Below are 57,671 nucleotides of genomic sequence, written 5' to 3'. Positions count from 1 at the left end.
TGACGAAGCTGCCGCTGCCGCAAATCCCAAGAACGCCAATCCGTTCTCTGCCAACGAATGGTCGGGTGCCCAGAAAATCCACCGCAGCACTGAAATCCTCGGCATAAATATCCGGCGCAACAACGTTGCGGGTCTGCCCCTCACTCTCGCCCCAGAAGGACAAATCGAGGGACAAGGTGACGAATCCCTGTTCAGCCAGTTTTTGGGCGTACAGATTCGAGCTTTGTTCTTTGACTGCGCCCATTGGATGCCCGACAATAATTGCCGGATTCTTAGCATTCTGATTCAAGGTTTTGGGAATGAAGAGATTTCCGGCAACCTTCATGTTGTATTGGTTTTTGAACGTAACCTTCTGCATAGTCACCTTGTCACTCTTATAGAAGTTGTCCGCCCCCTCGACTACAACAGACTGCTGCACGGGTGCTTGGGATATCTTAGAGGCGCGCGTTTTGTCGATCGCAACTGCCGCTGTCGTCGCACCGATCGCACTTATCAAGAGGGTTAGTATCAGGTGTTTCATTAGAGTTCTCCAAATGTGTGGATTGGTTAGCTGTTGTAGAGGATGGATACTCCTATCGATTTACATTGAGTGTCCGGTATTGCTCGTCACTGACCTGTTCCAGCCAGTCCACGACCTTGCCGTTGAGTTGTTCGTGAAGGGCGATATGCGTCATGGCTGTAGTGGCTGTAGCGCCGTGCCAGTGCTTCACTCCCGGCGGAATCGAAACCACATCACCGGGTCTGATTTCCTGAATTTGTCCACCCCATTGCTGAACCCAGCCAACCCCAGCCCTCACGATGAGCGTTTGTCCTAATGGGTGGGTATGCCACGCAGTTCGTGCCCCAGGCTCAAAGGTGACACTGGCACTACCCGTGCGGGCTGGACTTTGTGGTGAGAATAGGGGGTCAATGCGGACGGAACCTGTAAAGTTTTCGGCGGGTCCTCTGGTGGAAGGCTGCGAACCGTTTCGTCTAACCTCTACAAGTTGTGTGTTATTGCTCGATGGGGCTTGTGTTTGTACCACAGGAGAGAAGCCCAAAGCAAGCAGAGAAGATGACACGATCGCGATCGCAAGCAGTTTCATTTTTATCTCCTTTGACGTTTCTACTAAATTCGCTCGATTGTCACTTCTACAGAACCAGGGACATTAAATGCTTCTACGCCAGCATCGATCTTGCCGATCGTGATGATGCCTGGGTCAGGGATTTCCTGTCCGTCGCGGCGATAATAAATAGCCACATCAGAACTGGGAGACCAGTAAATGATGTCTCCAACTTCATAGGTTTTGGTTCGCTCTCCCTCCTGGGAAATCGCTCTCGGCAGGTGGGCAAACTTTTCTCTGCCAAACAAATCGTTCATCGTCAGCGTTAACGGCAGCAGGGAAATAAAATCTTGTGTGGTTGGGTTGTCGATTAACGTGGCTGTAACGATTTTGTCTCCGACTTTGATGTTTATCTGCATACTGTTTGCCTGCTGGGTTGATATTTCAGTCGGCATCTTTGATGAGGCACTGCTAGGCATACTGTTATCGGTATGGCAGGCTGAGTAACTTAGGGACATCACCAAAGCGATCGCTAGAATCAGCATTCTCCTGCCGCAGTTTCTTCGCTGAATGACAAACCATTTCAGATGTATCAAGATCCTCTTCATGAGTTTTCTCTTGAATAAAAATCCAGATGCTTGCGGGAAGCCTGAATGCCATTTCATTGCTTTAACCTCATTCTAGGAATCCTGAAAGGCAAGCAATAGAACGATCGTCTAGGATGGTTGTACAATCCTGCAAACTTGTACTGATTTCTATTCAAGCCACGCTAGATTCTTATACAGGCTTAGCTGCCAAACCCTTGTCTTTACCTTGATGTGTCTATAAATCTATCTAAACGGGCATAAGAAATGAACGCTGCAAAAACGAGTGAAAAGTCCGGTAGAGCCTTGATGAATGACTTTCAGACAAAGCGCGAGGCAGACCGATCGCAAGCCAACCGAGAGGAACTAACGGAGCGAATTGCCCAAGCGATTCGTCAAGATGGAGCGATCGAACCGCTGAAAGGATTGCACTTCTACCGCTCCTCTTCCCCTGGGGAATGCTTTCATAGTGTCTCTATTCCTGCCTTTTGTGCGATCGCTCAGGGCTGCAAAGAAGTGCTTTTGGGCTGCGATCGCTATCAGTACGATCCGATGCACTATCTGTTGGGGACGGTCGAACTGCCGATTGCCAGTCGCATTTTAGAAGCAACCCAGGAAAAACCGTACCTGGGTCTTCGTTTCGATCTTGACCCTACCCTAGTTGGCTCAGCCATGGTTGAGGCAGGCTATCCCTCTGCACAACGGGGTGCCAGTGTCAAAGCGATCGACGTGAGTCCGTTGGATGCAGAACTGTTAGATGCTGTTGTGCGGCTCGTCAGGCTGATAGATTCCCCTGCTGAAGTCCATGTGCTCGCACCGCTAATTAAACGGGAAATCATGTATCGCCTCCTCATGGGAGAACAAGGTGGCCGGCTCTGTCATATTGCAGTTCTGGGTGGATCTACCCACCAAATTGCTCGAGCAGTCGATCGACTTCGTAAAGACTTTAACCAGCCGCTTCGGATTGAAAGCATCGCACGAGAGCTGGGAATGAGTGTATCGAGCTTCCACCATCACTTCAAGTCTGTCACTGCCATGAGTCCTTTGCAGTTCCAGAAGCAACTGCGACTCCAGGAAGCTCGCCGTCTGATGCTGGGGCAAAACCTTGACGCTACCAGTGCTGCCTACCGTGTGGGTTATGACGATTCTTCGCACTTCAACCGAGAGTACAAGCGACTCTTTGGTATACCGCCGATGCGCGATGTGGAGCGGCTGCGAGAAGCTGCTAGGGAGATTGCGAGTTCAACTTGACATCCTCAAGATGCCCTAATCTTGCCAGAAATCGCTAAAAGCAGTTATAGTTCCCGCAATCGTATAGATAGAAAATCATCTTGCGATCGCTCTGTTAATAATTTCCATAAACTGATGCAGTAAAGCAGTCAACTCTCAGCAAACTCTCCGGCGTGGAATCGATCGCGCTTTAAATAAAAATATTTAACCAAGGTGGGCAAATAATGCCCACCCTCCCTAATTCCTACTTCCCTACCGTGAAATACTCATTTTTAGCATACACGCTAATAATGCAGTCTCCCACTTCAAAAAACATCCCCTCTTGCTCATCTTTAGAAAATTGCAAGTTGCCGTATTTAGAATTAATTTCCTCAGCAGTCGCCGCTTTTGCCTCCATTTCATCCGGGATAAGTCCGGTAGAACCGATATAGAAAACCAGCGGTGAAACTTTTTCCCTGTACACTTTTTCGGCATAAGCTTCCAGTCGCTCATTCGCATTAGCTAAAGCAGCGACAAACTCCTCTCGCTTGACATCTTCTCCCTGCCATTTCGCTTGCAAAAGGCGCAGCAAACTATCTGCACCCACTTTCGCTAAAGTAGCGCTAACAATTCCGTTATCCTCCAGCCCCAAAAACTCATCGAAAATCAGTTTCATCAAGTCGTCAACTTTGGTAATTTTTGTTCGGGATGACAGCGTTTTGTGGGCGAAGACAACAGGCTCATCTAACGTGATGTCAAATGTCGGTTTTGCTAGCTTTTCGCCCGTGTTTTGGTGGTAAACTTCATAAAGGCGATCGAGAAATTTGTTGGCAGAGTGCAATTTGCCGAAGTTGAGGATGTTTTTGCTGCCGATGTCGATTTTGTAGCTGACTCGCGAATCTACTGAACCGTTGGCGATCGCACTTTTTAAATCTGTGTATTCCGTCGTCGTCGGAAAGTTGATGTAAAGGTTTTTTGACAGATAATGCTGTTTCAATTCTTCCAATTGTTCCGCAGTGTAAGCCTCGGATTCCTCCTTCAAATGAGCCGAGAGAATGCTAGAGAGAATTTTGATTTTTGCGAGTTCCTCAAACACTCCGTCAAGGCTGCTGTAACGCCCGTAAAAAGGCACTAGAGGCAAAGTCTCTAACTTAATATCGTACTCTGAACGGAAGTCAAATTCTTGCACAGGGGAACCGTCTTTTTCAAGGACACCGCATTTTTTGAGCAAATCAAACACGGGTTTGCTGCTGATTTTGGTTCGCAGCGACTTAATATTAACTTCGCCGTCGCTGACAAGGGTATAATTGTTGAAAGTATTGAGGTCTGTAACTAGAATTCCCGCCACTTCGGCGATTAAAGTTCCATCCTCAACTTTTACCAGCTTAGCTTTTCGGGTAATCAGTATATTGATGGTAGCGGTATTTTGATTGATGGCAAATGAACCCATTTGCACGTATTCGCCACCATCCAAAAATTCTGTTTTCAGCCAAGGCTTGACAAGGTTGCCGTTTTCATCTCGCTTTCCTTCAATTCGCTTCAAACCTTTTCGCTGATAATTTTCTTGCAAGTGTTTCAAGTTGATGATGATGCTGTTGCTATTTTCCTCCAATATCTTGATTAACTCCAGCAGGGAAATTTTATCGCTGACTTTTACCCGATCGCCAATTTCATGATTTGTCAACACATCAGGCGCAAAAACAGCCTGTTCCAAATCTTCCGTAAACTCGGCTATTTGGGCATTTGTCAAAGCTTTAGCGTGTTTTTCGGTCAAAGTAGCGTCGAAGGTGCTCGCCAGCGCATACTTAGCCGTATTTAAATTGCCGTCAGCGAGGTTAGCTTTCGCAAAAGCAAACACCGACTCATCAGTTTGAGCAACGGGAACATCTAGTTTGTCATACTCATCTTTGGCGACTTTCTGATATTTGTAAAAAAGTCCCCGATCGTCTGCTTTCAGCCCGCAGATTTTCAGCGTGCTCGATGAACCGTTGATTTTTTTGCCACTTTTGGAAACAAAAACTTGATAATCATATTCCTTAATTAACGGTTCTTCCAGCGGAGGTGCCACCGAACTGCCTAACAGTTTTGTGCTATCGTAAAGAGCATCATAAACCATTTTGACTTCGCCAGCGCGGATGCAGTTTCCCGATAATGTGTTGGCGATTTTGGAGAGAAGTTTGAAGTCAGCCGAGGCATAGGATATCGTGTTGGCAAACACATCCATGTCTTTGAGTTCTTCGCAAATTTCCCCTAGTTTTGCAGATTCCGAATTGGCACTGGGGTCATTTGCATAGCCGTCTGTGTGCAAATTGATCGCTGTCATTTCTCCCGCTTTAACCAGAGATTTAGCGAGTTGCATCGACTGCGATATGCAGGTACTGCCAGCCGTGTGGATTTTTTGAATTTCTTTGATGTATTGAGAGTCAAGCTTCAGCACTTCTTGAATGGGAATTCGCTGGAAATGACAAATTACGTCCCCATTGCCAGCATAGGAAATCAAGCTGACAATTAGCTGGTAATTGTTGTATTCGTCTAAGGTCAAAAGCTTGATTAGGGTTTCTTTCAGTGGTTTTAAGTCATAATACATTGAGCCGGAACGGTCAATGATGATGATGCTGTGAGCGACGGATTTTTCTGGGATATCGCCTGGTGTTCTTTCTAAATTAATGCGATCGACTAAATAGAATGCCTTTGCGTTTCCGGCAAAATTGTAGAGGGTAAACTTGGTGCGAGTATTGGAGGCTGCTTGGCTGCTGGAACTTTTGACTTGAGATGATTGTTTTGCTTGCCGTGCCATAGTTTTCACCTATGTTGATTTTTTCCTCAACTTTATCATGACACGCGCTTCTGTGGATGTCAAGGCCTGTGTGGAAAATTATCTGCGAAGCTGAATAAGCATTAATATTAAGCCCTGCGGTGCCAGGGAAAACTGCGGCGCTAGGGTAAATGTGGGCTTTTTTGGCAAAAGTAGTGGATCTGCGTAAATATTTAGTAAAGATTTAGTAAATCATGCTTTATTTAGAAAATCCGCTGCTCAAACTTTATCTAAATCTAATCGGATGGGTGACGTTGGGATTTTTTCTCGGCCGCCTGCTACCGAGAAGCTATTCTACATATTTAGCCAAGTTTCTTTTCTTCTTTGGCACGCCATTGAGCATTGTTGGTTTCATCCGTAGCGCCAATTTGTCTGGCGCTATTTGGATGGCGCCGCTGACAGCTTGGGCGGCAATTCTAGCAGGTGGAGGACTCGCTGGGATTTTGATAATTTTCGGTGTCGGCGACGAACGTTTCAAGACTCTTCATCCGATCGCCCAAAATACCTCTGAACACACCAGCGCTTGGAGTTTGCCCACTCAAGGCAGCTTCTTATTGGCAACGATGGTGGGTAATACGGGTTTTTTAGGCATTCCCGTCACCTTGTCCTTATTAGGCTCGGAACACTTTGCCTGGGCGTTATTTTATGACTTGCTAGGCACTACCATGGGACTCAATATACTGGGAGTTGCTATTGCTTCTCACTGCGGTAAAAGCGATCGCCCTCAGAGTTGGTTAACACCCCTGCAGGCAATTTTTATGAATCCGGCACTGTGGGCTGTTGGTTTAGGATTTGTCTCGCGAAGCTTACCGCTGTCGGCACCAATCGAAGAATTGTTAACAACAGGTGCTTGGACTATAATTACTTTAGCTTTAATTACGATCGGGATGCAGTTGAGCAAGTTGAATTCCTTGCACAACCTCAAACAAGTTTTGGCTTGTCTGGCGATTAAAATGCTGTTAATTCCCTTGGTAATTGGCACGGGATTAACGTTTTTGGGGATCGCGGGCGCGCCGCGACTTGTGCTAGTGCTGCAAATGGCAATGCCTCCTGCTTTTGGTACTACATTGCTGGCAGAAGCTTTCAATCTCGATCGCGAATTAGCCGTAACTGCGATCGGCATCGGCTGCGTTAGTTTATTATTCACGATTCCCCTATGGATGAGGCTATTTAATTTTTAATAAAAATAGGTCTGCTTCACTTTGAAAAATACTTAATTTAAGTGATCCCCATCACAAATATTGATGGTTAATGTCATATTAATTTAATAATTACTGGACTGGGAAACTGTATTGGCTTCTGTTAATGTGGAAATAGCCTGCGGAGGAAGGGAAGAATAAAAGTATGGCAAGTATAAATTTTACATTGACAGGTTATCAAATTTTCGATCGCATTTACTCAGGAACTCGCACCCTAGTTTATCGAGCTTTCCGCACGGGCGATAAACAGCCCGTCGCCATCAAAGTCTTGCAGAACGAGTATCCCAGCTTCAGCGAACTGGTGCAATTTCGCAATCAGTACACGATCGCCAAAAACCTCAACTTGCCCGGAATCATCGAAACCTACAGCTTGGAAACCTACCAAAACAGCTATGCGTTGGTAATGGAAGACTTTGGGGGAATTTCTCTGGACGAATGGACGGAAAAACGGGAAACTGCGCCGACTCTGAGCGAGTTTTTGTCAGTGGCGATCGACCTGAGCAATATATTAGATATACTTTACCGCCACCGGATAATTCACAAAGACATTAAACCAGCCAATATTTTAATTCATCCCCAAACAAAACAAGTCAAACTCATTGACTTTAGTATTGCATCTTTGCTACCAAGGGAAACTCAAACCCTGATGAATCCTAACGTGCTGGAAGGGACACTCGGCTATTTGTCTCCCGAACAAACGGGAAGGATGAATCGGGGGATTGACTACCGGACAGACTTTTACTCTTTGGGCGTGACTTTTTACGAATTGCTGGCGGGACAATTGCCGTTTCAATCCAATGATGCGATGGAATTGGTACACTGTCATATTGCCAAGCAACCGCCATCACTGCATGAAATCAATCCCGAAATCCCGCCGATACTGTCGGAGATTGTCAGCAAATTAATGGCAAAGAATGCCGAAGGCCGCTATCAGAGTGCGTTGGGGCTGAAATTAGATTTAGAATTTTGTTTGAAGCAACTTGAAGAAAACGGTAGGATAGAGAGTTTTGCGATCGCGCAGAGGGATGTGGGCGATCGATTCATGATACCCGAAAAACTTTATGGTCGCGAAATTGAAGTCGAAACCCTACTCCAAGCCTTTGATCGCGCCAGTAGTGGCACAACTGAAATGATGCTAGTAGCTGGTTTTTCTGGGATTGGGAAAACTGCAATTGTAAATGAAGTTCAAAAACCAATTGCTCGCCAGCGCGGCTATTTCATCAAAGGCAAATTCGACCAATTTAACAGCAACATTCCTTTCTCAGCTTTTGTCCAAGCATTTCGAGATTTAATGGGACAATTGTTGAGCGCAAGTGACCAGGAGTTGAAAAATTGGCAAACTCAAATATTGCAAGCAGTGGGCGATAACGGACAAGTCATTATTGAAGTAATTCCCGAACTCGAAAAAATTATTGGGGCACAACCGCCCGCACTCGAATTATCAGGAACTGCGGCCCAAAATCGGTTTGATTTGCTCTTTCAAAATTTTATTCGCGTGTTCACCAAACCAGAACATCCCCTGGTGATGTTTTTGGATGACTTGCAGTGGGCTGATTCCGCCTCGCTGCGGTTAATGCAACTGCTGGTTTCCGAGTCAGCAACCGACTATTTATTAGTAATTGGTGCCTACCGAGATAATGAAGTATTGGCAGCACATCCGTTGATGCTGACACTGGATGCAATGGTCAAAGGTGGGGCAATGGTGAATACTCTGACGCTGGAACCGTTGAGTTCAACAAGTCTAAATCATTTGGTTGCTGATACGCTCAATTGCGATCCATCTTGGGCAAGACCTTTGGCTGATTTGGTGGCACAAAAAACCAAAAAAAATCCCTTTTTTGCAACGCAGTTTCTCAAAGCACTGCATCAGGATGGGCTGATTGAGTTTGACCAGGTTGCTGGTTATTGGCAGTGCGATATTGTGCGAGTTCGGGAGGCAGCGCTGACGGATGATGTGGTCGAGTTTATGGCGTTGCAGTTGCAAAAACTGCCGCCAGGAACTCAGAATGTGTTGAAGTTGGCTGCTTGTGTGGGGAATCAGTTTGATTTGGGGACTTTGGCAGTTGTCTCCCAGCAATTGGAAACGGAAACGGCGGCGGATTTGTGGAAGGCTTTGCAAGAGGGGTTAATCCTGCCTGAAAGTGAAATATACAAGTTTTATATCGGGCGAGAAAGACGGGAGGAGACCGAAAATTCGGAGGTGGTAAATTACAAGTTTTTGCACGATCGCGTTCAGCAAGCCGCCTATTCTTTAATTCCCGAACAAGAGCGATCGCGTGTTCACTATCAGATCGGACAATTACTGATCCAGCAAATTTCACCGGCAGCTATAGAAGAGCAAATTTTTTCAGTAGTCAATCAGTTGAATTATGGTATTGCGCTGATTGAAGACCAAACAGAACGCGACCATCTGGCACAACTCAACCTCACGGCTTGCCGCAAAGCCAGAGGCGCTACTGCTTATCAAGCTGCTCGCGAGTATGCTGCGATCGGGCTAAATTTGCTTGGAGAGAGCGCTTGGCAACGGCAGTACGAGATGACCTTGAACTTGCACGACATAGCAGCAGAAGTGGCTTCACTCTGTGGTGATTTTGACCAGATGAATCAGTGGATTGACACTGTGATTTATCATACCAGAACTCCCCTAGAGCGAGTGAGCGTTTACATCGTCAAAATTCAGGCATTATCGTCCCAGAACAAGTTTTTAGACGCAATTGCTATCGGTTTGTTGATTCTCAAAGAATTAGGAGTTGAATTGCCCGATAGCGCTACATCAGAAGATATTCAGCAAGCAGTGCAGGAAATTAATAGCTCGATCGGCGATCGACCCATTGAAGAGTTATTTGATCTGCCAGCGATGGTGGATACCCAAAAGCTGGCCGCGATGCAAGTGGCGGCAACTATGGCGACAGCTTGTTATCTGGGTGGTTCGTCTTTGTTTGCGCTGGTGACTGCCTTACAGGTAAATTTATCTATCCAATATGGCAACAGTCGTACTTCAGCTTATAGCTATAGTTGTTATGGGATGATTCTCAACAACTTTCTACAAGATGTGACGGTAGCCGATCAATTTGGCCGATTAGCTTATCGTCTTGCCAGTGGCGCGGATGCCAAAAATATTCGCTCTGCAACTTTTGCTGCACTCGGACTCTGTTTGCACCATCGTAAATCGCATTTGCGGGAAACCCTCCCCATTCTTGAGGCAGGCTATCAAGCCGGATTAGAAACAGGCAATCTAGAGTTTGTCGGGTATGATTTGTATACTTTTTGTCTAAATGCCTACTGCTGCGGTCAACCTTTGGCAGAACTTGAGCCCCAAATTCGGGCATACCGCCAGCAATTACTCGACCTCAACCAACTAACGACGGCAAATTATTGTTCGGTTTTTTGGGAAACAACGCTGTTTTTATTGGGTAATCCAAACAACTTGGAGATTTCCTTTGAACAGAAAGGCTATGACGAGAAGCTGATTTCTCAGTCGCTTGCCTCTAACGATTTTTACCGACTCTGCATCTTCTATCTGTACAAGGCGACGTTGAGATTCCTGCTGGGAGACATTGCTTGGGCCTGCGTAGATGTCGATCAAGCAAGACAGTATATAGCGGGAAGCGTAGGAAGTATTTCCGAAGCTGGTTTATATTTCTATGACTCACTCATAGCCCTTGCCACTCCTGAGTCCGAGACGGAGTTAGAAACGCAGTTGCAACGAGTTCAGGAAAATCAAACTTCGTTGCAGCATTGGGCACAACACGCCCCCATGAATTATTTGCATAAGTGGCAGTTGGTAGAAGCAGAGAAATACCGAGTTGCCAAACAGAGGGCAGAAGCTATTGAAATGTACGATCGTGCCATTTCTGGAGCGAAAGAAAACGAATACATCCAAGAAGAAGCCCTCGCTAACGAACTAGCAGCTAAATTCTACCTCGACTGGGGCAAAGAAAAAGTGGCGCAAGCTTATATGCAAGAAGCCTACTACTGTTATGCTCGCTGGGGTGCGAAAGCCAAAATCGATGACTTAGAAAAACACTATCCCCAACTTCTTGCTCCCATATTGCAGGCAAGAGAAAATCGTTTTGGAATCAGCGAAACCCGCAGCCACACAATCAATAAATCGTCAGTTTTACATCAAACCTGGCACACAACTCTATCGAGCAGTAGCACTATTTACCACGCCCTCGATTTCGCGACTATTCTTAAAGCCTCCCAAACTCTATCGAGTGAAATTCAATTAGAAAAATTACTGGCTGCACTGATGTGCGTGGTGATGGAAAATGCCGGGGCAAAAAAAGCAGTTCTCCTGTTGCTTAAGGATGGGAATCTCACAATCGAAGCTGTGGCCTCCTTCCATCAAGATGTCATCTCCATATCTGTACCGCTGTCAGCCAGCGACGAGGTTCCCGCTGCTGTGGTCAACTATGTTAAGCGGACTTGCAAAACTGTGGTTTTGGATAATGCAGCAGTACAAAACGATTTTATTGCCGAGCCGTATTTGATGCAGGAAAAGCCCAAAAGTTTGCTGTGCGCGCCGATGTTAAATCAGGGTAAATTAATCGGGTTGCTCTATCTAGAAAATAACTTGACAAGTGGTGCATTTACACACGATCGCACTGAAGTCATCCAACTTTTGTGCGCCCAAGCCGCTATCTCTCTAGAAAATGCCCGCTTGTACCAACAATCTCAAGCTTATGCACAAGAATTAGAGCGATCGCTCCTCGATTTGCAGCAAGCACAGTTACAGATCGTGCAAAGCGAAAAAATGTCCGCCTTGGGCAATCTAGTCACAGGAATAGCCCACGAAATCAATAATCCTGTCGGCTTTATTAGCGGCAATATTGAGGAAGCAACCACCACGATCAAAGATCTGATTTCCCACTTAAAATTATACCAAGAAAAACTGCCAAATCCCGGGGAGGAAATCGAAGAAGATGCTGAGGATATGGATTTAGAGTATGCCTTAGAAGATTTGCCAAAGATGCTGTTGTCGATGAAAGTGGGATGCGATCGCATTCGCGGCATTAGCACCAGCCTCCGCACCTTCTCCAGAGCCGATAAAGACTACAAAGTTCCGTTTAATATCCATGAGGGGATTGACAGCACCATCTTAATTTTGAAACATCGGCTCAAGGCCAACGAACACCATCCCGCGATCGAAGTCGTCACAGACTACGGCAATCTCCCCCCAATCGAATGCTTTCCCGGTCAACTGAACCAAGTCTTTATGAACCTGCTTGCTAACGCGATCGATGCTCTAGAAGAATCAAACCAAGGACGCAGTTTGGAGGCGATTAAAGCAAATCCCTACTGTATCAAAGTTCGTACCAGTCTGTCGGGCGATCGACACATCAAAATTCAGATTGCCGATAACGGTGCGGGTATGACGGAAGCAGTGAAACAGCGGATTTTTGACCATCTATTCACCACGAAGGCAGTAGGAAAAGGCACTGGTTTAGGATTGGCGATCGCCCGCCAGATTGTAGTCGAAATCCACGGTGGAACAATTAATGTCAATTCTATTTTGGGGGGAGGGAGTGAATTTGAGATAGTGTTACCTGTTACTGAATAAAAGTTGACTGTTGACTGTTGACTGTTAACTGTTAACTGTTGACTGTTGACTGTTGACTGTTGACTGATGACTAATGACTAATGACTAATGACTAATGACTAATGACTAATGACTAATGACTAATGACTAATCGGGCATTATACCAGCCCCGATCGGAATTGCGGACACGGGCAAAACTTCCAGCGCCCCTTCGCCAGATTGCCAAAATCTCAATTATGCTAACCTAGGCAAGCAGCAATCCCTTGTCATGAAGGCGATTAACATAATTTCAAACAATTTATTTGATTTAGGAGCGGTGTATCCCGTATGGCAAATCTGATCGGCACAGACAGCAACGACTTTATTCTAGGAACTCCGCTGAGCGATCGAATTCGCGCCTTAGATGGCGATGACACGCCCCTGGGTGCGGGAGGAGATGACACCCTAGAGGGCGACGGCGGCAACGACCAGCTTCTTGGAGGTGACGGAGCAGATTCGCTGATTGGCGGTGAAGGAAATGACGAACTTATTGGCAACCAAGGCCGCGATTTTGCTTCCGGCGGAAACGGCGACGACTCGATTCGTGGCGGTTTAGGCAACGACATCCTCGAAGGCAACGACGGGATAGACAGCGTGTTGGGAGATGCAGGGGACGACTTAGTTTTTGGCAACGGAGGCTTTGATGTAATTGCCGGCGGTACTGGCAACGACACCCTCACAGGGAATGACGGCGACGATTCCGTGTTCGGCAATGCTGATGACGACTTTCTCTACGGGAATGCGGGGAACGATTCTCTCAACGGCGGCAGTGGTAGAGATCAAATGTTGGGCGCTGAGGGCAACGATTATTTGACCGGCGGCGACGGCGACGACACTTTGTACGGCAATGCCGACAACGATTCGCTCTTCGGAGATGCTGGTAATGACCAGATATTCGGCGGCAAGGCTGACGATACAGTTTTTGGCGGCACCGGTTCCGATACCCTTCGCGGCGATGAAGCCGACGACTCGGTACTGGGAGAAGAAGGTAATGACTTTCTGTTTGGTGGCAAAGGTAATGATGGTATCGACGGTGGTTTTGGCGATGACTCCTTGGCTGGAGGTATCGGCGACGATACAATTTTGGGCGGTTTCGGCAATGATAATTTATTTGGAGCAGAGGGTAATGATTCTTTAATCGGAGGCGAGGGTTCGGATACTCTGACTGGCGGCAGCGGCAGCGATGTTTTTGGATTGGGAGCCGGGCCTGGCAGTCTGGCTTTAATTACTGATTACAATGACACAGAGGATTTCTTTGGACTGCCGAGCAATTTATCTTTCGCTCAACTGCTAGTTACCCAAGGCAACGGTGCAAATGTCAGGGATACAGTAATTACGACGCTCGACGGCAAGCTTTTAGCAATTTTGATCGACACTCCAGCGGCGCTGATCGAAGCGAATGATTTTATCGCTGTGACTGGGACGGCTACTCCCAGGCCAACCACCATTACCACTACAACTACAACTACAGTTACAAGCACAATTACAGATCCAGCTCAACCTCAAACTTCAACTACAGAATCACTTCCAACTCCGCCTCCAACTCCCACGGAAGCACCGACTCCAACTCCCACGGAAGCACCGACTCCAACTCTCACGGAAGCACCAACTCCGACTCCCACAGCAGCACCAACTCCGACTCCCACCGCAGCACCAACTCCGACTCCCACAGCAGCACCGACTCCGACTCCCACAGCAGCACCGACTCCGACTCCCACAGCAGCACCGACTCCGACTCCCACGCCGACTACTACGAGGATTCCGATTCCGCCGACTGTTAGCGTGCCTGATTCGCCTCTGCTATCAATTAGTTCGATCCCTCCGACTCCCAGACTATTGCAAATGCAGGGCCAGACGCCGATATTCCCGACGGTGCCCAACCCGCTACCCTTACCTCCTACACCTTTCTAGTTCTAAGCGCGATCGCGCAGCTCACTGAGGAGTGATGAGTTAATGTAAAACTCACTAAACTCATCACTCAAAACTATTTAACGTCTTGGGGAGTTTCGGCCGACTCTTCTGACGACTCGGCTGGAGAATCTTCTAGGGGAGATAATTGTTGGCTGTACCCCAAGAGCGATCGAAGTTTCATGCGGTGGATGTAAGGCCAGCCGCCATTGGCCTCAATATTCCTAAGCAGTTTGTAAAGTGCTTGGCGGTTGTCGGGAAAAGACGCTTGAAACAAACCGTCCCGAATTTCCCGGTGCGAAGCTTCCAGCCTCCGCAGCAGGGCCAAAAGCAGCAGACTGTCTCCCTGACAACTTTCGCCTAAAGTCCGAATCGCCTCTGTCAGCGATTGCATTTGAGACTGCAACTTTTCTGACTCTAAATCTTTGCCGTTGTCCATACTGCTGCTTCCTTTGAAATCTACAAGGCCTTTGTCCCCAGCCTTTTGGTCAACCGACTAATCGAGCTAGTCGCGATCGCCATTCGGGGTCATAAGCAAAGTAACTTAAGTAGGTTGACTTAAGCAATATTAATTTGCAGTCCAAGTCAGGAAAAGAGCACAACCCGTCGTACCATGTGTATTGGGCTGCGATCCGAACACGATTGAGAAATCATAAGTTCATGCTTATTTTCACGGCACACTAGCTTGATTTTTGGAGTCAATGCCGGTGTCGGTGAAGCGAGCGATCTGGATCTAAATGCTGCCCTAAGCGCTGGCCTAGCCTGCCGGCGGGCAATTATATTTTGCTCGAAGTAGGGCTTTTTCTTAATATAATCCGATGTTGGATATTGAGGTTTGCAATGAAATATCGTGCTTTAATTGTTGCACTTTTAGCATTTTGCATGAGTGCGCTGGTTGCTTGTTCTTCTGCTCCTGACACGACGGTAGCGACTACTGAGTTGCTCACCTACGACGAGATTAGAGGTACTGGCTTGGCTAATAACTGCCCTAGCTTGGCAGAAACTTCTCGGGGATCGATCCCCATCGAAGCGGGCGCCACCTATAAACTGACTGGTTTGTGTTTGCAGCCCACAACTTATTTTGTGAAGGAAGAACCAGCAAACAAACGCCAAGAAGCGGAATTTGTGCCTGGTAAATTGCTGACCCGGTTCACGTCGAGCATTGACCAAGTTCAAGGTACGCTCAAGGTCGGTACAGACGGAACTCTGACTTTCACAGAAGAAGACGGCTTGGATTTTCAAGCTATTACGATTCAGTTACCGGGCGGAGAGCAAGTACCTTTCTTGTTTACCATTAAACAGCTAGTTGCAAGTTCCGAACCGGGAGTGGTTGCTATCAATACTTCCACCGATTTGAGAGGGGAGTTTAACGTTCCTTCTTACCGCAGCGCAGGCTTTTTAGATCCTAAAGCTCGCGGGGTATCGACTGGCTACGACAATGCTGTAGCGCTTCCGGCTACTGACAATTCCAAACGTGTGCGGGCTAATGTTAAGGTAGCTGACACGCGCACCAAGGCGGGCAAAATTTCTCTCCAAGTTGCTAAAGTCAACAGCGCCACTGGCGAAGTTGGCGGGATTTTTGAGAGCACGCAGCCTTCTGATACTGATTTGGGAGCTAGACCGGCTCTGGACGTTAAAATTCGGGGTTTGTTTTACGCTCGCATTGAGCCTTCTGTGTCATAAAATTGGCTTTCTGGATCGATCGAACTTGAGCAGTTTCTGGCCATAAAGCTCCTGCTCGCCCTTCATTAGCCAACAGTCTTGAGCAACATAACTTAGGACTGTTGACTAATGACTAAATTTCTGATTAAATAGTGGTCATTCGCAAGTTATGAAGTTAGGATTTTTTATTAATTAAAGTATTGTATTCAAACCGCTTTCAGTTTATAATATTTTTTTCAAAAAACCTGGTTAAATTGGGGATGCGGTCGAAGGCGTTCTACCTGGTAAAAGTCTGCCTTATGCCGAAAAACTTCGGAGAATCCCACTAAATCCGTTCACGTACCGAAAACTCAACTGGTGTGTCCGCTATCACACCTATTAAGTGCTAGGATTACACTACCTAAAAGTGAATTTTTTTAGACTAGATTAGAAGCTAGATCTAAAGCAACCTCAGTCCTCTGCTCTACCCACCCTTATGCCACCATGTCTACCACACTGCCGAACGAGCTAAAAAGCGAAAATTTGCAATTGTTGCGCGAGTACCAACTTTCTGGATCGAATGAAATCCGCAATCAGTTAGTAAAACTGAATATTGGACTGGTCAGAAAAGAAGTTTACCACTGGATCAACCAGTGCGGTGAAAGCTACGACGATTTGCTGCAAGTCGGATGTATTGGGTTGATCAGGGCGATCGAGCGGTTTGATATCGCGAAGGGGCACGCTTTTAGTTCCTTTGCCATTCCCTACATTCGGGGCGAAATTCAACACTACTTGCGGGACAAAAGCCCTTCTGTGCGGTTTCCCCGCCACTGGCAGTCCCTGGAACGCAAATCAGTAGCAGCGATCAAGGAGTTGCAGGTGCAGTTAAACCGCAAACCTACGGATGCTGAAGTAGCAGCAGTCCTTGAGGTTTCTTTACAAGAATGGCAAGAAATTAAGTTGGCCCATCTCAACAGATCGCCTCTAAGTTTGGACGCGCCGATGCAAGATGAAGATGAGGGGGCGACTTGTCTGGGAGAATTGGTGCCCGATAGCAAGTATCGGAGTTTTCAGTTGGCGCAAGAGGATCAAATTCGCGTACAGCAAGCTTTGGCTATGTTGGAACAACGGACTCGCGAGATATTGGAGTTTGTTTTTCTCTACGATTTGACGCAGAAGGAAACGGCTGAACGCTTGGGTATCAGTGCGGTGACTGTTTCTCGGCGAGTTAAGAAGGGACTGGATTTGCTCAAAGAGATTATGACTAAACAGCTTTAGGTATTAGTCATTAGTCATTAGTCATTGGTCATTAGTCATTGGTCATTTGTCAGCAGTAGTTATACCAATTCACAAAAGTAGTGCGACATATAAATTATCAGCTATCGTCTGTAGGGAAACGGCACTGCCGTGTCCGGCCGATGGTGAGAGTGAATGAACGATAATTTATATAAGACAATTACTATAGCAAGAGTTTTTTAAATTCGTATTAGTCAACAGTCAGCAGTAGTCAGTCAATAGTCAACAGAGATCGGTAATTAGTCAGTTGCTACCAAGAACAAATGACTAATGACTAATGACTAATGACTAATGACTAATGACTAATTTTTAGAGGCTGCGGACAAATTTATCGAGCCTTTCTACGGCTTTTTTAATTGTGCCTAAATCGGTAGCGTAAGACAAGCGAATATGGTCGTCTGCACCAAATGCAATCCCCGGAATAACTGCTACTTGCTGCTGTTCTAAGAAAGCGTCGCAAAATTCCAAAGAATTCATTCCCGTCTTGCTGATGTTGACAAACATATAGAAAGCACCGTCTGGTTTAATACAGCTAATTCCAGGGACAGCATCGAGTAATTCAAATATTACCTGACGCCTTTCGGCAAAAGCTAGACGCATTGTTTCGACAGACTCTTGACTGCTTTCCAAAGCTGCGATCGCACCGTACTGTGCAAAGGTACACACGTTTGAGGTACTGTGACCTTGAATGGTGCTGGTGGCTTTGATTAATTCGATCGGCCCGGCCAAATAACCGATTCGCCAGCCTGTCATCGAGTAAGCTTTAGCAAAACCGCTGCTGATCAGGGTGCGATCGAAGATTTCTTTGCCCAAGGAACCGATGCTGACGTGTTGGGCGTCGTCATATATAATTTTTTCGTAAATTTCGTCAGCAACGACTAAAATATCTCGATCGACTATCACCTCGGCCAAGGCTTTGATTTCCGCCGGAGTATACACCATTCCCGTCGGGTTAGAAGGCGAATTCAGTACAAATAACTTGGTTTTGGGAGTAATCGCTCGACTCAGTTGTTCCGGTGTAATTTTATATCCTGTAGAAGCATCAGTCCGTACAATTACTGGCTTGCCACTAGCGAGTTTCACCATTTCAGGGTAGCTTAGCCAGTAGGGAGCAGGAATAATTACTTCCTCTCCAGGCTCGATCAGAGCCATCATCAGATTGTAGAGGGAATGCTTGCCGCCGTTGGTGACAATAATATTTTCCGGTTGATAGTTGAGATTGTTGTCATCGCGGAGTTTGCGGGCGATCGCAGCTTTTAACTGCGGTTCCCCAGACACAGGGCCATACTTAGTCTTCCCCGCGTCTAAAGCTTGTTTTGCCGCTGCTTTAATGTGTTCGGGCGTATCAAAGTCGGGTTCTCCCGTACTCAAACTACAGACATCAATCCCTTCGGCCTTCATGGCTTTAGCCTTAGCGGCGATCGCCAAGGTTATAGAAGGAGAAACCTCACCCACTCGTGCTGCCAATTTAATCATTGGATTTTAGATATTAGATTTTTGACTTTAGATCATAGGGTGACAAATGTTGATATTCAACCCTGTTGTTAGGGAATTATGACATTTGTTTACATAGTACGTAAAGGATTAAGCAATTAAAGAATAAAAATTAAAGAAGCTGTTAGTTTTAATTTTTATTTTTAAATTTTTAAATTTTGACGTTATTATTGTACCATTTTTGATGCCTCGTTACCCTCAACCCCGATCTGCAAGCTTATGGATCTCAAATCTCTGATTCGCGACATTCCTGATTTCCCAAAGCCGGGAATTATGTTTCGAGACATTACAACTTTGCTGCGCGACCCGCAAGGGCTGAGCTACACCATTGACAGCTTAGCCGAAAAATGCTCGGCAATGTCTGTTGACTATGTGGTGGGGATGGAATCGCGAGGCTTTATCTTTGGCGCGCCGTTGGCTTATAAAATGGGAATAGGCTTTATTCCTGTCCGCAAACCAGGGAAACTGCCAGGTGCGGTTCATTTTGCTGAGTACGAATTGGAATACGGTGTCGATCGACTGGAGATGCACCAAGATGCGATGACTTCCGGTAGCCGGGTGCTGATTGTGGACGATTTAATCGCCACTGGCGGAACAGCGGCGGCGACGGCTAAGTTGCTGGAGCAAGGTGGCTGCGAGCTTGTCGGTTTTGCTTTTATCATTGAATTGCAGGCTTTGGGCGGCAGGCAGAAATTGCCCGATGTGCCGATCGTCACGCTAGTTGAATATTAGTTAGTTAACTGTTGGCAGTCAACTGTCAACAGTTGACTGTTGACAAATAATATTCTTGAGCTTTGCATCGGAATTATTCATCTCTCTCTTCTCTTTCTCTGCGATCTCTGCGTTCTCTGTGGTTACATAATTCCGATGCAATCGGCATTAATATCATTCACAATTCTTCCAATCTAAAATCTAAAATCTAAAATCTAAAATCGTATGACTTCTATTAAATCTAATCGAAATTGGCAATTATTGAGTTCTCTGTTTGCTGGGGAAACATTTACTTATGTTTTCAAGCGACTGTTGCAGGCACTTTTAACGCTATTTTTGGCATCGATGCTTTGTTTTGCAATTATTGAACTAGCACCGGGAAATTACTTGGATACTTTGAGCCAAAATCCGAAGATTTCGCCGGAGACACTCAAGCAGCTCGAACAGCAGTTCGGCTTAGATAAACCAGCGATTGTGCAGTATTGGCTGTGGCTGCAACAAATTGTGACGCGGGGAAATTTTGGCACGAGTTTTGTGTATCAGCGATCCGTAGCTTCGCTGCTGTGGGAACGGGTACCGGCGACGTTATTAATGGCGATCGCATCTTTGATTGTAACTTGGGCGATCGCGATTCCCTTGGGAATTGTCGCCGCCGTCAATCAAAACCGCACAGTCGATCGAGTTCTGCAAGTAGTTAGCTACACCGGACAAGGATTTCCGAGCTTTATCACAGCGTTACTGCTGCTATTTTTCGCACAGAATACTTCGCCTCTGTTTCCCGTCGGAGGAATGACAAGCATTGACCATGCAGACTTACCTTGGTGGGGTCAAATTCTCGATTACGGCTGGCACTTAATTTTGCCAACAGTCGCCCTCAGCGTTACTGGTTTTGCTGGTTTGCAAAGATTGATGCGCGGACAATTGTTAGACGTGCTGCGTCAAGATTACATCCGAACGGCAAGGGCGAAAGGTTTGCCGGACGATCGAGTAATTTACATTCATGCTTTGCGGAATGCTGTTAATCCGTTGATTACGCTATTGGGTTTTGAGTTTGCTAGTTTGTTGAGCGGTGCGTTTATTGCGGAATTTTTCTTTAATTGGCCAGGTTTGGGAAAGCTGACTTTGGAGGCGGTGAACAATCAAGATTTGTATTTAGTAATGGCAAGTTTGATGATGGGTGCGACCATGTTGATTGTTGGGAATTTGTTGGCAGATTTGCTGCTGAAAGCTGTCGATCCTCGGATTAAGCTGGAAGATTTGAAATAGAAGACTTAATTCAGTAATATGAGGTACGCAAGGGCGATTTGTAATAGTCAATATAGCAAAACCATTTGATTTGTAAACAATCGATTCAATCATCACAAGCGTTTCAGGTTGTTCTACATTCACGACTCAAATAGACTTGCTATAGTCAATAGTCAACAGTCAACAGTCAACAGTATTCCCATTACCCATCCCCTATGCCCCATGCCCCCTGACCAATCTCGGAGTGTTTTATGTCAGAAAAACAACCAAACGATGTAATGAGTTTTAGCCGCTTTGCCGACTGGTGCAGGCATATTGACAGTCTTTCAGAAGAGGCAAGGCACACAGTTAAAGTGTTGTTAAAAAAAGCTGGCACTGATGACCCTGAAGCAGCGGAGCAGATACTTTCAAGCATGACAGAACTCGATCTCAACAGAAATCGAATTACCGACATCAGCTTCGTCGGCTGGCTCACCAATCTGACCACACTGGATCTCAGCTACAATCAAATTAGCGACATCAGCTCTCTCGGTTCGCTCACCAATCTGACAACACTGTCTCTCCGCGGCAATCAAATTACCGACATCAGCTCCCTCGGCTCGCTCACCAATCTGACCACACTGGATTTCGGCGACAATAAAATTACCGACATCAGCTTCGTCGGCTGGCTCACCAATCTGACCACACTGAATCTCTACAACAATCAAATTACCGACATCAGCTTCCTCGGCTCGCTCACCAATCTGACCACACTCGATCTCTGGCGCAACCAAATTACCGACATCAGCTTCCTCGGCTCGCTCACCAATCTGACAACACTTTCTCTCGAAAACAATAAAATTACCGACATCAGCTTCCTCGGCTCGCTCACCAATCTGACAACACTGGATCTGTGCAGAAATAAAATTGCCGACATCAGCTTCCTCGGCTTGCTCACCAATCTAACCACACTCAATCTCGACAGCAATGGAATTACCGACATCAGCTTTCTCGGCTCGCTCACCAATCTGACCACACTGAATCTCTACCACAATCAAATTACCGACATCAGCGCCTTGCGTAAGCTCACCAATCTGACAACACTGCATCTCGGCGGCAATCAAATTACCGACATCAGCGCCTTGCGTAAGCTCACCAATCTGACAACACTGGATCTGTGCAGAAATAAAATTACTGATATCAGCGTGTTAGGCCTCCTCGCACAAAAACGTCTTACTCTCTCGACTACGCCAATTGATGCTCAAAAAGCCACAGAAGCAGTCAAAGTTGCCTATGCCACTATTGGCTTAGAAGAACCCTCCGTTATTGTTTGCAGCAGTCCCCGCGATGCTTTTCTCCAACTCTTCAACTTGCCCAAAGGCGACCATTCACCAAACTGGTCAAAGGAAGAGCATTGGGATAGATTGGGGAAAAAGCTAGAGTGGAAATGGATGTCCCCATCGATTGTGAGAGAATTTACAAATCCGGCGGTGTGGGAGTATGAGCTTGATCGCATGACGATCGAGTCCGAAGCAGACAGCACACTGAGTTCGCTAATGTACGAAGTTGTTGAGGAATATGCTCGATCGGAACGAACGATGGGGATTTTTTTTCCCGCTCATTTGTTATACCTGAAATCCGCTGAAACCCCCACGACTTTGTTTAAAGAAATCTATTTGACTCAATGGTATATTTCTTCATTAGGCGTCAATATTTCCCAAAAAGCTCAAGAAATACATCACTGCCAAAAGCAGCTTTTCGAGCATTGCGGTTGGATATTTCCCTTTGAAAAAATTTGCGCGGTGTGCGATCGCCCGCGCCACCTGCGCTTTGACAGTCAAAACCGCTTGCACGCGGAAGGAGAACCTGCCATTGAGTTTGCGGATGGATGGAATTTTTATTATTATCACGGTGTCAGATTGCCTGAAGAATATGGCAAAGTCCACCCAAATCAATGGCAATCCCAATGGATTTTAGCAGAAGATAATGCCGAAGTTCGGCGAGTGTTAATTGAAGAAATTGGTTACGCTCGCATTTGTCAAGAATTGTCAGCAAAACAAATAGATAGTTGGCAGGAGTATGCACTATTACAAATAGATGACGCCGATGATATAGATGACGCCTATGATGTCGAGCCGATTATTTTGTTAAAAATGACTTGTCCAAGTACGGGATTCATTCACGCTTTGAGAGTGCCGCCTGACCTGACATCAGCGAGGGAGGCAATTCGCTGGGTAAATTGGGATATTGATCCAGAGGAATTTTCCGTGCAGACTTGATATAATTGTGGCGAGGGATTTCTACAAGTAGTCAGCTACACTGGACAAGGATTTCCCAGCTCGCTCGCAGCAAAGCTGCTGCTATTTTTTGCTCAGAATACGAAGCCTCTGTTTCCCGTCGGAGGAATGACGAGTATTGACCACGCTGACTTACCGAATGTGGGGTCAAATCCTCGATTACGGCTGGCACTTAATTTTGCCAACAGTCGCTTTGAGCCTTACTGGTTTTGCTGGCCGGCAAAGATTGAGGCGCGGACAATTGTTGGACGTACTGCGTCAAGATTACATCCGAAAAGCACGGGATCGCCTGTTTGGCGGACGATCGAGTAATTTACATTCACGCTTTGCGGAATGCTGTTAATCCGTTGATTACGCTATTGGGTTTTGAGGCAAGCTAGTTTGTTGAGCGGTGCGTTTATTGCCGAATATTTCTTTAATTAGCCGGGTTTGGGAAAGCTGAATTTGGAGGCGGTGAACAATCAAGATTTGTATTTAGTAATGGCAAGTTTGATGATGGGTGCGGCGATGTTGATTGTTGGGAATTTGTTGGCGGATTGGCTGCTGAAAGCTGTCGATCCTCGGATCAAGCTGGAAGATTTGAAATAGAAGACTTAACTCAGTGAGAAGATGTCAGTTGTAACTTAAATCTTGCACCATTCTAAATAATCTGTAGGGGCGGTCTCACCAACAGTTTTAAATAATACAGACAGGTTAAACAAACCCGCTCCCACCCACAAAAAAAGCCCCTTATTGATATTGGTGCAAGATGTCAGTTGTAAATAAAATTTTGTCCCTTTCCGAGTGTTTTATGTCAGAAAAACAACCAAACCAGCCAATGATTTTTAGCCGCTTTGCCGACTGGTGCAGACATATTGACAGTCTTTCAGAATCGGCAAGGTACACAGTTAAAGTGTTGTTAAACAAGGCTGTCACTGATGACCCTGAAGCAGCGGAGCAGATACTTTCAAGCATGACAATACTGTATCTTGACAACAATCAAATTACCGACATCAGCGTCCTCGGCTCGCTCACCAATCTGACAACACTGTTTCTTAACGACAATCAAATTACCGACATCAGCTCCCTCGGCTCGCTCACCAACCTGACAACACTGTTTCTTAACGACAATCAAATTACCGACATCAGCTCCCTCGGCTCGCTCACCAATCTGACAATACTGTCTCTTGACAACAATCAAATTACCGACATCAGCGTCCTCGGCTCGCTCACCAATCTGACAGCACTGTTTCTCAGCACCATTGAAATTACCGACATCAGCTCTCTCGGCTCGCTCATCAATCTGACCAGACTCGAGCTGTGCGACAATCAAATTACCGACATCAGCGCCTTGCGTAAGCTCACCAATCTGACAGGAGTGAATCTCTACAACATTCAAATTACCGGTCTGTGCGTGTTAGGCGAACTCGCGCAGAAACGTCTTACTCTCTCTACTAGGCAAATTGATGCTCAAAAAGCAACAGAAGCAGTCAAAGTTGCCTATGCCGCTATTGGCCTAGAAGAACCATCCGTTATTGTTTACAGCAGTCCCCGCGACGCTTTTCTCCAAATCTTCAACTTGTCAAAAGGCGACCATTCACCAAACTGGTCAAACGAAGGAGATGGAAATAGATTGGGGAAAAAGCTAGACTGGAAATGGATCTCCGTGTTCCCATCGATTGTGAGAGAATTTGCAAGTCCGGCGGTGTGGGAGTATGAGTTCCGGCGCATAAGGATCGAGCCCGAAGCAGACAGCATACTGAGTTCGCTCATGAGGGAATTGGTTGACGAATTTGAGCAATCGGAACGAAGGATGGGGAATGTTTTTCCCGCTGATTTGTTAGGCTTGAAATACCCTGAAACCCCCACGACTTTGTGTAGAGAAATCTATTTGAGTGAACTTTATATCTCTTCACTAGGCGTCAATATTTCCCAAAAGGCACAAGAAATACTTCGCTGTCAAAAGCTGCTTTTCGAGCATTGCGGTTGGATATTTCCCTTTGAAAAGTTTTGCGCGGTGTGCGATCGCCCGCGCCACCTGCGCTTTGACAGTCAAAACCGCTTGTACGCGGAAGCAGAACCTGCGATCGAGTTTGCCGACGGATGGAATTTTTACTATTATCATGGTGTCAAATTGCCGGAAGAATACGGCAAAGTCCACCCAAATAAATGGCAATCCCAATGGCTTTTAGTAGAAGAGAATGCCGAGCTGAGGCGAGTGTTAATTCAAGGGATTAGTTACGCTCGCATGATTCAAGAATTGTCAGCAAAAAAAATAGATAGTTGGCAGGAATATGCACTATTACAAATAGATAATGCCGATGTCGAGCCGATTTGTTTGTTAAAAATGACTTGTCCAAGTACGGGATTCATTCACGCTTTGAGAGTGCCGCCTAACCTGACATCTGCTAGGGAGGCAATTCGCTGGGTAAATTGGGATATCGATCCACAGGAATTTTCCGTGCAGACTTGATGATGGTTGTCGCCGCTACACACAAAGCCCACCGTCGCAGGCTTTAAGATTAAAGTTAAAAAATAATTTCTGACCGTACAGATCCAAAATTATAGAGTCAGCGTATATTACTAATGAACGCAGTACAAAATTTCATAGGTTCGCACCGCTAAAAATTTCAGCTTGCCTGTTTGCAGTTGAGCTGCGATCGCCCTTGGCTACACAGCCAACTATAAAATACGGCTAAGTGATCTTTATTTAGGATTGGGTTTATTTGAACCCGGTGGCTGGTTTATATATCATTTGATCTGCCTGTAATACTTTTATGGCAACCCACCCCTACAGCCGAAAATAACAAAAACTATCCTAAAAGTGCGAACTTGTGATATTTTAACTGAGAATACCACCGCCGTTAGGCAACAGAAGTATCAAATTTAGAGGCTGATTAGAAAATGGCAGAAATTAGAGGCACCGGCCAAGCAGACTTGCTAGCAGGAACTCCGGAAGATGACCTGATTTTTGGTTTGATGGGCACTGACACCATTGCCGGAAACTCTGGTAATGACAGCATTTATGGAGGTAAGCAAAGCGATTTAATTGATGGCAATTCTGGTCAAGATTCGCTTTTTGGAGATTTAGATAACGACATTATTAACGGCGGAGAAGGTAACGATTTTTTAGTGGGCGGAAAAGGCAGCGATTCCATATCGGGCAACTCTGGCAATGATGTTTTGTCGGGCGATCGAGATACTGATATCCTGATAGGCGGAGACGGGGCAGACCTATTTGTTTTGAGGCGCTACGCTGAGGCTGACCCTTCCCGTACCAGTGGCGGTGTTAGTTTGGCAAATGCCGACCTGATCGCCGATTTTGTACCAGGTACAGATTTAATCGGTTTGGGGGAAGGTCTCAGTTTTAGCGACTTGAATATTCTGGAAGCTGGAAACGATACTGTTATTCAAGACCGGGTAACAGGAGAATTTCTCGCTACTCTCAGAGGGGTGAGGCAAAGTGCGATTAACCAGGCAAGTTTCACTAATAATATTGGCAGCGTTGTTCCCAGCCCCCCGCCTCCAGCCCGGACAACGGCTTATGCTTTAACTCCTGCTAATCGGATTGTCGGTTTTAGTCTTTCCAATCCGGGAAGTGTCATCACAGATTTGCCCGTGACTGGATTGCAAGCGGGAGAAAGTTTGCTGGGAATTGATTATCGGCCGGCTAACGGTTTGCTTTACGGTGTGGGTTCTAGCAATCGCTTGTATACTGTCAATCCGATGACTGGGGAAGCAAGTCCAGTCGGTAACGGGGAGTTTGCTGTTCCCCTAACTCCGGGGGCTGCGGGTTTTGATTTCAATCCCACAGTCGATCGAATTCGGTTTGTCAATCAAGCCGATCAAAACGCCCGCCTCAACCCGGATAACGGGACACTTGTGGATTTTGACACGCTGGCGGGGGGAATTCAACTCGACGGGAATTTAGCTTATGTTGCGGGCGATCGCAATTTTGGGTCAAATCCGGCGGCAGCAGGGGCTGCGTATGTGAATAACTTTGCAGGGGCAACTTCGACAACGCTGTTTGTAATTGACAGCGATTTGGATGTTTTGGTGCGACAAGATCCGCCGAATAATGGAGGGTTGAATACGATCGGATCTTTGGGAGTTGATGCGAATAGCGTTCTCGGCTTTGATGTCAGGAGTATTGGCGGCCGCGAGGTGGCAGTGGCGGCGCTGGAAGTTGGTGGCATTTCCGGCTTGTACAATATCAATTTAAGTAGCGGTCAAGCTTCCTTTGTCGGTCAAATTGCCGACGGGAGACAGATTAACGGTTTGGCTTTGCCTTTGCCTACAGCTTACGCTTTAACTGTTAGAAATGGCGCTGAAACAATTGTCGGTTTAAATGAGGCGGCACCGCGGGCGATTCTCAGTGATGCAGCAGTTACAGGGTTGCAGCCTGGAGAAAGTTTGCTGGGAATTGATTTTCGCCCCGCTAACGGTGTGCTATACGGTGTGGGTTCTAGCAATCGCTTGTACGCGATTAATCCAGTTACTGGGCAAGCAAGTGCAGTCGGTAGTGGCCAGTTTGCTGTTCCCCTAACTCCGGGGGCTGCGGGTTTTGATTTCAATCCGACAGTCGATCGAATTCGCTTTGTCAATCAAGCCGGTCAAAACGCCCGCCTCAACCCGGATACGGGGGCACTTGTGGATTTTGACACGCTGACGGGGGGAGTTCAACTCGACGGGAATTTGGCTTATGCTGCGGGCGATCGCAATTTTGGCAATCCCGGCGCGGCTGCTGCTGCTGCGTATGTGAATAACTTTGCAGGGGCAAATTCGACGACACTATTTGCAATTGACACCAATTTAGACATTTTGGTGCGACAAGATCCGCCGAATAATGGGGTGTTGAATACGATCGGATCTTTGGGAATTGATGCTGGTACCGTTCTCGGCTTTGATGTCAGGAGTGTTGGCGGTAACGAGACGGCTTTGGCTGCGATCGAGGTTGGCGGAGTTTCCAGCCTGTACAATATCAATTTGACGACTGGTCAAGCTTCGATTGTCGGTCAAATTGGTGACGGGCGAGGGATTAAAGGCTTAGCACTGACTTTGATTTAAATAGGGGAAGGAAGAAGAAGGAAGAAGGAAGAAGGAAGAAGGAAGAAGGAAGAAGGAAGAAGGAAGAAAAATAATTAAACTTTTTTAATTTACCAATGCCCAATTCCCGATTCCCGATTCCCAATGCCCAATTTGAGTTAATCTATTATTTTGCAAACCAAGATAATATGTTATCTCAAGTTTTTTACTTGCTACGTTCCCGCAGTGACGGCAAATATTTGTCCGCGAATCCCAATCCAGATGCGGCAGTGAGTTACCTGCTGATGTTTCGCGAAGACTATGACGCTTTGAGCTATCTCAATGCCCACGCTGCTGATGTTGCCGATCGATTTGGAGTAGAATCGATTTCCGGTTCTCAGGTAAAAAAGCTACTTGAACGTTGGGGCTTTAACGGTGTGGGGGTTGTTCAAGACCCGCTGTTACCCAATATTGAGTTTTTATTGACAAAGGATTGACAATTGACAAGATTTGGTATTCACCCGGTTTCAGGAAGAAATCGGGTTTTTTTGTCAAGTTTTGAGGAGCTCGCCCGATCGAGCTTGTACACTTCTGTGCCCCATATTTAGTGCAAATTGTCAAATATATTAACCTTTAACCCTAAATCTGAATCCTGTTGTATATTCGTAGTCTGTTGATTTATTCCGACACGTCAGTACACAACCTATGGTTAGAGAATTAGAGCGATCGAGTGCCAGCGATCAACGCAACCTGTCCGATTTTCCCGAAACAGCACCCGCAGCCAATCCAGTATTTTTTAGGACTTACAGCCGCCGTACCGAGACAGGGCGGGAGACTTGGGAGGAAGTGTGCGATCGAACAGTCAAGGGGCTGCAAAAGCTTGGAAACCTCACCCCCGAAGAAACACAACTGCTGCACCGGATGCAAAACCAGCTCAAAACCCTCGCTTCAGGCCGCTGGCTGTGGGTAGGTGGCAGCAAATGGATCGAGCAACCAGAGAATTTTTCCGGCGCATATAATTGCTCCTCAACAAATATTCTCGACTGGCGTTCCTTTGGTTTGTTGATGGATTTGGCAATGATGGGCTGCGGCACTGGGGCAGTCTTGGAACCACAATATATCAACCAACTGCCACCGATTCGCAACCGTTTAACCCTAACCATGCAAGGCGAAATCGGCTCTACACCCGCCCAGTCGCGCCGTCAAGAAACAGAAGTAAAAATAGACGAAAAAACCGCAACTATTTATGTCGGAGATTCTCGCCAGGGTTGGGTAAAATCCTATCAAACTTTGCTGGAATTATCCACAGATGAAAGATTTGCAGGAGAAGTTCAAGTATTCATCGATTTGAGCGACGTTCGCCCGGTGGGAGAACCTTTAAAAGGTTTTGGCGGAGTAGCAAATCCGGTGAAATTGCCCGACCTTTATCAGCGCTGTGCGGCCATTTTGAATAAAGCTTTAGGGCGGCAGTTAAATTCAGTTGAATGCTGCGTGTTGATTGATGAAGCGGCGGTCACGATCGTCGCCGGCAATATTAGAAGATCTGCCGGGATGCGTCAGTTTTCTTTTGATGACGAACTGGGGGCAAATGCTAAAAATAATTTGTGGCAACAAGATGAAAGTGGCAACTGGAGAATAGATCCAGAACGCGATGCCCTTCGGATGGCCAACCATACGCGAGTTTTCCATACCAAACCTACACTAGAAGAATGTATTGATGCTGTCCGTAAACAGTATTACAGCGGCGAAGGTGCGATTCAATGGGCCGGCGAAGCTGTAGCTCGATCTAACGTTGATTTACTTTCTACACCGAGTCTTAAACTTGAGTTTTTGAAAGCTTATGACGAAGGAAAAGCTAAAGAGTGGTTGCAGGAACGCCATCCTAATATGACTGCTGGCGAGTTAGAGCATAGGTTAGTTCGTGTGGGCTTAAACCCGTGTGGTGAAATCATCGGCTCTAATTTTCATTGTGTCAGTGGCGACACTCTGCTAATTACTAGAGACGGACTGCATAAAATAAAGGACGTTCTTGGAACTGAAATCGAGATTTGGAATGGTAAAAGATGGAGCTGCGTCACACCATTTAAGACAGCGAGTGATACTTGTGGCGGGCGACGCAAACTTTATCGTGTAAAGTTTGGTGATGGTACTTATCTGGATGCCACAGAATATCATCGCTTTTTTGTCAAGGATCGCTTTGGTAAAGTTTACAGAGAAGTTCAAACCAAAGACTTGATGGATACAAGCCGCTATAGCATTCATACTGAACCTTTTACAATTCAGTATGAAGATGGCTTGAATATCGATTCAAGTTATGCTTACACTTTGGGGGTCGCTCTAGGAGATGGAACTACCGACAAAAATGACAATGCGAAAGTTCGACTTTACGAACATAAAATGGCATTGTCAGTAGCAGGAAATAAGTCTCCTGAAAGAAGCTATGACTATTTACCTGCTTTTACCGATGTAACTAACTTGAGCTTTTCTGGAGAGTTGCTGAAAAGTTTGAAAGTTAACCCAGAAGCACTAAATGTAATTGCGAGCTGGAATCGGCAAGCAATTTTACATTTTATTGCTGGATTAGCCGATACGGACGGCTCGAATACCCACAGTAATGGTATCAGAATTTATATTTCTGACCGCGATCGCGCTTTTAGAGTTCAGTTACTTTTGACCAAATGTGGTATTCGTTCGTCGCTAAATCTTTGCGCTCATCAAGGGTCAATTACTAATTACGGTGTCCGAAGTCGAGATTTGTACTACTTGCAAATTACTGAATGTGGTGAAATTCCTTGTCAGCGGTTAGATGTGAGCAAAGGGACGAATGCTAAACACAAAGGTAAATGGCAAGTGGTCAGAAGTGTCGAAGAATTACCAGGATTGCACGATACTTACTGCTTCAACGAACCAGAGTTTCATAAGGGAGTTTTCGGCAATACCCTAGCTGGAAACTGTAATTTGGCGGAGGTTCACCTCAATCAAATTGACCCTTACAACTTCAAAGAACAGGAAGAAGCTTTCAGGGCTGCGGCTCTATCTGTCGCGGTACTTCTCAATCACAAATTTCTTGAACCCCGCTATCAATACAGCCGCGAATTAGACCCGATTGTCGGCGTATCTTTCACGGGATTGTTCGATTTCTTCGTTCATGCTTTTGGCGTTGAGTGGCTGCGCTGGTGGGTGGAAGGCCGCCCGCAAACTCCGCAAGGAATCGCTTTTAAACAGCGGGAAGAAGAGTATTTGAGTGGTTGGCGCGAGATTGTCGATCGGGTAGTATGGGATTATTGCGATCGCCATTCCTTAAAACGCCCAAATCGCTGCACAACGGTTCAACCATCGGGTACTAAATCTCTGCTGACAGGTGCTTCCCCCGGCTGGCATCCGCCGAAAGCCCAGCGTTTCATTCGCCGAATCACTTTCGGCAAAAACGACCCCGTAGCCCTCGCCTGCATCGACTACGGATACAACGTAATTCCGTCTCAATCTGACAAGGATGAAAACGGCAATTTGCTGAACAATCCCTTCGATGAACGCTGTACAGAATGGCTGGTAGAAATACCTGTTGCAGTAAGTTGGGCTGACTTGCCCGGTGCTGATGAAATTGACATTAACAAGTTTTCAGCGGCGGCACAAATGGACTTTTATATGCAGGTGCAAAAGTTCTATGTGCGACATAACACTTCGGCCACAATTGAACTGCGCGAAAATGAAGTTGAAAGTTTGGGCACTCGGATTTATGAAGCGATTCGCGATGATGAAGGCTACATTTCCGCAGCGCTTTTGGCTCGGTTTGATGCTCTTGAAACTTTTCCGCGTTTGCCCTTTGAACCGATAAACAAGGAAACTTACACCAAGATGGTGGAAGAGACTTTAGCGCGCCGCCAAATAGATGTTTTTCATGCGGCACTAAGTCGTTATGACTTAGGTGAAATGATGGATTCAGGGCCAGCGGGCTGCGATTCCGATAAGTGTTTGATGCCAGAGACTAAGGCTATGTAATAGCCTTGAAAGAAATCCCCCGTTTGGGGGATTTTTTTATGTTGTTTTTAAGTGCTGGTTCAGCAAAAATCGTAGGGGTGAGTTCACCAACCATAATTGCCTAAAATCAATAATCTCGTAAACCCGCCCCCACCCAACGACTAATGGTCACTCTCTCCCCGTGTCCGGGAAGGGATTCTTTGAAAATTACCGATCGAATGTTCTGTAGCAAGTGTCAGCTTGCTGCGACTCTAGCAAGTCGGGGTTAAATATCACCGCGAATTTCCCGCCAGGAACCAAGCGACGGAGAATCTCTAGATGACCGTCCGCATCCGATCGAGTGCGGAACTGACCAACTGTCAACCGCTGCATTTTGGGCAGCAAACGAACCAGCACCCAAGGATAAAGTCGTTCTTTGTAAGGCATAATTAACTTGTCTCCATTACGTATGGGAGCCAGAGCCAGTGCTGATAGGTTGGTAGCCGGGACGCACTGGCTTTCTGACGAATGTGATGTTCTCCTCTCATACTACGGACAAATTATGGTTAAGTCAACTTAACCATAGGAATTCTGAATTTGGATAGTTAATGAGTAGTGTGGGGGAAAAACTCAAACAGCGACGCCAATCGCTTTCTTTAACGCAGCAGCAAGTTGCGGATGAATTGGGCGTGAGTGTAACCACTGTGAAAAATTGGGAAGCGGGTAGACATATTCCAAAACTCTATCTCGAACAGACGAAAGTATTGTGCGACCTCCTGAAGCTGTCCTTAGACGATTTGGTAGATTAAATATTTTTTAAATTTGTAACTAATAGCAACATGATAAGAGGTGCAATTTCAGATGAAATTCCTGGGAAGCTGGCACAGACGATCGCCGGGTGCTGCGTGGCAGTTCTTGGCTCAACAATGCGATCCTTTGCCGCAGTGCCTATCGTACCAGGAAGCGGGCGAACGTCCGCACAACGACATCGGTTTTCGCGTTGCTTTGGTTTCCGGTTCTGTGCTGTAGTCTCCCATTTTGACAACTGTCGTTACAGAGACAAGGAGTATTAGACTCGGATTTGGTTTGATATTAAGCAACTGCAAACCCGGTATTAACGCGCATTTCAGGAGGATAAAAAGCCAGCACGATATCCTCTGGTAAAACTCCAGCTTCTAGCAATTCTTGAGTCACTCCTTCTTCAATCCCATCCCATTCAATCCAAATCTTCCCTTCGCGAAGGCGGAGGTGCAAAACAATATTGTGAACTCTGCCAGTTTGATTCCATCCTGCACCCATCAATAAATAGTTATCGTTTTGTCGATCGCAAATTGTCAGACTTTCAATTTCTGGCTGACTGGATTTATACTGTCCGTGAACGGCTACAATTTTTTGAACTATCTGCCGATAGTTTTCTAGCTTATCCATTGTACTATCTCCTCAGAACTTGCATTAAAAACAATTAACTTAATTTCTTGGTCTTGGAGGATCGTTTGAATAGAAACACGCATAAAAAATCCTTTATAAATTTGTTGAGGTACTGCTAAATATATTTCTCTTTCGGGATGCTGCCGCCTCAAAAAGCCTCGGTATATATTGTATTGTCCGACAGCTTTTTCTAGTTCGGAAACTAAGGAAGGACTCGTAAAGCTTTTGATTTCTACAACAATTTTTCGGTGATTCCTTTCAGCAGCGAATAGCTTCTCTGCTGCTAAATCCGCATAGAGACGCAGGTCTTGAAATTCGATTGTCAGCGGATCGTCTGTAATTTCCCAGCCCTCTTTGGCTAAAGCATTTTTGACGCAATCATGATAGATGTCTTGTCTTGGCATGGAAGTAATTATACCAAAAAATTGATCTGCCTTTCAGGGCGGTGTCGGACCAACGACCCATCGTGCGTTATTTAAAAATATCTTTCTGCTTCTGCAACAGCACAGTGGCGGTTAAATAAACTGCGGCGTGCAAACCTAAAATTCCCCAATTCCAAGCCAAGTTTTGCCAAGTCGGTTCGTAGACTGCACTTTTCTCGAATAAGTGCGGTAAGATTGTGCGATCGCACAATCTTACCGCACTTCCCTCAACCGTTCACATAATAATCCCGCGTTCCCTTCGCATTCATCGCTTCTCCGAGTCGATTTAACCCGTACACGTAAGCCGCAGTTCTCATGGAAACTGAAAATTCCTGAGATTTTTTCCAAATTGCCTCAGTTTCTTCGACCATTTTATGCTTCAACCGCTGGTTGACCTCCTCCAGCGTCCAATAAAGTCCGCTGCGATTTTGCACCCACTCAAAATAACTAACAGTTACGCCTCCCGCATTGACTAAAATATCAGGAATTACCTGAATTCCCCTCGCTTCTAAAATCAAATCAGCAGCAGAATCAATCGGCCCGTTAGCTACTTCAAAAATAAACTTAGCCTTAATATCATTAACATTCGCTTCAGTGATTTGATTCTCCAAAGCTGCTGGAACCAGCACGTCTACATCTAATGCTAAAAGCTGTTCATTTGTCAAGATTTCGTGTTCGATAATATTGCAAACAGAACCTTCACAGTAAAGAGCTTTGATACCTTTGTTAGAGTCTTTAAAGCCTCGAATACTGGGGATATCCAGCCCTTGTTTAGCATAAATTCCCCCTTGGGAATCGCTGACAGCAACAATTTTGTAACCTGCTTTCCAGAGCAGTTCAGCTATTTCGGCACCTGCATTACCAAAACCTTGTACCGCTACAGTTGTATCTTGAGGATTTAGCTCAAATTTGGGTAGAATAGTTTGTACTACAAAAAAAGCACCCATTGCTGTTGCCGTATCTCTGCCCAAGCTGCCGCCAATTGTCACTGGTTTTCCAGTGACCACCGCTGGAGAAAGCTGCCGCTTAATAATATTGTACTGATCCATCATCCAACCCATAATCATGGGATTGGTGTAGACATCCGGCGCGGGAATATCGACATCGGGGCCGATGAAATCTGCGATCGCATCGACATAGCCCCGGCTCAACCGTTCCAATTCCAGTTTGGACAATTCCTTGGGATTGAGAGTAATTCCGCCCTTGGCTCCTCCAAAGGGCAAGTTCAAAACTGCACATTTAAAAGTCATCCAAAATGCTAAGGATTGCACTTCATCCAGGGATACTCCCGGATGATAGCGCACTCCTCCTTTAGACGGGCCTCTGGTATTGTCGTAGCGCACCCGATAACCTTGAAAAATTCGTAGGGAACCGTCGTCCATCCGCACGGGAATCGATACAATTAAACTGGATTTGGGGTGTTTCAGCCGTTCGATCGTATCCTCGGAAAGGGACACATATTTTAAGGCTCGTTCTAATCGGCGGCTGGCATCGGCAAATAATGATTCAGACATAAGAAGTTAGTTGACTGTTGACTGTTGTTAGTTGACTGTTGTCAGAGAGAAGAAGGATTCGGGTGCTTAAGCTAATTTAATCACAATCCTGGTTGAATGCTGCCTCCTTTATTCTGACAACAGTCAACAGTTAACAGTCAACTGCGATATTGTCGATCGACAATATCGCAGTGCCAAGCAGGATTAAGCAGATACACTTACAATAGAAGGTGATATTTAAGCTCAAGCCTCAATTTGAGTTCGATAGCTCAAATCATAGCCAGCCATCAGGGGAATTAAATTCTGAAATAGATCGAGGCTTTAGCTGACGTTAGAAACTGAATTATTATTATGGTTGGACTCCTAGCCGCACTCTCTGCGTCTGCGGCAGGGGGTATGAGAATTGCCCTGCCCCTGCTGTTAATTGGTTTGTTGCGGATTGACAAACTTTGGTCTGAAATACCTCTATTGTCGGGGGTTCCCCCCCAGGTGGCTATCACCATCTTGGTGAGTTGGTCGCTGTTAGAGTTATTTGCTTCTAAAACCTTTGTAGGACAGCGGGTACTGCAAATTGTGCAAATTATTTTCAGCCCCATTGTAGGAGCAATTATGGGAATTGCGATCGCTCAGGTAAGTTCGATCGAGGAAATTATTGCTCACCCTTGGATGCTGTGGATAATTGGTATTGTCGGAGGTTTGTTGGCTTTAGTGCTGCAACTGGTACAAGCAGGATGGTTTTATCGGCTGCGGGGTTTGCCGATTTGGGTGATTTTCCTCCAAGATGTTCTGTGCATTTCCTTGGTTTTGTTTGCCTTTGACGCACCGCGGCAGGGAGGGCTAGTGGCGATGATGCTGCTGTGGCTGGCAATTCGCAGTTCTAAAGAGTGGTATCGCTGGTACAGAAGTCAGGGAATACCGGGCGATAGGGGAAATCCCCGCCGCCGCAAGCGCGATCCTGATTAATTAGTAATTAGTTATTTGTAATTAGTCATATCATTTACCCCACATTCCGCACTTCTTAACATAGTCAAAAATATGTTGACGAGAAAACGTCATCCTAGAAATTTAATTGCCAACATATTCTCGATAATTAATGACTATTGAGAACAAAGAAACACTCCTTAATAAAAGCTCATATTTCTACATATCAATAAAAGGCTTGTAGACAAAGAATTACAGCCATTTATTACCCAAAAATCTCCAATTAATGTTAAGACCTGCGGAATGTGGGATTTACGGTTGTTTCGGAATGATTTAACCGCAGAGACCGCAGAGGGCGCTGAGGAAGAGAAGGAAGAGATGAATAATTCCGATCCCAACGGATTTGATATCATTAGTCATGTGTAACAACAGTCAACAGTCAACAGTCAACTGCCAACTGTCAACTGTCAATTTAAAGCAATCCGATCGAGTGTAGCGGGCCTTGACCCGTAATTAACTCCAGCAATAGTGCCACAAAACCAATCATCGCCACACGACCGTTCCAGACTTCCGCCCCCGTGGTCAAACCCCACTCCCACTGCTCTTGAGGGTACATTTTCACTGTCTTGGAAGGGCGTATAACATCGGAGAATTTAACGCTGGGAGATTCGATCGACTCGATGACTAAATCAGCCAAGGCTTCAATAAACACCGGATGAGTATTCAGGGCGGGCACTCGGTAGAAATTTTGAATCCCCGATTCTTCTGCTAATTCTCGATACTCCATGTCAATTTCTTGCAGAGTCTCGATGTGTTCGGAAACAAAACTAATCGGAACGACCAACAAATCTTGGACTCCATTCTCTGCCAATTCGGTAATGGCGTCTTCGGTGTAAGGCTTGAGCCATTCCACCGGGCCAACCCGACTTTGATAAGCTAGAGTGTGTTCGTTCGATCGGTTCAAATGTTCCATAATCAGACGAGTGCAATCTTCAATCTCGCGCTGATAGGGGTCTCCAGCCTCTTCTACGTAGCTGAGGGGGACGCCGTGGGCACTGAAAAAGATGTGAACTTGATCGGGATTCGGATTGTGGTCTAGTTGTTGGGCTATCAATTCCGACATTGCCTGAATGTAACCAGGCCGCTGATACCAAGAAGGAATGGCGGTATATTGTATATCCTTGAGGGCAGGATCTTTGCCCCACATTTCTTCTAGCTGCCGGAAGCTAGAACCGCTGGTGCTGATGGAAAATTGAGGATACAGCGGCAAGATTGTCAAATGTTCGATGCGATCGCGCTTAATTTTGGCGATCGCCTCTTCAGTAAAAGGATGCCAATAGCGCATCCCCACGTATACTCGAGCATCCTGTCCCTTTTCTTGCAAGAGTTCTTGCAGCGAAGTGGCTTGTTCCTCGGTAATCCGCCGTAAAGGAGAGCCGCCACCGATTTGGCGGTAGTTTTCCTGGGATTTTTGAAAGCGCAGGGTCGAAATCAACCAGGCGAGCGGTTTTTGCATCCACGGAAACGGAATGCGAATGATTTCCGGGTCAGCAAACAAGTTGAACAGGAAAGGACGGACATCCTCGATTTGATCTGGCCCGCCCAAGTTTAATAGCAATACTCCCACACGACCCATAGCGGTTACAGCTCTCCCATCGTCTCAGTTCTGTTACTTATCTTTATCATATAACTTAATAATATCTTAAGTCGATAGCAAGGTATACATAATTTTGACTATGGCAACAATTTTTAGAGATTTAAGTTATCGGTATCAGTGTCTCTAGGATTGCGATCGCGCGTCTGGCTGCTTTGAGCGTAGGTGGCCAAGCTCGTTTGAGTCAACTAGCCTGGGAAAATTTGACCGTCAGCGCCGAAACTAAAGTTTTAGACGGTTGCTGCGGTAGCGGTCAAACTAAGCAATTTCTGGTGCAATATTTCCAGGATGTCACAGGACTTGACGCTTGGCCATTATCTCTGCAACGGCCAACGAAAAATGTACCATCAGCCAATAATTATTTAAAAGCTTTTGCCGACTGTCAGTTTGACAGGAGTACACAGCAGCGTTGCGATGCACGAAATGCAACGGGCGCAATTGCGACAAATCTTTCAGGAAGTATACCGCGTGCTTAAGCCCGGTGGTCTATTCATTTTGGTAGATATTCATCGGCATACAAATCCGGTATTTAGGTCAGGGTTGGCTGTATTTTTGTGGTTGTTTGAGACTGAAACTGACTTGGGGAGTTTGTTGGCAGAGGTAGAATGGCGATCGTACAATTCCGAAGAAGCTCAACAACCAAAACTTTATGCTGGCGGCAGCATTCAAGTAATCCAAGTTCAAAAGTCATTAGTCAGCAGTTATTAGTCAGCAGTCATTAGTCATTAGTAATGGACGCGCCAATTATTGACTAAACACTGCTGAATTCTTACTTTTAAAATAAGGAATTTTTACTCATCGCTAATCCTTCATAACTAATGACTAATGACTAATGACTGATGACTAATGACTAATGACTAATGACTAATGACTAATGACTAATGACTAATGACTAATGACTAATGACTAAACAAACTTTTTCGCTTCTGCCAAAGCTGCCTCAAACTTGAGCAATACATCCTTTTCTGTGTGAATAGCTTTCTCTTGTTCCAGCAGCGGGCGGCCAAAGCGAAAAATGCCGTCCTGTTCTACGTGGTCTACATAAGGCAGCGTTTCTGGATGCGGCAAAAATTTTCTACCGATTGGGTACGGCGTGTGGAAAGAAAAACTAAAATCCGGAAACTTGTCGCTCTTGATTTCTAGGTAGTAAAGCGAGTAATAATCTTTGATGTCGGAGTACACGCATTCGCGGCACTTATTTACCAATTTGCGGTTCTGATAAAAAAAGTCCCACTTATCCCAATAGTAGGCATCTTTCATCATTTCCTGGTGGTCGTCGCACAGTTCAAGATATAATTTGTCAGAATCAGCCGGACGGTAGAAGTAAAGCATGGCGTAGGGCATTTCAATCAGTAACTTGACTGCTTGATTTTTTCGCTGATACCATTCCTGCTGGTGAGTTTCGTAGACTTCCTTATATTTAATTGCTTTAAAGCTGTTGAGCTGATTTTCTTTGGCCCAGCGCGACGCCCAAACAGTCCAGTAAGCTAGCTGGAAGGTTGCTGAAATTTCTTCCGAACCTTGTTCTTTCCAGTCGGCTATGATTTTTTCCCACTCGGAACTAAAAGCTACTCGTGATAGTTCGTTTTCTTCAGGCGTTTCTGTATTGATTGGGGTGGGTATTTCGCGATTATTTTTAATCAGCCCTTTGGGTTCTTTGCGCCAATTATTAATATCGGTTGGCGTTAGACTTAAGATGAATCTTCTGTCGTGAACGGGATATTCTAGATGGATTCCTGATTTGCGGAAAGAGCGGTATTCTAAAATAGGGAGTTTGTCTTGTTCAATCCACTGCTGGCGTTCTGCTGGCGAACACTTGAGTATTGCTTCTAATTCAGCAGGATCGACGGCTAATTCACTTTTGAAAGTCTCCCAAAATCTTTCTTGTTCGGCGGGATTTGCTTCCAGGAGGGATACAATTCGGTTGACGAGATGATCGGTTTGGTCTGGGCAATTTTCGGGAAGTCCTAAGAAGTCGAGGAGTTTGGTCTTGAGTATTCGTCTGGCTGAGATTAGCTCGGCTAACATGAGAAGCTCCAGTAGAGTCATGACTTGCGCCCTTGAACTGGCAAGATTTGCACAAGTCTTATATATCTTAATAGATTCTCCTGGGTTGTCGGCAATTGAAATGTCGGCGCGAGGGAAGCTATCCCGATCGCGCCTGCGGGCCCGTTGCGGTAGGGTATCGCCGCACCTCGGCCCCATCCCTAAGCTAAAATACTCAAAACCAGGGCAAAAGGTCGATCGACCTTTTGCCCTTTTTGGCTAAAACTCATATGTTGCACCATTCTCAATCACTTGTTTGGGAACAGGCTTTTCGGCCTGTTCCACAAAATATAAATTTTCTTGTGGAACAGGCCGAAAAGCCTGTTGCTGACAATGGTGCGAGATATCAGCTAAAATCGATAATTGCGATCGCGCACCCACAAACTTACAGGCACAGCATGGCCTGTTTTGTCAACCTTTACTTCTACCAAAAAAGATTGTCGCTGCTTCCTTTGAGCTTCGCTAATGTCCTGATTGACTTTTTCCCTTTCATCCTCTGGCATATAATAAGTTTCTAAGCCGTATTCCATTTGCCAACCGTTATATTTGCCCTTAATTGCGATTTGATTGGCGGGCAAATTAACGGGATTTTCTCGACTGACGCGGACGGGTTTCCAGGCTTGGGGGCGCCCCGGATTAGTCGCGGCTTTTGGGGCTTCTAAGATTACATAAAAACTGGTTTGTGGTTTGAGATTGTGCGTATTTTTTGGACAAACAATTCCGGGCGGACAAGGCTTTTTTTCGGTAGGTAAATCTTTCCAGTCGGGGAGTTTTTGGAGATTTGTGAGATCGGAAATATCATATCTCAAAACTTGGTAATATCCGCGCAAAAAGTCGTAAGGATCTACTGGTGCTGTTTGCAGGACAACTGTTTTGCCAGTAATAAAAGTGTAAACTGCGGTGGCGGGTACGGCGGCAATTAGTCCGATTTGCAAAAGTAAAGGAACCCACATTCGCCACGCGGGAAGGCGTTTTGCTTCCGGGGGAAGGGTGAATGATGGGGGATTAGCGCTGGTATTTGCTATTTCGGAACTTGGAGGTGTTAAATCTGGATTTTCGGTGTTCATATTGGGAATTGGGAATTGGTTCGCAGAATAATATCGTTGACCTTTGAATCGGCATAATCATCTTCCGAGTGCAGTGCAAGGGGGACGATCGCACTATAGTAGAATGCTCCTATTAATCGGGGATTTTTGCGAAGTGGCGCTCGAACCACAAACCCGCTGCAATTACGCCAATTCCGCACAAAACAAATACAAAAGATTTGAGCAACAATCCTGTGTTATATTCAAAGACTCTGCTGATGATTTGCAGGGTGATTAATACCATACCTCCCCAAAATGTCTGGCGGTTTCCTAATGCTAAACCTTCTCGGATTAAGCCGACAGCGAGCAAAAATGATAAAACATTGAACAGAAAAGTTGCTAATTGAGGAAGGGGAGTAAAATTGAAGTGAATAAGCGGTATTAAGGCGCTGGCGAGAATTAAAATGCCGATCGCACCTGTGGTCAAATCCCCTCCTTTTTGTTTCGGCCGCCGCAGTTCCAAACGTCCCAAGCGCAGCCACTCAAACAGCGTGAAACCGCCCAAAACAGCCACATTTGCCAGCAAAACCCAATCCGGCTTAGTTGGCGCAGGATTCGGCGAATCTTGCCACAACCAGTGGAAAGAAAGAAAATAAAATAAACTGGCGAGAAACAGCAGTGCTAAACTGCGGGCGGTAGGTTGAAACAGCTTGCGGCGTACCTGTGGCCAGATTGCGTCGTCGTATCCCCACAGCAAAGCGGGCGGTAAAGCACAAAAAATTGCAGCAGCCCAGGTTAGATTTAATCCTTGGACGATAGAAACTTGTAGGGAAAAAATTATCGCGATCGCACCTATGGCAAAAATAGCACGCGATCGACACCAATAAGCCAGCGGCACAAACATTATACTGGCTGCGATCGGCATTTGCCGCACCAAAAGTTCCAGCCAAGAAAACTCGACTTTGGAAGACCAATCTAACCCGGCAACCCAATAGCCTAAACCAACTAAAAGTGCGGACAAAACGCCCAAGGAAGTCAACCGCAAACTGTAAGCCATTCCGAGCACGCCGATTCCCCAAGCAAGGAAAAGTCCGTAGGAAGAACCGCCAATGTGGAACATTTGCGCCATCAATGCCATATTTGCTCCTAAAATTAGAGCTCCTAACAGCAACAATCCTTCACCTAGGAGTTTGTTTCGCCCTTTTGTTGCGGGCATATTGGGATGAGAGTTTTTGCTTCGGGATGGGGGAATTCGCCACAGATAGAAACCTGCTGCATTGACTGCTACGAAAAGACTTAGCAGCAGTGCAACTCTCACTTCGCGTGACCAAACTTGCCAGTTTGCCGCTACAAAGGTGATGACTCCTATACCGAGGAGAATGCCGCCGAGACTCATGAGAATGCTGAGGAATCGGTTGCGGGAGGCGGTTTCGAGTGTGTTGAATTGGTAGCGTTCCGAAAGTTGTTGGTAGAATGAAGTGTCGATGAGTCCTTCTGCTTGCCAGAGTTTGGCTTGTTCTCGCAACTCGCGCCGAAATTTATCTGAAATCATTGTTTATATTCCAGAGGATTTGAACTGTGATAGTTTTTAATATGTCACTTGTGGGTTGATTGTCGATGGAGGCTGGGACACCTGCTGAACTAGCACAGCAGTTTTGATTGATATCCTTCGGCTGTTGAAACCGTTTCTACATAAACAAACTCCCAGCAGAAAGGAACGAATAAATTAAGGAATGTAATATTATGGTACAAGCTCACTCTAAAAAATTAACTTTTGACGAGTACCTTAATTACTCAAATGATACGGGTCAACGCTATGAGTTAATTGATGGGGAGTTAATAGCTTTGCCACCAGAATCTGAACCTAATAATTTCATTGCTAATTATCTATTTTTCTATCTTGCTAGCAGCGGGCTAGTGCCACTCAGACTGATTAAAACGCATAATTGCGAGGTTCAAGTTGCCGTTTTGCGATCGGGAGATGCGGCCAACCGCTACCCCGATTTGATAATTCTGGAACCTGAACACATTCCGCTGACAGCAACCAGGCTAACTATCACTTTCGATATGCTGCCTCCTCGGTTTGTTGTGGAGGTAGTGAGTCCGGGTAGAGTGGGCAGGGATCGGGATTACGATCGCAAACGAGCTCAGTACGCAGCGCGGGGCATTGCAGAGTATTGGGTTATCGATCCAATAGAAGAATTGGTGACGGTTTTGCGGCTTGAGGAGGGGCAATATGTTGAGGGTGGGGTATTTCGGGATGGAGAGGCGATCGTATCTCCGATGTTTCCACAGCTAAGTTTGACGGTTCAACGGATTTTGAGTGGAGAGGTTTAAGGGCGGATCGATAGCTAATTGGTTAGCATTCATCTATGAAGCAAAAAAGCTATAACCTTACTTGGGAACAAACGACCAACTATGCTTGCATTTAGGACAGGTTAAATTTAATTTTCCTAAATTACTTGGGGTACGTAGCTTTTGAGAACATTTTGGGCAGGCAATAACTACTTTAAGGTTTTGAAAAATGTAATCAACAGCCTGTTTGACTGTTCTTATGTTTTCTGAAAAACCATATATACTATATGGAATTTCCACGTCAAATTCCTCATTAATAGCCATAACTATGTCTAACGCATTCGAGTCACCATCACTCATGCAGCTACTAGAGTAAGAAAAAACATAAGGCTTTGAATTCAGCGAAAAGTCAGTGTTGATTGTGACTTCACATGGATCGACTTGTAGCTCCTCGGCAACAATGGCTTTGACTTTTTCAAAAATTACAAATTTCTCACTAATAATATCTCGAACTGTTTCCAATTCTTTATTATCAATTTCTACAGTGACCTCTATTCTGAATATATCGTTATCGTTTTTATGACTTTTTAGTTTGTCTTGTTTTATAACTTTCAACACATCAACAACAGAACCAGTAAAAGAAAATGTATTATCTCCGTATGTAATATCTCTCATTATCACCTTATCTTCTAATTGCAAACCCAAATCAAAATTGTATCTTGCAACTTCTATAATAATCCGTTCTTTTTGTACTATTTCATCGTTATCTAGTCTAGAAAGAGAAGATGTCAATACAATGTACTCAATCATACAGTTTTTTCCTAACTTACATAAAATGAGTTTAACACTTATTTCTATTTTCCAAATTCTATATGAAAAAATCGTTCTTTTTTACTAATTGATTGATATTCACCGTTCAAATCAACTTGATTTGTTAAATATCGACCTGCTAAATTAAAATCAAAATCAAATGTTTCTGTATAAGTGTTTCTTAAAGTGTATTCTTGTATTTTATTAAGATTAAATCGTCTGCTCTCAAATATAGAAATAAGTTTACTGTCATCAGAAAACCATAAAGAATTTTCTAATAAATTCGCATCTATATCAACATGATTACCTTCAAAGTTGACAACTAAATCTTTATTTTTCTCAAATTCACTAGAAAAGTTTACACCTCCCTTGGCATCAACTAAAACTGTATCTACCCCGGTATTGATAGTGCCTGACTTCTGTGCATTATCAATCTCCATAATTTTTAAAGACTTAGCTCCCATCCGACCGAGAAGGACGATTAACTCATCATCCTTTTCCAAAGCTAGATTTTTATGATAGTGTTCAAGACGAGTTAAACGTAAACCATCACGGGGATGTAAAGTATAAGTACCAATTGAAAGATTGCGACTTCTAGGATATTTTTGTCTAGCCATATCAAGCGATATAACTTCCACTTTTTCCATCTGGTTATTAAGGTCTGGTAAAATACTTGAAATAGTATTCTTTATAACAAGCTTAGAAAATTGTTCTTGACGTTCTTTTTGAGTTTTAAATGATAAGTTATCATAGGCGTTAAGACTCGCATCAACCATCTTATCATTATGGTCGAAAAAACCCGATAAAAAACCAATGACAATAGGATTAGATTTATCTTTTCGTTCAGCAAAAATAGCTTCTATTTGTTTTTGAGTTTTTTCTATAATTTTTGCCTCTTCTCGTGTCAAAAAATCCTGTATGTTATATCTATTGAAAGAAAAAGATTTTTTTTCAGCTTCTATCTCAATTTTTGTATTAGCATGAATAATTTTTATAATTTTCATTTCTGTTTTCACCTTTTGTAATGTCAAATATCGTTTATCAAATGAAGATGGTTTTTTATTTCAGTAATTTCCTGAAATAGAGGGTGAAACCACTAGAACCGCATAACTATCATTCACCCTATGGTTTTTCATCCTCTGGTTTTTCACCATCTATTTTTTCAGTCGAAAACACACCACGAATAACTTTCATATATTGATGATTACAGTACGGACACCAGTATTTCTCATGTTCTTTACAAACAGGCTCTTCCATAAATTCATAGATTAAATGAAATTGTTTTTGGCAGTTTGTACAAGTTTCTATAGACATAATTACGTTACCTTTTGTAACTCAAGAATGCTGTTCTAACAAATATGTCAGACATCAAACCCTTTTTCACACTGCAAACTGTAAAAAACGTCTGAATCATCTGAATCAGGGCGGATTTCTCCATTCTGCCACATTTAAAAAAACATCAACCATTTACGTCTGAAGGTCTAACACAAAAAAGCTAGACTACCACCGCTCCAACCGCTCCGACCTTTCCGACCTTTCCGCTAGACCCTGCCACCTTGCCACCGCTCCGACTGCTAGACAGTGCGAGCCGTGCCTGTGGTGCGATTCTGCCAGCGTTGACCGTGCCAGCCATCCAATCACCCTAAAACCCTCTAGACCCCGCCAGATGGTGCATTTTTCACCCTTGCCAGTGCCAGCAGTCCGATCGCCTCTCACCTGGTCACAGTCGATCGCCTCGGAGTCATCCGATCGCCCTGTTGAATCTGGCAATTTGAAGGGGTAACGACAGCCGAAAAAAATTACTCCCTCAAAAAAACACCTACCCCTAGGCGCAAATTTTATCCATCAACCCGATTCAAATTCCAGTCGTAAGGCAAAAAAACGATCGCCCATCCATCACCCACAGCCGCCTCCGGCCCCAAATAACCGCCCACATACTCAGCCACCGAACCCGCCGCCTTTACAAAATCCTCGCCGTACCACTTAAAAATCTTGCTCAAATAAAGCGTCTTTTTCTCGGCATCATATCGCACCTTATCAGGATTGTGAATAAAACGGCTCGCATCCGCTTCTAGTTGAGTCCGTACCGACTCGGGGAAATAAGCCCCCCGGCGCAGCAGCGGGCACCCGACAGAAGCGCAAACTAATGCAAAATGGATGCGCGGTTCCGCAAATTCCGGCCGCAAAATTGCGTGTTCGATTTGATTGAGACTGTACTTTTTGCCGCCAATAATCGTATTTGAACGAGTGAAAAAATCCAAAAAACTCAGCCAGTTGGGAATTCCCAAAATTTTGGGACGGATGGATGCGATCGGATATACTTCCAGAACTTGAGAAATTGCGATCGCATTGTACGCATTCAGCCACAACGCCAGCCGCGCATCCGCATCACTACAATCCGCCAAATCCACATCCGCCAAACTTTCCAGCCACGCCCTCAAAACATCGGCCCCCTCAGCTTTCCAGCCCCGATAATTGACGCGGCCCAAATCGTCAACGTAGCGTTGCAGCAACTCGTCCCAAATCGTAAAGTCGATCGTACCGATCATTTATTACTATCCCTAATCTAAGGCGGGCATTGCTTTAGCTTCTGCTTCTATTTAATACTACCGTCAATCGATTTTAGATTTTAGATTTTAGATTTTAGATTGACTTCACGGATAAATGCGGGGGCTTGAGGATTTTCGATTTTCGATTGATTCCACGGATAAATGCGGGGGCTTGTACCACCTTTGAAATTCTTGGTCAACCCAAATAATACCTCCAACGGTAGCATTTTTTAGATTAACCCCCTCAAACGGGCTCTGGATTAAATTAGCTTGAGTAAAATTAGCGCCTTGTAAATTAGCTTGCCGCCAAGAAGCCCCGCTCAAACTTGCCCCTTGCTAATTCGCATTTGCTAAACTAGCGTACTGCAGGGGAATGCCGATAAAATCGCCGCCCGGACACTGGTTAGTTTACCGCAACTAATTGATTTGCTGCGGCTTAGGTGAAATCACTGGTGTAGCCAACTCGAAAATCATTCCCCATGAAACTGCTCCCAAAGTTACAGATTTCCTGCTCTTTACATTCTACAATCTTAAAAGATTCTTAATTTCAATTTCAACGGGGATCGGTTTCTTCCGGCACAACACCCCTTTCACTTTGATCTGCAATTTTTTTAATTCCCCTTACCTTCCTAACAAATTATGACGGAACGAACCGACTTTTTCGATAAACTGTTAGCGGCTGTTGAAACCAATCAAAGTTTGCTGTATTTAGCCCTCGATCCCGACCCGGAAACCTTGCCCGCGCTGGTTTCGATGACTGGGGAAGAGACTCAAACTTTTGTAACTGATTTGTTGTCAAAGCTAAAAAGTGCGATCGACCAAACAGCCGATTTAATCTGTGCCTGCAAAATCACCCTCGGTTTTTACCAATCTCTCGGTATTCCCGGTTGGGCATTGCTGCAAGAAATTTTAACAATTATTCCCCCTCACCTGCCAGTAATTTTAGATGCCAAACACTGCGATTTAAATACCAGCACAGTGTTTGCCAAAATTGTATTTCAAGACTGGCGAGTTGACGCTATTACCTTAAGTCCCTATCCCGGATTCGACCAAGTAGCGCCATTTTTGTTATACGCCGGAAAAACTGTTTTTGTGCTCTGTGCCACCGCAAACCCCTCAGCGGCGGCTGTGCAAGAATACCCGACGCCAAACAACCCTTTTTACTTGCAATTAGTCCGACTCTCTCAAACTTGGGGAACTCCCGAAAAACTCGGTTTAGAAGTAGGAGTAATGCCGGATATGTTAGCCCGCATCCGCAAAGAAGCTCCTGAACGCCTAATTTTAGTCGAAGGAGACATCGCCGAAGAAAATGACCTCACAGAAGAAAACGACCTCGCACAACTGCTGGCGGCCGGTTTAAGCACAAATGGTGACGGTTTGCTGCTGCCAGTCCCCCCAAGTTTATTAGCGGGGAAAGAGCCGCACCGAGAAATTGAGAAACTGCGGGATAGTATTAATAAACAGAGGGTGCGGGCGATCGAAGGTAGTCCCACTTGCGAATTGTGGCTGCCCGATGTTTGCTTTTTGCAACCGGAACCTCACCGCGATTTAATCTTGCAACTTTATGACATCGGCTGCGTAGTTTTTGGCGACCACGTACAAGCATCCGGCGCCGTATTTCCATATTACATCGACTTGCGGAAAATTATCTCAATTCCGCAGATTTTCCATCAAATTGTCAGCGCTTATGCAGACATTCTCAAGGATTTAAAATTCGATCGCATTGCCGGAATTCCCTACGGTTCTTTACCCACAGCAACGGGTTTAGCATTGCGGATGGAACGCCCGATGATTTTCCCGCGCAAGGAGGTGAAAACTTACGGTGCAGGCAAATTAATTGAGGGGCATTTTCAGGCAGGAGAAACGATTGTCGTAGTCGATGATATTTTGATTAGTGGCAAAAGCGTGATGGAAGGCGCGGCTAAGTTAAAATCGGCTGGGTTGAATGTGGAAGATATCGTGGTATTAATCGACCACGAACAGGGAGTCAAAGATAAGATGCAGGCCAACGGTTATCGCGCACATTCTGTGCTAGCGCTTTCGGAAATTGCTGAAGTTTTGTATCGAGCAAGTCGCATTGATACCGAGCAATTCAAGCTTTTGACTGCGAAACATTAAACCCCAATTCCTGTAGGCACTGGTTTCTTGTTACCGGGATCTGCCTGGGAACGAGTAAGAACTATGTGTGTCAACTTAAGACTAAAACCCTGTATCTCTCTCGTTTGTATCGAAGTCTTGATCCCCCTAAATCCCCCTTAAAAAGGGGGACTTTGAGTGCTTCCAGTTCCCCCCTTTTTAAGGGGGGTTAGGGGGGATCCAGAGGATGGTGACTCACACAGAAGACTGATACTACGTTTAACTTTAGCTTGACACTAATGCAGTAAGAATTCGTCCCTACAATGCCATTCGATCAACCTTGCAAAACTTCAATTAAAGCATTGCCCATCGCCCGACAGCCAACGAGTTTCATGCCTTCCGACATGATATCACCAGTGCGATAACCTCGATCCAAAACTTCGACAACGGCTTGCTCAATTTTATTAGCAGCTTCCGGCTGATTTAAGGCGTAGCGCAGCATCATTGCCGCACTCAAAACTTGGGCGATGGGATTGGCTTTATCTTGTCCGGCGATGTCTGGTGCGGAACCGTGCACGGGTTCAAAAACTCCCGGCCCGCTTGCTCCCAAACTAGCAGAAGGGAGCATCCCAATACTACCAGTTAGCATCGCCGCCGCATCGGAAAGAATGTCGCCGAATAAATTGCCTGTGACAATTGTATCGAACTGTTTCGGCCAGCGAATTAACTGCATGGCTGCGTTGTCAACATAGAGGTGAGAAAGTTCGACATCAGGGTATTCGGAAGAAAGGGCAATAATACGATCGCGCCACAGTTGCGAAACGTCCAAAACATTCGCTTTATCAACGGAACACAGCCTTTTCCCCCGCTTCCTGGCAGTCTCAAAAGCAACTCGCCCGATTCTGTCAATTTCCGACTCGGTGTAAGCCATCGTATTGACACCGCGTTTTTCGCCTGTTTCCGTCTCAAAAATACCTTTCGGTTTGCCGAAATAAATGCCGCCTGTGAGTTCGCGGATGACCATAATATCCACGCCTTCGACAACTTCCCGTTTCAAACTAGAAGCATCAACCAATTGCGGTAAAATAGTCGCAGGACGCAAATTTGCAAACAATCCCAATCCGGCGCGCAGTCCTAATAATCCCGTTTCCGGGCGCTGTTCGCGGGGCAAATTATCCCACTTGTAACCGCCAATTGCTGCCAACAATACTGCATCGCAGTTGCGGCATTTTTCCAGTGTTTCTTCTGGCAGCGGATTGCCTGTTGCATCAATAGCAGCGCCGCCCATTAAAGCTTCTTGAAATTCAAAGCCGATGTCCAATTGTTGACCGACAAGTTTCAGGACATCTACCGCCACAGCGATAATTTCAGGGCCGATGCCGTCTCCTGGTAAAAGAGTGATGCGGTAGTTTTGAGTCATATCGATTTTGGAGGTTTGATTTGAGATTTGAGATTGAGAGTTAATGGGAATTCTTTGGAAATGCAAGACATTCTCACAAGGCTATAATCATATCAGGATAAGCAACCTCAGAATTCATTATGACATTCCCGACTTACCCGCCTGCTCAAGCTGAACCGCCTTTAGACCCCCGGCAGAGTTTGCCAACAATGTACGATTTACCTAGCGAAGACCCAAAGGAGCCCGGTTTGCCCGATACATTTCATTTAGATCAGCCGCAACTCTTGGAATTCACCTTTTTGCCGCCGGGATGGGATGCGGAACAAGTCTTTACAGCCAGTGACCTAAATTTGTATTACGATGCAACACAACCGCGCTGGCATAAACGCCCGGATTGGTTTGCTGCGGTGGGTGTGCCAAGGCTTTATCAAGGGCGCGATATGCGTTTGAGTTATGTAGTTTGGCAAGAACGGGTAAATCCGTTTGTGGTGGTGGAATTGCTATCGCCGGGCACTGAAGATGAAGATTTAGGGCGGACTGTTCAACAAGCTGGGGAACCGCCGACTAAGTGGCAAGTTTATGAACAAATTTTGCGGATTCCTTACTATTTTGTGTTCAGTCGCTACACGGATGAATTGCGAGCTTTTCATCTTGTAGGAGGTCACTATGAACCTGCAGAATTAATTGATGGGCGGTTATTTATTCCTGAGTTGCAGTTGAGTTTAGGTTGGTGGCAAGGCACTTATAAGAGTATGAATCGTTTGTGGTTGCGGTGGTTTACTGCCCAAGGAGGGTTGATTTTGAGTCCGGGTGAAAGAGCAACGGCGGCGGAACGGCAACTGATAGAATCTCAACAGCAAGTAATTGAAGCTCAACAGCAACTCACAGAATCTCAACAGCAACTGACAGAATCTCAACAGCGAGAGGAAAGACTAGCGGCGCGGTTGCGGGAGTTAGGCATTGATCCTGAACAGTTGGTTTAATAGTTCTCGCACCCAGGCCTGGTGAAACCCGGTTTCAACTCCTCGAATCCGCGCAACAGGAGTGAAATAAGATAAAAACAGTTCGATCGCACGCACGTACAAAAAAATCGGCAAGGAGTCGCACCAGTGGCAGAGGGCGAAGGCATACCAACATCAGCACAGATTGATTCTAGGGACTATTCTTGGGCCTTTTGGCCAGTCGTCCCCCTCTATCCCTACAGCAAGCGGCGCACCATCCGCAAGGAAATAGTCAAGGATACAATCTGGACTTTTGACCAACTACAAGGCATTTTCTACGTTGTCGTCCCGATTCGGATGACAGTAATTAAACTAGAACCTGAAGGCCTTCTCGTCTACGCCCCCGTTGCACCGACTCCTGAGTGCATCCGCTTGGTAAAAGAGTTAGTAGCAGAGCACGGCGAGGTGAAGTACATCCTGCTGACAACGGTTTCGGGCATCGAGCACAAAGTTTTTGTCGGCCCCTTTGCGAGGTGTTTTCCTGAAGCGCAGGTGTTTGTCGCCCCGCAGCAGTGGAGTTTCCCCGTGAATTTGCCGCTGAGTTGGCTGGGTTTGCCGGCGAAACGCACCTCTGTACTGCCCTTTGACAGCAGCAACACCCCCTTAGCCGATCAATTTGACTGGGCAATTCTCGGCCCCCTCGACCTTGGTTTGGGCAAATTTGCAGAAGTTGCGTTATTTCACAGACGATCGCGCACGCTGATGTTAACAGATTCCATAGTTTCGATTCCCGAAAATCCGCCCGCGATCGTCCAACTCGACTCGTACCCGCTGCTGTTTCACGCCAAAGACAGCGCCTTGGACACGGTGGCAGACACCCACGAAAATCGGCGCAAAGGGTGGCAGAGAATCTCCTTATTTGCCATGTATTTTAGCCCCAGCGTGCTGGAAGTGCCGCCGTGGTCGGAGGTATTTGCCAGGGCGCGCAAAGCGCCAGAACGCTCTAGAAAAGCTTATTTCGGGTTGTATCCGTTCAAGTGGAAAACAGATTGGGTGCGATCGTTTGAGGCTTTGCGGGGAGGAGGGCGTTTGTTTGTGGCGCCGATTTTGCAGACATTGATTCTCAACCGCGCGCCGAGGGAAACTCTCGATTGGGTGGATAAAGTGGCGAGTTGGGACTTTCAAAGAATTGTACCTTGTCATTTCGATAGTGCGATCGACTCCCGGCCGCGTGAATTTCGCCAAGCATTCTCGTTTCTGGAAAAACACTCGCCTGTTAATTCCTTACCCGAAGATGATTTCAAATTGCTCAGGCAGATTGATGCGGGTTTGAATAAAACTGGTTTGGTTCCGCCTGCGAAAGACAAGGTTTAATCTTACATCTTCCACCTTTGTTAAGCACAGGCAAGATGCCTGTTCCACACAACTCAATTTTCTTGTGGAACGGGCCGGAGAACCCGTTCCTAAACAGGTAATTAAACAGGGTGCAACATCTCAGTTTAATCTTATACCAAGTTGCGTTCAGACGTACAATCATGAGTGATACCAAGTTGGCGTATAAACCGTAATTCCATGAATAAGAAAAACTTTTTGCTGGTACTCTGTCTGTTGCTACCAAGCCTAGTCATAGGCTGCAAGCAGCCACAAACCTCTCAACAAACATCAAGTCCCTTTGTCCGCACACAAACCACCACCATCCCAGGTTGGAAAAAATTTGAGGGACGCGGTGTACAATTGCAGTTACCGGAGAGTTATAGCGGCGGAGATCTCAGCCAATATCTGGACGTGGTGGTTCAGAAGCTGGAATCTTTGGGGCCCTACTATCAGCAGGTAGCTCAGTCACTCAAACAGAATCCATCCGCATTCGTCATCTGGGCTTTTGACTCGAAGGTTAGTAAAGCAGGTTTTCTGAGTAATGTCGCTATTGCTATAGAGTCAGTTGGACCTACAGTGACAATAGATACATACTTGGATCTGATTCCTAAACAATTACCCAGCGAATTTCGTGTCGTGGAGCAGAAGAAAGTGTCGCTTGACCGCTATCAGGCAGGTCAGATCGTGATAGAAGCAACAATTTCCGGTGTAACTGCCAAACAGATAATCTACACGATTAAGCAAGGGAGCAATATGTGGATTGTTGCATTCTCTACCAGTGCTGAGGAATTTGAAGAGCGCAAGCCCACGTTTGAACAAAGTATTAACACGTTTTCAGTGAGCGATTAGCTCGACTTTTTTTCCAGCGAACATTGTAGGTCTGTTGTATAAGCTGATACTAAGTTGCTTTCAAAGAGCTTATTCTAAAATGTGGGAAATAAGTCATTGAGCGCAAGCGTTCCGGATTAGATGCTAGATTGACAAGTCCATGACAAAGTTCATCGACTACCTTAGACATTGACTTGAATATTCGGTTATTAAAGTAGTTTTCTCGTAAATCTTCCCACAGATGTTCAACGGGCATTAATTTGGGGCTATAAGACGGTTGAGTCAACAGCCGAATATTTTCGGAAATTTCCAAATTATTTGACATTTATCACCCTCAACTAGATTCTACATCACAATGCAACTTGGTATTACATCTTGCAGCATTCTTAAGAACAGGCAAGAGGCCTGTTCCACAAAACTCAATGTTATTGTGGAACGGGCATCTTGCCTGTTCCTAAATAGCTAATTGAGAATAGTGCAACATCTCAGTTGACTCAGATATCTGTAGGGACACGGCAATGCCGTGCCCTTACCTTTCGCACTTAAACTCATCAAACTTCACCACTTCCGACTCTGGTTTCCGCGTATCAAAATAGTAGCTGCTAACCGTACCCTCGCCCGTATCAAAAATAGTAAACGCAGTAATATCATTGCTATCAATATACGGCAGCGGCCGCCCGTCTTCTCCCAACAAAGGCGCAACAGTCGGCACTACAGGTTCCAATCCGTTCGGGTCTCCAATAGCGCTGTAATCTTCCCGATATGCCGGCGGCACAAATCGGCGCTTTTCCCCCACAAAAGCACCGTAACTGTTGCCCACATTAGAAGTCTCCAAAAAGTGCATTCCGCTGGAACTTACAAACCGATTCCATAAGTGGGAATGTCCGTAGAATACCAACTGCACGCCCGCTGTTTCTAGTAGCGGCACTACATCCCGAATCAGATAATCTTGCTGTTTCGGATACTCGTAACGCACCATTTTAATCTCGCCATCGAGAGCGCGATCGACTATTTGCGCTGGATCAGTATAAGCAGGTACAATATTGTCACCCAGAGAATGCGGCGGGTAGTGAAACATCACAATTTTATATTTTGCCTGCTGGAATTCCGCACTTTTTAACTCTTGTTGCAGCCAATTATATTGAGGGCTGCCCTTGACAATCGGCTCAAAAATATGCTGTCCGTAGCCCCATTTTTCGGGATTATTAAAATCTTCGTCCCGTTCCCGATACCTGCCTCTCGCACCCGGATCTAAATTCGGAGTCCGCCAGATATTCGCAACGTATAAAGTCACTAACCGCACGTCGCCAAAAGTCACAGCATAGTAATTCTTTTCGCCCGGCAAATTGAAAATCTCGTCATAGGTATCGCTATTAAAACTATTGTTTTTTAGCCATATTTCACGCACTGAAGAGTCATTATTAGGATTCAAAGATGCAGCACGTTGAGCGTATATTTTTTCGGCAGCCACGCGGGGAAAAGGATCATTAAATTGGTCGTTGAGGGCGCTGGTAGTTGAAAACCTGCCCATGATTTCGTGATTGCCAATGGCGGGAAATAAAGGCGCGTGTTGGATTAGTTCGCCGCCGCTGTAAACGGTTTTGATGCCGTTTTTGTCCAGTTCGGAAAATGCGCGCCCTTGCATAGCGGGAAAGAATGCCCGGCCTCGGTAGTCGTCAAACCATTCGGAAGCGCGATCGGGTATATTAATTAAATCCCCAGCCATGAAAACCGCGTCAACTTTGCCAATTGTTTCACCTACTTTCTGGAGATTTGCTGCTGTCATCGGCATCAATTGATGGTCGGAAGTGAGGAGGATTTTGAGCGGCATTCCTGCTGCTGGTTTTGAAGAAAGAGTGAAAACTTTGCTGCTGACAGATGCGCCATCTTTCCTTTCGCTAGTGACTCGATAAGGAATGGGAACACCGGGCCTTAAATTGGGGACTTCTGCTTCGTGGCGCCAGATGTCGCGGACAATTGGATTACTGTCAATTATGCTTTGTTTCATTTCATCGGAGATGCGCGAGTCTTTGTCTTCGCGAGTGCGGCTTAGCTTGGTAGTATTTGCCGTCACAGTTTGATTCAAATTTTCGCCGTAAGTAACAGTGTTGCGAGTACCAACAAACTCGGTAAACCAGACAACTCGCACCGAGTTTACTGTTGGAAGTTGCAAAAACGGATCGCTTAAAAGCTGAGGTTTGTTAAGGTAAGATTGCATGATAAAACCCAGCAATAGGACAATCAAAATCAAAAGACCAAAAAACCAGGGATTGCGAGAATAACCTTGAGAAGTTTCTACTGTATTAGGCAAAGGCGTTAACATAAGTCATTAGTCATTAGTTGTAGGGGTGGGTTTTACCAGCCAAACAGAACTCCCCCCAAATACATATAAACCCGCGCCACCAACTTTAAATTTTAAACTACCAACGTTATCAAAAAGTTAAGAAATTAGTAAAATATCTCCGATAAAAGAAACCTTTATCCTTTTGGGAAATCTTCTTATAGCGGTTCTCAGGAAAGTAAGGTACTCTTCCAATGCCCAATGCCCAATGCCCAATGCCCAAAAACAGCTCATGTTACTGAGAAAGGCTATATCTCTGAATTCTCTTTCTCTGCGCCCTCTGCGCCCTCTGCGGTTCATTAAAAAAAATCTTTCTCAAAAAGGCTTGAGACTTGCGATATAACATTCTTAACACCCTTACTTCAATCTAAAATCTAAAATCTAAAATCTAAAATCCCATGACTCGCCACCTTCTCAAGGCTAACTGCAAAACCGTACACTTGGGCGGTTTCTCTCCGAATATCGAACCTGCTTTAAGGGTGGATTCGGGCGATCGCATCGATATCGAAACCTATTCAGGATATTATGTTGCTGACAAGGCGCCGCCGGAATTTCTCACCCCCGAATTTTTAGATATTTGTCAGAATTTGCCTCCCAACCGCAAAGTTGGGCCGGGGCCCCACTTGCTGACAGGCCCCATTTATGTTAACAATGCCGAACCGGGAGACGTTTTAGAAATTCACATTGAGGATGTTTACCCAAGTTTGCCAGTAGGATTTAATGCAATTCGCGCCGGATGGGGAGCTTTGCCTGAGTATTTCCCCGAACCTAAATTGCGGTTTATTTCGCTAGATTTAGAGCAAAAAACTGCTGAATTTCCCACAGGTAGCGGCATTCGGATTCCCCTGCATCCTTTTTTTGGCATTATCGGCGTTGCCAATGCAGAAATCAACCGTTCTTCTATTCCTCCAGCGCGCTACGGCGGCAATATGGACAATCAGGAACTCCAACCAGGAACGCGGTTATTTTTACCTGTTTTTATGCGGGGCGGTTTACTGTCCATCGGCGACGGACATTCGGCACAAGGAGACGGTGAAGTTGACGGTACTGCCATTGAAACTTCGATGAATGGGACTATTCAAATCATCTTACGCAAGGATTTATTTCTGATATTTCCGTTTGCAGAAACGCCCACTCATATTGTGATTATGGGATTTGGTAGAACATTAGATGAAGCGTTTGAGATGGCGGTAAAACAGACGGTTTATTGGTTACAAAAGTTTGCGGGTTTCCAAGAGGAAGATGCTTATGTTTTGTGTTCCCTCGCGGTAAATTTTCGGATTACGCAGGCTGTCAACAATCCTCAAAAAGGAGTTCACGGAATGATTCCCAAGTGTATTCTGCTCGATGTGAACATTATTGACCACCGAGTGGGAGGTAAAATGATAACACGCGATCGACCAAAAAATTAGGATCGCGATCGCACAAACTACACAAATTTGTCACTGCTGTGGTCGATCAGGATCGCGTTCCTGTGGACAATTAAGCTTAAAATGGATTAAGTTACCAGTTCTACCTAAATCGAACTCAACATGAAAAACCAGACTGACGATGTTGCCAAAAAAGATTTAGTCGATCGAGCTTTTGGGAGTGCAGCAATACCAGATCCAACAGCGTGGGTGCACGAACATTATTTTCTGGCTAATTTCGCCGATACTCTGGCCCACATCCAAGAAAATATGTCTGAAGACAGTTGCGAAATCGGGGAGAATGGTGAGTCGGGCGAGGGAATATTATCGATCGATGCCAAAATTAGAGATATGTTGAGAGCTACTTTTAGCGACGACGGCTGGCAGTATGTCGAAAGTTTATTGTGAGGTTGGTAACATCCATAAGTATTTGTACGTTCATAAATTTAGAGCGTAAGTTATACCAGTTTAAAAAAAGAATCCAACTTTAGGCCGGTGATCTAAACCCTTAGATCATGCGTTATTCCTACTTCTTTAATCTCAAATATCAAATCTCCAATAATATCAGTTTCCTCCCCCAACGCAGACTCGCAACTGGGAGTAGCTGCGTGCATTTTTACCAGGGTAAGAGCATCTCAATCAGGCTTGACACAAGCACTTGAGAATCTGCATCATATAGTCATCATTCATCGCCGCT

General features: G+C 45.5%; 46 protein-coding genes and 5 pseudogenes (1 of these 51 running past the window's edge). 28 read left to right on the top strand and 23 right to left on the bottom strand.

Translation table 11 applies throughout. The features are described from left to right. The 3 genes in view from QUA03_RS02930 to QUA03_RS02920 are tightly spaced (at most 52 nt apart) and all read right to left on the bottom strand, a layout consistent with a single transcriptional unit that may run on beyond the window. On the bottom strand, positions 1-520 hold the 5' end (the start) of the coding sequence (locus tag QUA03_RS02930) for an alpha/beta hydrolase (protein ID WP_333209522.1). The gene continues 566 nt to the left of window position 1, outside the view; only the first 520 of its 1,086 coding nucleotides appear in the window; the start codon lies at positions 518-520; its stop codon lies off the left edge, out of view. 52 nt (positions 521-572) lie between these two features. Then, entirely contained in the window at positions 573-1,085 is a 513-nt protein-coding gene (locus QUA03_RS02925) for a (R)-mandelonitrile lyase (protein ID WP_333209520.1), read from the bottom strand. Between the two features lie 23 nt (positions 1,086-1,108). After that, on the bottom strand, positions 1,109-1,651 hold the full coding sequence (locus QUA03_RS02920) for a cyclophilin-like fold protein (RefSeq protein WP_333209519.1): 543 nt from the start codon (positions 1,649-1,651) through the stop codon (positions 1,109-1,111). Between the two features lie 243 nt (positions 1,652-1,894). On the opposite strand from QUA03_RS02920, the gene QUA03_RS02915 reads away from it, so the two are divergent. Further along, positions 1,895-2,878, top strand: a complete 984-nt coding sequence (locus QUA03_RS02915; protein WP_333209517.1) for an AraC family transcriptional regulator — start codon at positions 1,895-1,897, stop codon at positions 2,876-2,878. A gap of 223 nt (positions 2,879-3,101) precedes the next feature. Here the strand turns inward: QUA03_RS02915 and QUA03_RS02910 are convergent, their stop codons facing one another. Beyond that, entirely contained in the window at positions 3,102-5,633 is a 2,532-nt protein-coding gene (locus tag QUA03_RS02910; protein ID WP_333209515.1) for a VWA domain-containing protein, read from the bottom strand. Between the two features lie 212 nt (positions 5,634-5,845). On the opposite strand from QUA03_RS02910, the gene QUA03_RS02905 reads away from it, so the two are divergent. From QUA03_RS02905 to QUA03_RS02895, 3 genes are all read left to right on the top strand, one after another. Beyond that, the gene (locus tag QUA03_RS02905; protein WP_333209513.1) at positions 5,846-6,832 is read left to right on the top strand and encodes an AEC family transporter; all 987 of its coding nucleotides are present in this window, start codon (positions 5,846-5,848) and stop codon (positions 6,830-6,832) included. Positions 6,833-6,995: 163 nt separating this feature from the next. Then, the gene (locus tag QUA03_RS02900; RefSeq protein WP_333209511.1) at positions 6,996-12,413 is read left to right on the top strand and encodes an AAA family ATPase; all 5,418 of its coding nucleotides are present in this window, start codon (positions 6,996-6,998) and stop codon (positions 12,411-12,413) included. 306 nt (positions 12,414-12,719) lie between these two features. Then, positions 12,720-14,342, top strand: coding sequence for a calcium-binding protein (locus QUA03_RS02895; RefSeq protein WP_333209510.1), 1,623 nt, complete (start codon positions 12,720-12,722; stop codon positions 14,340-14,342). 73 nt (positions 14,343-14,415) lie between these two features. Here QUA03_RS02895 and QUA03_RS02890 read toward each other — a convergent pair whose 3' ends face one another. Next, complete coding sequence (locus QUA03_RS02890; protein WP_333209508.1) at positions 14,416-14,778, bottom strand: hypothetical protein; 363 nt, start codon at positions 14,776-14,778, stop codon at positions 14,416-14,418. Positions 14,779-15,179: 401 nt separating this feature from the next. Here QUA03_RS02890 and QUA03_RS02885 point away from each other — a divergent pair, with 401 nt between their 5' ends. After that, positions 15,180-16,022 carry a photosystem II manganese-stabilizing polypeptide gene (locus tag QUA03_RS02885; RefSeq protein WP_333209506.1) on the top strand — a complete coding sequence of 281 codons (843 nt, stop codon included), beginning with the start codon at positions 15,180-15,182 and terminating at the stop codon, positions 16,020-16,022. A gap of 462 nt (positions 16,023-16,484) precedes the next feature. Further along, positions 16,485-17,258, top strand: a complete 774-nt coding sequence (locus tag QUA03_RS02880) for an RNA polymerase sigma factor SigF (RefSeq protein WP_333209505.1) — start codon at positions 16,485-16,487, stop codon at positions 17,256-17,258. 327 nt (positions 17,259-17,585) lie between these two features. Here the strand turns inward: QUA03_RS02880 and QUA03_RS02875 are convergent, their stop codons facing one another. After that, the gene (locus QUA03_RS02875) at positions 17,586-18,752 is read right to left on the bottom strand and encodes a pyridoxal phosphate-dependent aminotransferase (RefSeq protein WP_333209503.1); all 1,167 of its coding nucleotides are present in this window, start codon (positions 18,750-18,752) and stop codon (positions 17,586-17,588) included. A 237-nt stretch (positions 18,753-18,989) separates the two neighbouring features. Here QUA03_RS02875 and QUA03_RS02870 point away from each other — a divergent pair, with 237 nt between their 5' ends. From QUA03_RS02870 to nrdJ, 10 genes and pseudogenes are all read left to right on the top strand, one after another. Continuing rightward, the gene (locus QUA03_RS02870) at positions 18,990-19,502 is read left to right on the top strand and encodes an adenine phosphoribosyltransferase (RefSeq protein WP_333209500.1); all 513 of its coding nucleotides are present in this window, start codon (positions 18,990-18,992) and stop codon (positions 19,500-19,502) included. Positions 19,503-19,706: 204 nt separating this feature from the next. Beyond that, positions 19,707-20,747: an ABC transporter permease gene (locus QUA03_RS02865; RefSeq protein WP_333209498.1), complete on the top strand. Its 1,041-nt coding sequence runs from the start codon at positions 19,707-19,709 to the stop codon at positions 20,745-20,747. A gap of 230 nt (positions 20,748-20,977) precedes the next feature. After that, positions 20,978-21,904: pseudogene (locus QUA03_RS28960) on the top strand (leucine-rich repeat domain-containing protein); the annotation flags it as partial. Positions 21,905-22,363: 459 nt separating this feature from the next. Further along, a pseudogene (locus QUA03_RS28955) lies at positions 22,364-22,984 on the top strand (DUF6745 domain-containing protein); the annotation flags it as partial. 21 nt (positions 22,985-23,005) lie between these two features. Then, positions 23,006-23,590, top strand: a pseudogene (locus QUA03_RS02855) (ABC transporter permease); the annotation flags it as partial. A 160-nt stretch (positions 23,591-23,750) separates the two neighbouring features. Then, positions 23,751-24,380: pseudogene (locus tag QUA03_RS28950) on the top strand (leucine-rich repeat domain-containing protein); the annotation flags it as partial. 507 nt (positions 24,381-24,887) lie between these two features. Continuing rightward, positions 24,888-25,454: pseudogene (locus QUA03_RS28945) on the top strand (DUF6745 domain-containing protein); the annotation flags it as partial. A gap of 431 nt (positions 25,455-25,885) precedes the next feature. Further along, a complete protein-coding gene (locus QUA03_RS02845) occupies positions 25,886-28,048 on the top strand; it encodes a DUF4394 domain-containing protein (RefSeq protein ID WP_333209492.1) in 2,163 nt (720 codons plus the stop codon). A 167-nt stretch (positions 28,049-28,215) separates the two neighbouring features. Continuing rightward, positions 28,216-28,503 (top strand): hypothetical protein, encoded by a 288-nt coding sequence (locus QUA03_RS02840; RefSeq protein ID WP_006630975.1) that lies wholly within the window; start codon positions 28,216-28,218, stop codon positions 28,501-28,503. A gap of 208 nt (positions 28,504-28,711) precedes the next feature. Continuing rightward, on the top strand, positions 28,712-32,005 hold the full coding sequence (gene nrdJ, locus QUA03_RS02835; RefSeq protein WP_333209490.1) for a ribonucleoside-triphosphate reductase, adenosylcobalamin-dependent: 3,294 nt from the start codon (positions 28,712-28,714) through the stop codon (positions 32,003-32,005). Between the two features lie 186 nt (positions 32,006-32,191). On the opposite strand, the gene QUA03_RS02830 is transcribed toward nrdJ, so the two are convergent. Then, positions 32,192-32,410 (bottom strand): hypothetical protein, encoded by a 219-nt coding sequence (locus tag QUA03_RS02830; protein WP_333209489.1) that lies wholly within the window; start codon positions 32,408-32,410, stop codon positions 32,192-32,194. A gap of 161 nt (positions 32,411-32,571) precedes the next feature. Between QUA03_RS02830 and QUA03_RS02825 the strand changes: the two genes are divergently transcribed. Beyond that, positions 32,572-32,772, top strand: coding sequence for a helix-turn-helix transcriptional regulator (locus tag QUA03_RS02825; RefSeq protein WP_333081626.1), 201 nt, complete (start codon positions 32,572-32,574; stop codon positions 32,770-32,772). Between the two features lie 52 nt (positions 32,773-32,824). Continuing rightward, positions 32,825-32,992 (top strand): hypothetical protein, encoded by a 168-nt coding sequence (locus QUA03_RS02820; protein WP_333209487.1) that lies wholly within the window; start codon positions 32,825-32,827, stop codon positions 32,990-32,992. A gap of 63 nt (positions 32,993-33,055) precedes the next feature. Here the strand turns inward: QUA03_RS02820 and QUA03_RS02815 are convergent, their stop codons facing one another. The 4 genes from QUA03_RS02815 to QUA03_RS02800 all read right to left on the bottom strand — a co-directional run bounded on the left by QUA03_RS02815 (position 33,056) and on the right by QUA03_RS02800 (position 35,327). Next, positions 33,056-33,391, bottom strand: coding sequence for a XisI protein (locus QUA03_RS02815; RefSeq protein ID WP_333209486.1), 336 nt, complete (start codon positions 33,389-33,391; stop codon positions 33,056-33,058). After that, complete coding sequence (locus tag QUA03_RS02810) at positions 33,379-33,795, bottom strand: element excision factor XisH family protein (protein ID WP_333209485.1); 417 nt, start codon at positions 33,793-33,795, stop codon at positions 33,379-33,381. The genes QUA03_RS02815 and QUA03_RS02810 overlap by 13 nt, the downstream gene beginning before the upstream one ends. A 67-nt stretch (positions 33,796-33,862) precedes the next feature. Next, on the bottom strand, positions 33,863-34,024 hold the full coding sequence (locus QUA03_RS02805) for a hypothetical protein (protein ID WP_333209483.1): 162 nt from the start codon (positions 34,022-34,024) through the stop codon (positions 33,863-33,865). A gap of 16 nt (positions 34,025-34,040) precedes the next feature. Continuing rightward, positions 34,041-35,327 (bottom strand): Glu/Leu/Phe/Val dehydrogenase, encoded by a 1,287-nt coding sequence (locus tag QUA03_RS02800; RefSeq protein ID WP_333209481.1) that lies wholly within the window; start codon positions 35,325-35,327, stop codon positions 34,041-34,043. A 330-nt stretch (positions 35,328-35,657) separates the two neighbouring features. On the opposite strand from QUA03_RS02800, the gene QUA03_RS02795 reads away from it, so the two are divergent. Further along, positions 35,658-36,269 carry a DUF4126 domain-containing protein gene (locus QUA03_RS02795; RefSeq protein WP_333209479.1) on the top strand — a complete coding sequence of 204 codons (612 nt, stop codon included), beginning with the start codon at positions 35,658-35,660 and terminating at the stop codon, positions 36,267-36,269. Between the two features lie 261 nt (positions 36,270-36,530). Continuing rightward, positions 36,531-36,653: a hypothetical protein gene (locus QUA03_RS02790; protein WP_333209478.1), complete on the top strand. Its 123-nt coding sequence runs from the start codon at positions 36,531-36,533 to the stop codon at positions 36,651-36,653. A 46-nt stretch (positions 36,654-36,699) separates the two neighbouring features. Here the strand turns inward: QUA03_RS02790 and hemH are convergent, their stop codons facing one another. Beyond that, positions 36,700-37,863 carry a ferrochelatase gene (gene hemH / locus QUA03_RS02785; protein WP_333209476.1) on the bottom strand — a complete coding sequence of 388 codons (1,164 nt, stop codon included), beginning with the start codon at positions 37,861-37,863 and terminating at the stop codon, positions 36,700-36,702. 390 nt (positions 37,864-38,253) lie between these two features. Between hemH and QUA03_RS28940 the strand changes: the two genes are divergently transcribed. Next, complete coding sequence (locus QUA03_RS28940) at positions 38,254-38,589, top strand: class I SAM-dependent methyltransferase (RefSeq protein WP_445304798.1); 336 nt, start codon at positions 38,254-38,256, stop codon at positions 38,587-38,589. 198 nt (positions 38,590-38,787) lie between these two features. Here QUA03_RS28940 and QUA03_RS02775 read toward each other — a convergent pair whose 3' ends face one another. The 3 genes from QUA03_RS02775 to QUA03_RS02765 form a co-directional block, all read right to left on the bottom strand. Continuing rightward, the gene (locus QUA03_RS02775) at positions 38,788-39,909 is read right to left on the bottom strand and encodes a hypothetical protein (RefSeq protein WP_333209474.1); all 1,122 of its coding nucleotides are present in this window, start codon (positions 39,907-39,909) and stop codon (positions 38,788-38,790) included. Positions 39,910-40,277: 368 nt separating this feature from the next. Further along, a complete protein-coding gene (locus QUA03_RS02770; protein WP_333209473.1) occupies positions 40,278-40,994 on the bottom strand; it encodes a GDYXXLXY domain-containing protein in 717 nt (238 codons plus the stop codon). A 112-nt stretch (positions 40,995-41,106) separates the two neighbouring features. Next, positions 41,107-42,504 (bottom strand): DUF2157 domain-containing protein, encoded by a 1,398-nt coding sequence (locus QUA03_RS02765; protein ID WP_333209472.1) that lies wholly within the window; start codon positions 42,502-42,504, stop codon positions 41,107-41,109. A 191-nt stretch (positions 42,505-42,695) separates the two neighbouring features. Between QUA03_RS02765 and QUA03_RS02760 the strand changes: the two genes are divergently transcribed. Next, positions 42,696-43,289, top strand: coding sequence for a Uma2 family endonuclease (locus QUA03_RS02760; RefSeq protein ID WP_333209471.1), 594 nt, complete (start codon positions 42,696-42,698; stop codon positions 43,287-43,289). A 57-nt stretch (positions 43,290-43,346) separates the two neighbouring features. Here QUA03_RS02760 and QUA03_RS02755 read toward each other — a convergent pair whose 3' ends face one another. The 6 genes from QUA03_RS02755 to QUA03_RS28935 form a co-directional block, all read right to left on the bottom strand. After that, positions 43,347-44,057 (bottom strand): hypothetical protein, encoded by a 711-nt coding sequence (locus tag QUA03_RS02755; RefSeq protein ID WP_333209469.1) that lies wholly within the window; start codon positions 44,055-44,057, stop codon positions 43,347-43,349. 44 nt (positions 44,058-44,101) lie between these two features. Then, a complete protein-coding gene (locus QUA03_RS02750) occupies positions 44,102-45,061 on the bottom strand; it encodes a hypothetical protein (RefSeq protein WP_333209467.1) in 960 nt (319 codons plus the stop codon). 118 nt (positions 45,062-45,179) lie between these two features. Next, the gene (locus QUA03_RS02745; RefSeq protein ID WP_333209465.1) at positions 45,180-45,371 is read right to left on the bottom strand and encodes a hypothetical protein; all 192 of its coding nucleotides are present in this window, start codon (positions 45,369-45,371) and stop codon (positions 45,180-45,182) included. Positions 45,372-45,557: 186 nt separating this feature from the next. Further along, complete coding sequence (locus tag QUA03_RS02740; protein WP_333209464.1) at positions 45,558-45,827, bottom strand: hypothetical protein; 270 nt, start codon at positions 45,825-45,827, stop codon at positions 45,558-45,560. A 68-nt stretch (positions 45,828-45,895) separates the two neighbouring features. After that, positions 45,896-46,606, bottom strand: a complete 711-nt coding sequence (locus QUA03_RS02735) for a DUF547 domain-containing protein (protein WP_333209462.1) — start codon at positions 46,604-46,606, stop codon at positions 45,896-45,898. 105 nt (positions 46,607-46,711) lie between these two features. After that, on the bottom strand, positions 46,712-46,930 hold the full coding sequence (locus tag QUA03_RS28935; RefSeq protein ID WP_445304831.1) for a pentapeptide repeat-containing protein: 219 nt from the start codon (positions 46,928-46,930) through the stop codon (positions 46,712-46,714). A gap of 315 nt (positions 46,931-47,245) precedes the next feature. On the opposite strand from QUA03_RS28935, the gene QUA03_RS02730 reads away from it, so the two are divergent. Beyond that, on the top strand, positions 47,246-48,724 hold the full coding sequence (locus tag QUA03_RS02730) for a bifunctional orotidine-5'-phosphate decarboxylase/orotate phosphoribosyltransferase (RefSeq protein WP_333209461.1): 1,479 nt from the start codon (positions 47,246-47,248) through the stop codon (positions 48,722-48,724). 292 nt (positions 48,725-49,016) lie between these two features. Here QUA03_RS02730 and leuB read toward each other — a convergent pair whose 3' ends face one another. Then, positions 49,017-50,102, bottom strand: coding sequence for a 3-isopropylmalate dehydrogenase (gene leuB / locus QUA03_RS02725; protein ID WP_333043089.1), 1,086 nt, complete (start codon positions 50,100-50,102; stop codon positions 49,017-49,019). Positions 50,103-50,221: 119 nt separating this feature from the next. On the opposite strand from leuB, the gene QUA03_RS02720 reads away from it, so the two are divergent. The 3 genes from QUA03_RS02720 (at position 50,222) to QUA03_RS02710 (ending at position 53,245) form a co-directional block, all read left to right on the top strand. After that, positions 50,222-51,064 carry a Uma2 family endonuclease gene (locus QUA03_RS02720; protein WP_333177029.1) on the top strand — a complete coding sequence of 281 codons (843 nt, stop codon included), beginning with the start codon at positions 50,222-50,224 and terminating at the stop codon, positions 51,062-51,064. Between the two features lie 126 nt (positions 51,065-51,190). After that, positions 51,191-52,396 (top strand): DUF4336 domain-containing protein, encoded by a 1,206-nt coding sequence (locus tag QUA03_RS02715; protein WP_333209459.1) that lies wholly within the window; start codon positions 51,191-51,193, stop codon positions 52,394-52,396. A 198-nt stretch (positions 52,397-52,594) separates the two neighbouring features. Beyond that, the gene (locus QUA03_RS02710) at positions 52,595-53,245 is read left to right on the top strand and encodes a hypothetical protein (protein WP_333209457.1); all 651 of its coding nucleotides are present in this window, start codon (positions 52,595-52,597) and stop codon (positions 53,243-53,245) included. A 508-nt stretch (positions 53,246-53,753) separates the two neighbouring features. On the opposite strand, the gene QUA03_RS02705 is transcribed toward QUA03_RS02710, so the two are convergent. After that, on the bottom strand, positions 53,754-55,547 hold the full coding sequence (locus QUA03_RS02705) for a metallophosphoesterase (RefSeq protein ID WP_333209455.1): 1,794 nt from the start codon (positions 55,545-55,547) through the stop codon (positions 53,754-53,756). 416 nt (positions 55,548-55,963) lie between these two features. Here QUA03_RS02705 and QUA03_RS02700 point away from each other — a divergent pair, with 416 nt between their 5' ends. Then, the gene (locus QUA03_RS02700; RefSeq protein WP_333209453.1) at positions 55,964-56,977 is read left to right on the top strand and encodes an acetamidase/formamidase family protein; all 1,014 of its coding nucleotides are present in this window, start codon (positions 55,964-55,966) and stop codon (positions 56,975-56,977) included. Positions 56,978-57,097: 120 nt separating this feature from the next. Then, entirely contained in the window at positions 57,098-57,382 is a 285-nt protein-coding gene (locus QUA03_RS02695; RefSeq protein WP_333209451.1) for a hypothetical protein, read from the top strand. Positions 57,383-57,671 lie beyond the last annotated feature (289 nt).

This window comes from Microcoleus sp. S36b_A4 (genome assembly GCF_036700645.1).
Lineage (GTDB): Bacteria > Cyanobacteriota > Cyanobacteriia > Cyanobacteriales > Microcoleaceae > Microcoleus.
Note: the sequence above shows the minus strand (reverse complement) of the source record. Positions and strands in the feature narration are given on the sequence as shown.

Coding starts and splice junctions, on each gene's coding strand:
- QUA03_RS02925 (WP_333209520.1), bottom strand. CDS start 1,085: ATGAAACTGCTTGCGATCGCGATCGTGTCATCTTCTCTGCTTGCTTTG.
- QUA03_RS02920 (WP_333209519.1), bottom strand. CDS start 1,651: ATGAAGAGGATCTTGATACATCTGAAATGGTTTGTCATTCAGCGAAGA.
- QUA03_RS02915 (WP_333209517.1), top strand. CDS start 1,895: ATGAACGCTGCAAAAACGAGTGAAAAGTCCGGTAGAGCCTTGATGAAT.
- QUA03_RS02910 (WP_333209515.1), bottom strand. CDS start 5,633: ATGGCACGGCAAGCAAAACAATCATCTCAAGTCAAAAGTTCCAGCAGC.
- QUA03_RS02905 (WP_333209513.1), top strand. CDS start 5,846: ATGCTTTATTTAGAAAATCCGCTGCTCAAACTTTATCTAAATCTAATC.
- QUA03_RS02900 (WP_333209511.1), top strand. CDS start 6,996: ATGGCAAGTATAAATTTTACATTGACAGGTTATCAAATTTTCGATCGC.
- QUA03_RS02895 (WP_333209510.1), top strand. CDS start 12,720: ATGGCAAATCTGATCGGCACAGACAGCAACGACTTTATTCTAGGAACT.
- QUA03_RS02890 (WP_333209508.1), bottom strand. CDS start 14,778: ATGGACAACGGCAAAGATTTAGAGTCAGAAAAGTTGCAGTCTCAAATG.
- QUA03_RS02885 (WP_333209506.1), top strand. CDS start 15,180: ATGAAATATCGTGCTTTAATTGTTGCACTTTTAGCATTTTGCATGAGT.
- QUA03_RS02880 (WP_333209505.1), top strand. CDS start 16,485: ATGTCTACCACACTGCCGAACGAGCTAAAAAGCGAAAATTTGCAATTG.
- QUA03_RS02875 (WP_333209503.1), bottom strand. CDS start 18,752: ATGATTAAATTGGCAGCACGAGTGGGTGAGGTTTCTCCTTCTATAACC.
- QUA03_RS02870 (WP_333209500.1), top strand. CDS start 18,990: ATGGATCTCAAATCTCTGATTCGCGACATTCCTGATTTCCCAAAGCCG.
- QUA03_RS02865 (WP_333209498.1), top strand. CDS start 19,707: ATGACTTCTATTAAATCTAATCGAAATTGGCAATTATTGAGTTCTCTG.
- QUA03_RS02845 (WP_333209492.1), top strand. CDS start 25,886: ATGGCAGAAATTAGAGGCACCGGCCAAGCAGACTTGCTAGCAGGAACT.
- QUA03_RS02840 (WP_006630975.1), top strand. CDS start 28,216: ATGTTATCTCAAGTTTTTTACTTGCTACGTTCCCGCAGTGACGGCAAA.
- nrdJ (WP_333209490.1), top strand. CDS start 28,712: ATGGTTAGAGAATTAGAGCGATCGAGTGCCAGCGATCAACGCAACCTG.
- QUA03_RS02830 (WP_333209489.1), bottom strand. CDS start 32,410: ATGCCTTACAAAGAACGACTTTATCCTTGGGTGCTGGTTCGTTTGCTG.
- QUA03_RS02825 (WP_333081626.1), top strand. CDS start 32,572: ATGAGTAGTGTGGGGGAAAAACTCAAACAGCGACGCCAATCGCTTTCT.
- QUA03_RS02820 (WP_333209487.1), top strand. CDS start 32,825: ATGAAATTCCTGGGAAGCTGGCACAGACGATCGCCGGGTGCTGCGTGG.
- QUA03_RS02815 (WP_333209486.1), bottom strand. CDS start 33,391: ATGGATAAGCTAGAAAACTATCGGCAGATAGTTCAAAAAATTGTAGCC.
- QUA03_RS02810 (WP_333209485.1), bottom strand. CDS start 33,795: ATGCCAAGACAAGACATCTATCATGATTGCGTCAAAAATGCTTTAGCC.
- QUA03_RS02800 (WP_333209481.1), bottom strand. CDS start 35,327: ATGTCTGAATCATTATTTGCCGATGCCAGCCGCCGATTAGAACGAGCC.
- QUA03_RS02795 (WP_333209479.1), top strand. CDS start 35,658: ATGGTTGGACTCCTAGCCGCACTCTCTGCGTCTGCGGCAGGGGGTATG.
- QUA03_RS02790 (WP_333209478.1), top strand. CDS start 36,531: ATGTGGGATTTACGGTTGTTTCGGAATGATTTAACCGCAGAGACCGCA.
- hemH (WP_333209476.1), bottom strand. CDS start 37,863: ATGGGTCGTGTGGGAGTATTGCTATTAAACTTGGGCGGGCCAGATCAA.
- QUA03_RS02775 (WP_333209474.1), bottom strand. CDS start 39,909: ATGTTAGCCGAGCTAATCTCAGCCAGACGAATACTCAAGACCAAACTC.
- QUA03_RS02770 (WP_333209473.1), bottom strand. CDS start 40,994: ATGAACACCGAAAATCCAGATTTAACACCTCCAAGTTCCGAAATAGCA.
- QUA03_RS02765 (WP_333209472.1), bottom strand. CDS start 42,504: ATGATTTCAGATAAATTTCGGCGCGAGTTGCGAGAACAAGCCAAACTC.
- QUA03_RS02760 (WP_333209471.1), top strand. CDS start 42,696: ATGGTACAAGCTCACTCTAAAAAATTAACTTTTGACGAGTACCTTAAT.
- QUA03_RS02755 (WP_333209469.1), bottom strand. CDS start 44,057: ATGATTGAGTACATTGTATTGACATCTTCTCTTTCTAGACTAGATAAC.
- QUA03_RS02750 (WP_333209467.1), bottom strand. CDS start 45,061: ATGAAAATTATAAAAATTATTCATGCTAATACAAAAATTGAGATAGAA.
- QUA03_RS02745 (WP_333209465.1), bottom strand. CDS start 45,371: ATGTCTATAGAAACTTGTACAAACTGCCAAAAACAATTTCATTTAATC.
- QUA03_RS02735 (WP_333209462.1), bottom strand. CDS start 46,606: ATGATCGGTACGATCGACTTTACGATTTGGGACGAGTTGCTGCAACGC.
- QUA03_RS02730 (WP_333209461.1), top strand. CDS start 47,246: ATGACGGAACGAACCGACTTTTTCGATAAACTGTTAGCGGCTGTTGAA.
- leuB (WP_333043089.1), bottom strand. CDS start 50,102: ATGACTCAAAACTACCGCATCACTCTTTTACCAGGAGACGGCATCGGC.
- QUA03_RS02720 (WP_333177029.1), top strand. CDS start 50,222: ATGACATTCCCGACTTACCCGCCTGCTCAAGCTGAACCGCCTTTAGAC.
- QUA03_RS02710 (WP_333209457.1), top strand. CDS start 52,595: ATGAATAAGAAAAACTTTTTGCTGGTACTCTGTCTGTTGCTACCAAGC.
- QUA03_RS02705 (WP_333209455.1), bottom strand. CDS start 55,547: ATGTTAACGCCTTTGCCTAATACAGTAGAAACTTCTCAAGGTTATTCT.
- QUA03_RS02700 (WP_333209453.1), top strand. CDS start 55,964: ATGACTCGCCACCTTCTCAAGGCTAACTGCAAAACCGTACACTTGGGC.
- QUA03_RS02695 (WP_333209451.1), top strand. CDS start 57,098: ATGAAAAACCAGACTGACGATGTTGCCAAAAAAGATTTAGTCGATCGA.